This is a genomic window from Nonomuraea sp. NPDC049655, assembly GCF_044465465.1.
Lineage (GTDB): Bacteria > Actinomycetota > Actinomycetes > Streptosporangiales > Streptosporangiaceae > Nonomuraea.
The window spans coordinates 56,343-111,146 of record NZ_JBITLS010000002.1 but is presented as its reverse complement, the minus strand read 5'-3'; the positions used below and the strand labels follow the sequence as shown (position 1 = coordinate 111,146).

At 73.0% G+C, this 54,804-nt stretch carries 56 protein-coding genes (2 of these 56 running past the window's edge); 23 read left to right on the top strand and 33 right to left on the bottom strand.

The window, feature by feature from the left end; genetic code table 11:
* The 6 genes from ACIBQ6_RS05815 to ACIBQ6_RS05790 form a co-directional block, all read right to left on the bottom strand.
* Window positions 1-1,574, bottom strand: partial view of an alpha/beta fold hydrolase gene (locus ACIBQ6_RS05815; protein WP_397210421.1) — the 5' portion only. Its footprint begins 322 nt before the window's first position; only the first 1,574 of its 1,896 coding nucleotides appear in the window; it begins with the start codon at window positions 1,572-1,574; the stop codon falls past the left edge of the window.
* Window positions 1,575-1,628: 54 nt separating this feature from the next.
* Window positions 1,629-2,204: a TetR/AcrR family transcriptional regulator gene (locus ACIBQ6_RS05810; RefSeq protein ID WP_397210420.1), complete on the bottom strand. Its 576-nt coding sequence runs from the start codon at window positions 2,202-2,204 to the stop codon at window positions 1,629-1,631.
* 96 nt (window positions 2,205-2,300) lie between these two features.
* Window positions 2,301-2,627 carry a TraR/DksA C4-type zinc finger protein gene (locus ACIBQ6_RS05805; protein ID WP_358294910.1) on the bottom strand — a complete coding sequence of 109 codons (327 nt, stop codon included), beginning with the start codon at window positions 2,625-2,627 and terminating at the stop codon, window positions 2,301-2,303.
* A 34-nt stretch (window positions 2,628-2,661) separates the two neighbouring features.
* Complete coding sequence (locus ACIBQ6_RS05800; RefSeq protein WP_397210419.1) at window positions 2,662-3,420, bottom strand: rod shape-determining protein; 759 nt, start codon at window positions 3,418-3,420, stop codon at window positions 2,662-2,664.
* 283 nt (window positions 3,421-3,703) lie between these two features.
* On the bottom strand, window positions 3,704-4,024 hold the full coding sequence (locus tag ACIBQ6_RS05795; protein ID WP_352325705.1) for a hypothetical protein: 321 nt from the start codon (window positions 4,022-4,024) through the stop codon (window positions 3,704-3,706).
* 432 nt (window positions 4,025-4,456) lie between these two features.
* Window positions 4,457-4,885: a hypothetical protein gene (locus ACIBQ6_RS05790; RefSeq protein ID WP_358294905.1), complete on the bottom strand. Its 429-nt coding sequence runs from the start codon at window positions 4,883-4,885 to the stop codon at window positions 4,457-4,459.
* Window positions 4,886-5,245: 360 nt separating this feature from the next.
* Here ACIBQ6_RS05790 and ACIBQ6_RS05785 point away from each other — a divergent pair, with 360 nt between their 5' ends.
* The 3 genes from ACIBQ6_RS05785 (at window position 5,246) to ACIBQ6_RS05775 (ending at window position 8,295) form a co-directional block, all read left to right on the top strand.
* Window positions 5,246-5,776 (top strand): GNAT family N-acetyltransferase, encoded by a 531-nt coding sequence (locus tag ACIBQ6_RS05785; protein WP_397210418.1) that lies wholly within the window; start codon window positions 5,246-5,248, stop codon window positions 5,774-5,776.
* A 348-nt stretch (window positions 5,777-6,124) separates the two neighbouring features.
* Window positions 6,125-6,550: a carboxymuconolactone decarboxylase family protein gene (locus ACIBQ6_RS05780; protein WP_358294901.1), complete on the top strand. Its 426-nt coding sequence runs from the start codon at window positions 6,125-6,127 to the stop codon at window positions 6,548-6,550.
* 107 nt (window positions 6,551-6,657) lie between these two features.
* On the top strand, window positions 6,658-8,295 hold the full coding sequence (locus tag ACIBQ6_RS05775) for a serine/threonine-protein kinase (RefSeq protein WP_397210417.1): 1,638 nt from the start codon (window positions 6,658-6,660) through the stop codon (window positions 8,293-8,295).
* Between the two features lie 22 nt (window positions 8,296-8,317).
* On the opposite strand, the gene ACIBQ6_RS05770 is transcribed toward ACIBQ6_RS05775, so the two are convergent.
* The 4 genes from ACIBQ6_RS05770 to ACIBQ6_RS05755 all read right to left on the bottom strand — a co-directional run bounded on the left by ACIBQ6_RS05770 (window position 8,318) and on the right by ACIBQ6_RS05755 (window position 13,243).
* Window positions 8,318-9,115 (bottom strand): hypothetical protein, encoded by a 798-nt coding sequence (locus tag ACIBQ6_RS05770; protein WP_397210416.1) that lies wholly within the window; start codon window positions 9,113-9,115, stop codon window positions 8,318-8,320.
* 76 nt (window positions 9,116-9,191) lie between these two features.
* The gene (locus ACIBQ6_RS05765) at window positions 9,192-11,810 is read right to left on the bottom strand and encodes a hypothetical protein (RefSeq protein WP_397210415.1); all 2,619 of its coding nucleotides are present in this window, start codon (window positions 11,808-11,810) and stop codon (window positions 9,192-9,194) included.
* Window positions 11,811-11,957: 147 nt separating this feature from the next.
* Window positions 11,958-12,674 carry a hypothetical protein gene (locus tag ACIBQ6_RS05760; RefSeq protein WP_397210414.1) on the bottom strand — a complete coding sequence of 239 codons (717 nt, stop codon included), beginning with the start codon at window positions 12,672-12,674 and terminating at the stop codon, window positions 11,958-11,960.
* 14 nt (window positions 12,675-12,688) lie between these two features.
* Window positions 12,689-13,243 carry a papain-like cysteine protease family protein gene (locus ACIBQ6_RS05755; RefSeq protein ID WP_358294892.1) on the bottom strand — a complete coding sequence of 185 codons (555 nt, stop codon included), beginning with the start codon at window positions 13,241-13,243 and terminating at the stop codon, window positions 12,689-12,691.
* A 161-nt stretch (window positions 13,244-13,404) separates the two neighbouring features.
* Here ACIBQ6_RS05755 and ACIBQ6_RS05750 point away from each other — a divergent pair, with 161 nt between their 5' ends.
* The 5 genes from ACIBQ6_RS05750 to ACIBQ6_RS05730 all read left to right on the top strand — a co-directional run bounded on the left by ACIBQ6_RS05750 (window position 13,405) and on the right by ACIBQ6_RS05730 (window position 20,991).
* Window positions 13,405-14,313 carry a hypothetical protein gene (locus tag ACIBQ6_RS05750; protein ID WP_358294890.1) on the top strand — a complete coding sequence of 303 codons (909 nt, stop codon included), beginning with the start codon at window positions 13,405-13,407 and terminating at the stop codon, window positions 14,311-14,313.
* 78 nt (window positions 14,314-14,391) lie between these two features.
* A complete protein-coding gene (locus ACIBQ6_RS05745) occupies window positions 14,392-15,300 on the top strand; it encodes an NADP-dependent oxidoreductase (RefSeq protein WP_397210412.1) in 909 nt (302 codons plus the stop codon).
* A 154-nt stretch (window positions 15,301-15,454) separates the two neighbouring features.
* Window positions 15,455-15,607 carry a hypothetical protein gene (locus ACIBQ6_RS05740; RefSeq protein ID WP_358294886.1) on the top strand — a complete coding sequence of 51 codons (153 nt, stop codon included), beginning with the start codon at window positions 15,455-15,457 and terminating at the stop codon, window positions 15,605-15,607.
* 231 nt (window positions 15,608-15,838) lie between these two features.
* Entirely contained in the window at window positions 15,839-19,792 is a 3,954-nt protein-coding gene (locus ACIBQ6_RS05735; protein WP_397210411.1) for a metallophosphoesterase, read from the top strand.
* 71 nt (window positions 19,793-19,863) lie between these two features.
* Window positions 19,864-20,991: a HupE/UreJ family protein gene (locus ACIBQ6_RS05730; protein ID WP_397210410.1), complete on the top strand. Its 1,128-nt coding sequence runs from the start codon at window positions 19,864-19,866 to the stop codon at window positions 20,989-20,991.
* Here ACIBQ6_RS05730 and ACIBQ6_RS05725 read toward each other — a convergent pair.
* Window positions 20,948-21,922 (bottom strand): hypothetical protein, encoded by a 975-nt coding sequence (locus tag ACIBQ6_RS05725; RefSeq protein ID WP_397210409.1) that lies wholly within the window; start codon window positions 21,920-21,922, stop codon window positions 20,948-20,950. The two genes, ACIBQ6_RS05730 and ACIBQ6_RS05725, sit on opposite strands and share 44 nt — an antisense overlap.
* Window positions 21,923-22,012: 90 nt before the next feature.
* On the opposite strand from ACIBQ6_RS05725, the gene ACIBQ6_RS05720 reads away from it, so the two are divergent.
* Window positions 22,013-22,465 carry a MarR family transcriptional regulator gene (locus ACIBQ6_RS05720; protein WP_358294878.1) on the top strand — a complete coding sequence of 151 codons (453 nt, stop codon included), beginning with the start codon at window positions 22,013-22,015 and terminating at the stop codon, window positions 22,463-22,465.
* The gene (locus tag ACIBQ6_RS05715) at window positions 22,462-23,211 is read left to right on the top strand and encodes an SDR family oxidoreductase (RefSeq protein WP_397210408.1); all 750 of its coding nucleotides are present in this window, start codon (window positions 22,462-22,464) and stop codon (window positions 23,209-23,211) included. The genes ACIBQ6_RS05720 and ACIBQ6_RS05715 overlap by 4 nt, the downstream gene beginning before the upstream one ends.
* A 66-nt stretch (window positions 23,212-23,277) precedes the next feature.
* Here the strand turns inward: ACIBQ6_RS05715 and ACIBQ6_RS05710 are convergent, their stop codons facing one another.
* Window positions 23,278-23,742 carry an AAA family ATPase gene (locus ACIBQ6_RS05710; RefSeq protein WP_352360690.1) on the bottom strand — a complete coding sequence of 155 codons (465 nt, stop codon included), beginning with the start codon at window positions 23,740-23,742 and terminating at the stop codon, window positions 23,278-23,280.
* Window positions 23,743-23,824: 82 nt separating this feature from the next.
* Between ACIBQ6_RS05710 and ACIBQ6_RS05705 the strand changes: the two genes are divergently transcribed.
* On the top strand, window positions 23,825-24,163 hold the full coding sequence (locus ACIBQ6_RS05705; protein WP_397210407.1) for a hypothetical protein: 339 nt from the start codon (window positions 23,825-23,827) through the stop codon (window positions 24,161-24,163).
* Complete coding sequence (locus tag ACIBQ6_RS05700; RefSeq protein ID WP_397210406.1) at window positions 24,156-24,683, top strand: TetR/AcrR family transcriptional regulator; 528 nt, start codon at window positions 24,156-24,158, stop codon at window positions 24,681-24,683. The genes ACIBQ6_RS05705 and ACIBQ6_RS05700 overlap by 8 nt, the downstream gene beginning before the upstream one ends.
* Before the next feature lie 16 nt (window positions 24,684-24,699).
* Here the strand turns inward: ACIBQ6_RS05700 and ACIBQ6_RS05695 are convergent, their stop codons facing one another.
* Window positions 24,700-25,245, bottom strand: a complete 546-nt coding sequence (locus ACIBQ6_RS05695; protein WP_397210405.1) for a TetR/AcrR family transcriptional regulator — start codon at window positions 25,243-25,245, stop codon at window positions 24,700-24,702.
* Window positions 25,246-25,337: 92 nt separating this feature from the next.
* On the opposite strand from ACIBQ6_RS05695, the gene ACIBQ6_RS05690 reads away from it, so the two are divergent.
* A complete protein-coding gene (locus ACIBQ6_RS05690) occupies window positions 25,338-26,246 on the top strand; it encodes a TIGR03620 family F420-dependent LLM class oxidoreductase (protein ID WP_397210404.1) in 909 nt (302 codons plus the stop codon).
* A 235-nt stretch (window positions 26,247-26,481) separates the two neighbouring features.
* Here ACIBQ6_RS05690 and ACIBQ6_RS05685 read toward each other — a convergent pair whose 3' ends face one another.
* Together ACIBQ6_RS05685 and ACIBQ6_RS05680 are read right to left on the bottom strand one after the other, a co-directional pair.
* Complete coding sequence (locus ACIBQ6_RS05685; protein ID WP_397210402.1) at window positions 26,482-27,045, bottom strand: DUF1707 domain-containing protein; 564 nt, start codon at window positions 27,043-27,045, stop codon at window positions 26,482-26,484.
* A gap of 49 nt (window positions 27,046-27,094) precedes the next feature.
* Window positions 27,095-27,976, bottom strand: a complete 882-nt coding sequence (locus ACIBQ6_RS05680) for a DNA-3-methyladenine glycosylase family protein (protein WP_397210401.1) — start codon at window positions 27,974-27,976, stop codon at window positions 27,095-27,097.
* Between the two features lie 99 nt (window positions 27,977-28,075).
* Between ACIBQ6_RS05680 and ACIBQ6_RS05675 the strand changes: the two genes are divergently transcribed.
* Window positions 28,076-28,240 (top strand): DUF6203 family protein, encoded by a 165-nt coding sequence (locus ACIBQ6_RS05675; protein ID WP_397210399.1) that lies wholly within the window; start codon window positions 28,076-28,078, stop codon window positions 28,238-28,240.
* Here ACIBQ6_RS05675 and ACIBQ6_RS05670 read toward each other — a convergent pair.
* Genes ACIBQ6_RS05670 through ACIBQ6_RS05660 form a run of 3 tightly spaced genes read right to left on the bottom strand, consistent with a single transcriptional unit; the run spans window position 28,237 to window position 31,206 of the window.
* Entirely contained in the window at window positions 28,237-28,935 is a 699-nt protein-coding gene (locus ACIBQ6_RS05670; protein ID WP_397210398.1) for a phosphatase PAP2 family protein, read from the bottom strand. The genes ACIBQ6_RS05675 and ACIBQ6_RS05670 overlap by 4 nt on opposite strands.
* Window positions 28,922-29,647, bottom strand: coding sequence for a phosphatase PAP2 family protein (locus ACIBQ6_RS05665; RefSeq protein ID WP_397210397.1), 726 nt, complete (start codon window positions 29,645-29,647; stop codon window positions 28,922-28,924). Before ACIBQ6_RS05665 ends, ACIBQ6_RS05670 begins: the two co-directional genes overlap by 14 nt.
* Entirely contained in the window at window positions 29,647-31,206 is a 1,560-nt protein-coding gene (locus ACIBQ6_RS05660) for a phospholipase D family protein (protein WP_358294860.1), read from the bottom strand. Before ACIBQ6_RS05660 ends, ACIBQ6_RS05665 begins: the two co-directional genes overlap by 1 nt.
* Before the next feature lie 64 nt (window positions 31,207-31,270).
* Between ACIBQ6_RS05660 and ACIBQ6_RS05655 the strand changes: the two genes are divergently transcribed.
* Entirely contained in the window at window positions 31,271-32,149 is an 879-nt protein-coding gene (locus ACIBQ6_RS05655) for a diacylglycerol kinase family protein (protein ID WP_352323514.1), read from the top strand.
* Here ACIBQ6_RS05655 and ACIBQ6_RS05650 read toward each other — a convergent pair.
* A complete protein-coding gene (locus ACIBQ6_RS05650; RefSeq protein WP_358294857.1) occupies window positions 32,146-33,474 on the bottom strand; it encodes an MFS transporter in 1,329 nt (442 codons plus the stop codon). The genes ACIBQ6_RS05655 and ACIBQ6_RS05650 overlap by 4 nt on opposite strands.
* A gap of 135 nt (window positions 33,475-33,609) precedes the next feature.
* Here ACIBQ6_RS05650 and ACIBQ6_RS05645 point away from each other — a divergent pair, with 135 nt between their 5' ends.
* On the top strand, window positions 33,610-35,109 hold the full coding sequence (locus ACIBQ6_RS05645) for a cobyric acid synthase (RefSeq protein ID WP_397210396.1): 1,500 nt from the start codon (window positions 33,610-33,612) through the stop codon (window positions 35,107-35,109).
* Here ACIBQ6_RS05645 and ACIBQ6_RS05640 read toward each other — a convergent pair.
* Both ACIBQ6_RS05640 and ACIBQ6_RS05635 read right to left on the bottom strand, forming a co-directional pair.
* The gene (locus ACIBQ6_RS05640) at window positions 35,079-36,128 is read right to left on the bottom strand and encodes a 1-acyl-sn-glycerol-3-phosphate acyltransferase (protein ID WP_397210395.1); all 1,050 of its coding nucleotides are present in this window, start codon (window positions 36,126-36,128) and stop codon (window positions 35,079-35,081) included. The two genes, ACIBQ6_RS05645 and ACIBQ6_RS05640, sit on opposite strands and share 31 nt — an antisense overlap.
* 40 nt (window positions 36,129-36,168) lie before the next feature.
* Window positions 36,169-36,999, bottom strand: a complete 831-nt coding sequence (locus tag ACIBQ6_RS05635; protein WP_397210394.1) for a patatin-like phospholipase family protein — start codon at window positions 36,997-36,999, stop codon at window positions 36,169-36,171.
* A 104-nt stretch (window positions 37,000-37,103) separates the two neighbouring features.
* Between ACIBQ6_RS05635 and ACIBQ6_RS05630 the strand changes: the two genes are divergently transcribed.
* Genes ACIBQ6_RS05630 through ACIBQ6_RS05620 form a run of 3 tightly spaced genes read left to right on the top strand, consistent with a single transcriptional unit; the run spans window position 37,104 to window position 39,797 of the window.
* Complete coding sequence (locus ACIBQ6_RS05630; protein WP_352360661.1) at window positions 37,104-38,015, top strand: ABC transporter ATP-binding protein; 912 nt, start codon at window positions 37,104-37,106, stop codon at window positions 38,013-38,015.
* On the top strand, window positions 37,993-38,784 hold the full coding sequence (locus tag ACIBQ6_RS05625; RefSeq protein WP_364336390.1) for an ABC transporter permease subunit: 792 nt from the start codon (window positions 37,993-37,995) through the stop codon (window positions 38,782-38,784). Before ACIBQ6_RS05630 ends, ACIBQ6_RS05625 begins: the two co-directional genes overlap by 23 nt.
* Window positions 38,784-39,797: a PucR family transcriptional regulator gene (locus ACIBQ6_RS05620; protein WP_397210393.1), complete on the top strand. Its 1,014-nt coding sequence runs from the start codon at window positions 38,784-38,786 to the stop codon at window positions 39,795-39,797. Before ACIBQ6_RS05625 ends, ACIBQ6_RS05620 begins: the two co-directional genes overlap by 1 nt.
* Here the strand turns inward: ACIBQ6_RS05620 and ACIBQ6_RS05615 are convergent.
* The 4 genes from ACIBQ6_RS05615 to ACIBQ6_RS05600 form a co-directional block, all read right to left on the bottom strand.
* Window positions 39,788-40,408 (bottom strand): LysE family translocator, encoded by a 621-nt coding sequence (locus tag ACIBQ6_RS05615; protein ID WP_397210392.1) that lies wholly within the window; start codon window positions 40,406-40,408, stop codon window positions 39,788-39,790. The genes ACIBQ6_RS05620 and ACIBQ6_RS05615 overlap by 10 nt on opposite strands.
* Before the next feature lie 17 nt (window positions 40,409-40,425).
* The gene (locus ACIBQ6_RS05610; RefSeq protein WP_397210391.1) at window positions 40,426-41,373 is read right to left on the bottom strand and encodes a quinone oxidoreductase family protein; all 948 of its coding nucleotides are present in this window, start codon (window positions 41,371-41,373) and stop codon (window positions 40,426-40,428) included.
* A 137-nt stretch (window positions 41,374-41,510) separates the two neighbouring features.
* Entirely contained in the window at window positions 41,511-42,446 is a 936-nt protein-coding gene (locus ACIBQ6_RS05605; protein ID WP_397210945.1) for a virginiamycin B lyase, read from the bottom strand.
* A gap of 2 nt (window positions 42,447-42,448) precedes the next feature.
* Entirely contained in the window at window positions 42,449-44,077 is a 1,629-nt protein-coding gene (locus ACIBQ6_RS05600; RefSeq protein ID WP_397210943.1) for an ABC-F family ATP-binding cassette domain-containing protein, read from the bottom strand.
* Between the two features lie 122 nt (window positions 44,078-44,199).
* On the opposite strand from ACIBQ6_RS05600, the gene ACIBQ6_RS05595 reads away from it, so the two are divergent.
* The gene (locus tag ACIBQ6_RS05595) at window positions 44,200-44,736 is read left to right on the top strand and encodes a TetR/AcrR family transcriptional regulator (RefSeq protein ID WP_358294836.1); all 537 of its coding nucleotides are present in this window, start codon (window positions 44,200-44,202) and stop codon (window positions 44,734-44,736) included.
* Window positions 44,737-44,810: 74 nt separating this feature from the next.
* Here ACIBQ6_RS05595 and ACIBQ6_RS05590 read toward each other — a convergent pair whose 3' ends face one another.
* From ACIBQ6_RS05590 to ACIBQ6_RS05555, 8 genes are read right to left on the bottom strand one after another with little or no spacing between them, the layout of a single operon-like run.
* Window positions 44,811-44,960 (bottom strand): hypothetical protein, encoded by a 150-nt coding sequence (locus tag ACIBQ6_RS05590; RefSeq protein ID WP_358294834.1) that lies wholly within the window; start codon window positions 44,958-44,960, stop codon window positions 44,811-44,813.
* A gap of 45 nt (window positions 44,961-45,005) precedes the next feature.
* Window positions 45,006-46,667, bottom strand: a complete 1,662-nt coding sequence (locus tag ACIBQ6_RS05585; protein WP_397210390.1) for a serine/threonine-protein kinase — start codon at window positions 46,665-46,667, stop codon at window positions 45,006-45,008.
* Between the two features lie 24 nt (window positions 46,668-46,691).
* Window positions 46,692-47,642 carry a hypothetical protein gene (locus tag ACIBQ6_RS05580; protein WP_397210389.1) on the bottom strand — a complete coding sequence of 317 codons (951 nt, stop codon included), beginning with the start codon at window positions 47,640-47,642 and terminating at the stop codon, window positions 46,692-46,694.
* Window positions 47,643-47,696: 54 nt separating this feature from the next.
* Window positions 47,697-48,398, bottom strand: a complete 702-nt coding sequence (locus tag ACIBQ6_RS05575) for an HAD family hydrolase (RefSeq protein WP_397210388.1) — start codon at window positions 48,396-48,398, stop codon at window positions 47,697-47,699.
* Window positions 48,391-49,461 (bottom strand): ABC transporter ATP-binding protein, encoded by a 1,071-nt coding sequence (locus ACIBQ6_RS05570; protein ID WP_358294827.1) that lies wholly within the window; start codon window positions 49,459-49,461, stop codon window positions 48,391-48,393. Before ACIBQ6_RS05570 ends, ACIBQ6_RS05575 begins: the two co-directional genes overlap by 8 nt.
* Window positions 49,458-50,312, bottom strand: coding sequence for an ABC transporter permease subunit (locus ACIBQ6_RS05565; protein WP_364336370.1), 855 nt, complete (start codon window positions 50,310-50,312; stop codon window positions 49,458-49,460). The genes ACIBQ6_RS05570 and ACIBQ6_RS05565 overlap by 4 nt, the downstream gene beginning before the upstream one ends.
* Complete coding sequence (locus ACIBQ6_RS05560; RefSeq protein ID WP_358294824.1) at window positions 50,300-51,124, bottom strand: ABC transporter permease subunit; 825 nt, start codon at window positions 51,122-51,124, stop codon at window positions 50,300-50,302. The genes ACIBQ6_RS05565 and ACIBQ6_RS05560 overlap by 13 nt, the downstream gene beginning before the upstream one ends.
* On the bottom strand, window positions 51,121-52,275 hold the full coding sequence (locus tag ACIBQ6_RS05555) for an ABC transporter substrate-binding protein (RefSeq protein ID WP_358294822.1): 1,155 nt from the start codon (window positions 52,273-52,275) through the stop codon (window positions 51,121-51,123). The genes ACIBQ6_RS05560 and ACIBQ6_RS05555 overlap by 4 nt, the downstream gene beginning before the upstream one ends.
* Window positions 52,276-52,387: 112 nt before the next feature.
* Between ACIBQ6_RS05555 and ACIBQ6_RS05550 the strand changes: the two genes are divergently transcribed.
* The 3 genes from ACIBQ6_RS05550 to ACIBQ6_RS05540 form a co-directional block, all read left to right on the top strand.
* Window positions 52,388-53,134, top strand: a complete 747-nt coding sequence (locus ACIBQ6_RS05550) for a GntR family transcriptional regulator (RefSeq protein ID WP_358294820.1) — start codon at window positions 52,388-52,390, stop codon at window positions 53,132-53,134.
* 79 nt (window positions 53,135-53,213) lie between these two features.
* Window positions 53,214-53,480 carry a DUF6504 family protein gene (locus ACIBQ6_RS05545; protein ID WP_352323492.1) on the top strand — a complete coding sequence of 89 codons (267 nt, stop codon included), beginning with the start codon at window positions 53,214-53,216 and terminating at the stop codon, window positions 53,478-53,480.
* Window positions 53,480-54,804, top strand: partial view of a DNA polymerase III subunit alpha gene (locus ACIBQ6_RS05540; RefSeq protein WP_397210387.1) — the start only. It continues 2,329 nt past the right edge of the window; only the first 1,325 of its 3,654 coding nucleotides appear in the window; the start codon lies at window positions 53,480-53,482; its stop codon lies off the right edge, out of view. Before ACIBQ6_RS05545 ends, ACIBQ6_RS05540 begins: the two co-directional genes overlap by 1 nt.

Genomic DNA, 54,804 nt, shown 5'->3' with positions numbered 1-54,804 from the left:
AGCCCGGCCGCGGCGCTCGCGACCGCCCGCCGCGCGTCCTCGGGCGGGGACGCCGGGCCGAGGAGGGTGGACGCGAGCCGGTCGGGGTTCATCTTGCCGAGGGCAGGGGCCGCGAGCAGCAGCGTGAGCGCGGACGGCCGGCGCTGGAGGAAGTACGGCGACAGCAGGATCAGGGCGGCGATCCGGCCAGGATGGGCGGCGGCGTACCGGAGCGCCGGGGCGGCGGCGGCCGAGTGCGCGACGATCACCGGACGGGTGCGCACGGGCTCCAGCAACTCGGCCAGCCAGTCCGACGCCGCGCCCCCGGCCGGCGAGGAACGCCCCAGCCCCGGCAGATCGGCGACAAGCGCGGGAAACCGGTCCGCGGCGGTTTCGGGGCGGGCCGCGGACAGGGTGCTGTCGAGATCGTCGAGCACGCCGTGCCAGGAGTCGCCGTCGAGCGGAAGCCCGTGCAGCAGGACCAGCCGCGGCGACGTACGCTCACCCGCCACGTACGTACGCGACCCCGCCACGCTGTGGAAACCACCGGGACGTGCGGCCGGCGCGGCCCCGAAGCGGTCGGCGACCAGCCGGTCGGTCCAGCGGCGCAACGCGTCCTCCACGGGTGGCCGCAGGAGCCCCGCGGACGCGGCGACCCGGTCGGCCGAGCCCGTGTCGTACCGGTCCTCGGTCAGGAAGCCCAGCGTCTCGGGCTCGGCGCCGGTCAGCGCGGACGGCAGCCGGCGGATCACGCCCGCCGGCACGCGAATGCGCGGCGCGGGTACGCCGAGGTGGTCCGCGAGCAGCCGGATCAGGTCGGGCAGGTCGGGCGTGGCGGGATCGAGCACCCAGTGCAGGCCGCCGGGCTCGGGGTCGTGCTCGGGCACGGCGGCCATGAACCGGGCGAAATGGTCCACCGTCACCACCGGGACGAACGTACGGGCGCCGCCCGGCAGCGCGGGCAGCCGCCCCGCCCACAGGTCGCGGACCAGCGAGGCCAGCCCGAGGTACTGGCCGGCCTCGCCGGTCAGCGAATGGCCGATGACGCTGCTCGGGTTCACCACGGTCAGCGGCACGCCGAGCCGCGCCGCGGCGACCCGTACGGCGGCGTCCCCCTCGGCCTTGGAGCCCTCGTACGCCCCTTTGTCCCGGTACAGGGCCGCCAGCTCGGCCTCGGGGAGTGGGTGGCGCGGCCGCGGGTCCAGCCCGACGCGGTAGCCCGACACGTGCACCAGCCGGCGCAGCGCGGGACGGGCGGCGGCCCAGTTCAGCACGTTGAGCGCGCCTTCGACGTTGACCGCCCTGGCCTCCTCGCGTCCCATGCCGAAGCGGTAGACGCCGGCGGCGTTGAACACGTCCCGCACGCCCGCCGCCCCTTCGACGGCCGCGCTCAGCCCCAGGCCGGGCCCGGCGGTGACGTCGCCCTCGACGACGGTGAGCCGCGTGCCGGGCACGCCGCGCTCGCGCAGCCAGCGGTCCAGCCGGTCGTCCGCGCGGCGGGCGACGGCCGTCACGGCGCGGCCCTGTTCCAGCAGGTGCAGGACCGTCCATCTGCCGATGAAGCCGGTCGCGCCGAACACCACGGCGTCTTCCATGACAATTCCTCTCTAGACCGATCTGCATATTCTGTGGGCACGAAAACCGCCGGCTCAGGCCAGCAGCCTGACGACCTGGCGGCGGACCCGTTCGACCGGCAGCCGGGAACGGCTGGCGCGGGCCAGCACCAGCGCGCCCTCGATCATCGCGAGCACGGTCGCCGCCAGCTCGTCGGCTGTGTCGTCGCCCGCGTCGTGCTTCTCTGTGCGCAGGGCGTCGGCCAGCCTGCGCTGCCAGCCTTCGTAGATGCCGGCGCAGACGCGCCGCAGTTGCTCGTTGGAGGAGGCGACCTCCAGGGCCACGGTCGCCACCGGGCAGCCCTTGGCGTACCCGGCCGCCACCATCCTGTCGGCCAGCGCGTCGAGGACGGCCGGCACGAGGTCCCGGGCGGCCGGCAGCGTGCCGGCCAGATCGTCGATCATGGCGTCGACCTCGCGCCCGGCGGCGGCGAGCGCCTCGCCCACCAGCTGGTCCTTGCCACCGGGGAAGTGGTGGTAGAGCGACCCGCGAGGCGCGCCGGCCACCGCCAGCACCTCGTTGAGGCCGGTGCCGTGACTGCCCTGCGCCTCCACCAGCGCGCGGGCCGCCGCGATGATGCGCGCCCGCGTCTCGTCCCCCTTGACCGCCACGTGGCACACACTAGACCGGTCTGCATATTCCTGTCCACACGGCCGCCGGCGGTGGGCCGGCCGCCCGACGTCGTGAGGGGCGGCCGGTCCCGGAGGTCAGGCGGCTTCGTGCTGGCGCTGGCAGTTGATGCAGAACCGGGCCAGCGGCCGGATCTTGAGCCGTTCGAACGGGATGCCCGCCTCGCAGTGCGCGCAGCGGCCGTACGAGCCGGCCGTCAGCCGGTCGCGGGCCTGGGTGAGCTCGGCGATGGCCCGGTCGGCGGTGGCGAGGGAGGCCAGCAGCTCCTGCCAGGTGTCGTCCGCGCCGTTGCCGTCCTGGGCCGCGGCCTGCAGGCCCAGCAGGTGGCGGCTGCGCCGCTCCAGCTGCTCGTCGATGTCCTGGCGCAGGGACTGGAGCTGCACGGTGCTGAGGTGGTCGGTCATGATGGTTTCCTTTCCGCGCTGTGATTGCGGGGGTTCAGAGGGCGATGACGGGCGCCGCGGGGCGCAGGCACAGGCGCAGCAGGCCGCGGACGGTGGCGTGCTGCGGCTCCGGCGCGGCGTTGATCCGCGTGCGAAGGGCGGTGTGCAGGCGGTCCAGCAGCCGCGTCTGGAGCGCGCCCCCGCCGGTGACGGTCAGGCCGTTGTCGCGGACGGCCGGACGGAGGTGGGCCGGCTGGCGGCGCAGCAGGCCCGCGGTCATCTCCACGACGCCGTCCAGGGCGTCCGGCAGCAGGCCCGTGCTCGTCGTGGCGCTGAGCTGGAGCGCCGCCGCGTCGCTGACCGCGCCGCCGCTGACGACGACGGCCTCGACGATGCCCGCCCCCACGTCCAGCAGCAGGTACGGTCCCGGCCCCGCGACGTCCAGACCGGCGCCAGCGGCGGCGGCCAGCGGCGCCTCGACCAGTGTCACCTGGCAGCCGGCCGCCTCGGCGACGGCCGCGCGCACCGCCTGACGGTCGCTGCCCGTCGCGGCCCTCGGCACCGCGGCCATCACGTGCTCCAGCGGCCGGCCGCCGGCCAGCCAGGCGTCCTGCAGCACGAGATGCACCAGCCGCAGGCAGGCGCCCGGGTCGACGACCATGCCCCGGCGGATCGGGCGGACCGGGATCCCGGCCGGGCTCTCCGGCGACGGGACGACGACCGCCGAGGGACGGTCGGCGATGGCGAACCCGTCCAGGGACAGCGAACGGGTGCGTGAGGTGCCCAGGTCGAGCACCACGTGGGCGCGGTGCACCGCGGATGTTCGCGGTGAGTGTTGGTGGACTGATCCGGCGTCGGACATGACGATGATCGGCTCCTTGCTCTGACGCGGAGAACTCGTACGCGAAAGACGAGAGAAAGGGCGCATCCCGCACGCGGGCACGCCACGACGGCGACCTCCGGCCGTACGGGAACGCGCGGAACCCGCGGGCGGCCGGGCAACGCGTGGACCCGGCCGTGCGAAGGCCGGGCGCGACGACCGGCCCCGCGGCGCGCTCGGCGGGCCGGGAGGCGGCGACTCGTGAAGAGGGAGGGAGCTAGATCAGCGGCGGGCTGCGCGAGCCCGCGGTGCGGTGCCCGACCTGCTGCGGGTCGCGGATCGCGGCCGCGTCGGAGCCGGGCGCCGGGAGCAGCGCGAGGTGGGCGGCCTCGGCGTGCCGCGCGCCGCGCAGCGGCGGCCACAACGACAGCACGTGGTGCTCACGGCCGCTGGACGCCTGGGGCGGCAGGCTGGGCATCCGGTCGCCGCTCTTGTCCGGGGTCCATTCGTGGCCGGCGGACAGGGGGCGCGGGGTCGTCTGGTCGTCGGCGTAGGAAGGGCCGGCGACCAGCAGGGACAGCAGAACCAGGCCCACCACGCAACACAGCGCGATGGGGCCTCGTGGCGCTCTGCACGGTCCCGTCATAAGGCCGACCATAGCCCAGCCGGTGAGAAAAGGCATTACCGTCCGGTTTCCCGTTCCGGCGGTATGGCGCGCGGTCGACGGGGAGGCGGGGCAGGGGCGTCCGGAGGGGCTTCCGGTGCTGGTGGGGGCGGGAGCGTGCGAGGCCGGGGCATGCAGAGACGGGGGCATGCAGAGACGGGGGTGTGCAGAGGCGGGGATGTGCGGGGCGAGGGCTGTGCGGGGCAGCAGGGCGGGGCAGCAGGGCGGGGTTCGCCGGGACATGGGCGCGTGGCCGGTCGCCGGACCGGGAGCCGGTCTTCGTCCGGACGGCCGGTGTGCGCATGTCGCCGGGAACCCCGCCGTTCAGCGTGCTGGTGTGTCAGCGGGAACTTCGCCGCGGGTCATTTAGAACCCGTCGAAGTTCTCGCCCCACTCGCCCCAGTCGTCGTCCTCGTTGTGGTCGTCGTGGCCATGGTCCTCGCGGCCGTGGTCGTCGTCGTCGTGGCGGTCCGGCTTGTGGACGGACCGGCCGGGAAGGCCTTCCGGACCACGCGGGCCCTGGGGACCACGCGGGCCTACGCGGTGGTGGTGGTCATGGTCGTGGTCGTGGTGGTGACCGCCGCCCCACCAGCCGCCCCAGCGCGGGCCCCACCAGCGAGGACCGCAGTGACGCCAGCCGCAGCCGCCCCGGAGGACCGGCTTCTCATCGGCTGGGCTCTGATACGACGCCGTGCCGGCCGTGCTGGCCTGGGCGGCCGGCATCTGGCCGCCACCCAGCAGCAGGCACGCGCTCGTGGCGAGCACGGCCGCCGGCTTCTTCATCATTGATTTCATCGCGCTTTCCGTTCAGAAGTTTCCAGAACCGCCGCGGGACTTCTCGACTGCCGTCGGTCTCCGGCATGAGCAGTCTTACCCGCGCATTGAGTTCGGAGTTCTGACAAGACAGGCATGAGCTCCTAAAGCTTGACCAGATTTACCAGGCCCTTACAGCCGACTTGTCCAGTTTTATTGCGACAAGGAGCGGTGGTGTCGCTTTACTGTGACTCGATCATTCCCTAGCACTGTCGCCCCGAAAATGCGGCGCTGCCGGGAACATGTGCTCCGGGCGGCCGGCGCCGCGGGGGCAGGGGTGCCGGTTTGACCGGACGTCCGCTATCGTCACTGTCGTACCACGACTAGACAGTGAGGTTGAGGGTGACGGAACGTACGGACGCACGGCTGGAACTGCTGACCGGCGAGCAGGCGCTCGCGCGCCGGGCGGAGTTGATCGACCTCTATCGCGAGGTGTTCACCGGGCCGCCGTGGAACGAGGGGGAGGGCGAGGTCGCCGAGTTCGGCGTCCGGTTCGCCGCCGACGCGGCCCGGCCCGGCTTCCGCGCGGTGCTGGCCGTCGATGACGCGGGTCCGTGCGGGTTCGGGACGGCCTGGCCGACCGCGACCCCGCTGCCGCGCACCCGCAGCTACGGCAAGGTGCTCGCGGCGCTCGGCCCGGACGGGGTGTCCCGGATGCTGGCCGGCGCGCTCCAGGTGGACGAGCTGGCGGTCGCTCCGCGCGCCCGCGGCCGGGGTCTGGCCGGGCGCATTCTGAACCTTCTGTGCGGCGAAAACCGAAGCTGGCTGCTGACCTCCGTGAACGCCCCCGACGCCATTCGCCTGTACGAGCGCCTGGGGTGGCGACGCGCGGGCGAGAACGAGGGAGTTGTAGTATTCATCAACCCCGAATAACCACGAACTTTCATGCAATCTCTAGACTAGTACCGATATCCAGAACAAATCCCCACGAATATCAAATAAGCCAGACATCACCCCCAAGAAACCCCAGACAACTCCCCCAAACCAAAGACATAACCCCCCAAACACCCCCCGCGTCGCCCCCGCGCCACGCCCCATGCTGAGTTTCCGGTGCTGCGCCCCAGCGGGCTGCGCCCCCGCGCTGCGCCCCCGTGCTGCCCCTCATCGTGCTGCGCGCCCGCCCCTCGCTGCCTCCGCCGTCGCGTCCGTCGGGGCGCGCCTCTCGCCGTCGCTGTGAGGGGATTTGCGTTTGAGTGCGCTCGAAGTTCTACCGTTTCGGACATGACGAACATTGCTGAAGGATCCGACCGTGAACAGCGCTACGAGCATGGCCTGGAGGTGCTGCGGAAGGTCGACGGCGAGGCCGGGCAGCGGGTTGTGGACGCCCTTGCCGACATCTCGCCCGAACTGGCCCACCAGGTGGTCGCCTGGGCCTTCGGTGAGATCTACGACCGCCCCGGCCTGGCCCCCCGCGACCGCCAGTTGGTGACCCTGGGCGCGCTCACCGCGCTCGGCGGCTGCGAACCTCAGCTCGACGTGCACATCAACGCCGCCCTGAATGTCGGCCTGACGCCCGATGAGATCACGGAGTCCCTGTTGCACTCGGCCGTCTACTGCGGCATGCCACGTGCGCTCAACGCGACGTTCGTCGCCAAGAAGGTCTTCGCCGAACGCGGCCTGCTCCCCGTGCCGGACGGCACGGTCTGACCCCAGGCTCCCGCTCGCCCGATCCGGCCGTGACAGCGGGCTGCCCGCTCGGTCCGGCCGTGGTAGGGGCTGCCTCCCGAGCGCTCGGTCTGTCATGATCGACTGGGATGAGCGTGCAGGCGTTACAGGCGACGGACCCACCCGAGATCGGCGGCCACCGGCTGCTCGGGCGCCTCGGCGCGGGCGGCATGGGCGTGGTGTACCTGGCCAGGAGCCGCCGCCTGGGCCTGGTGGCCATCAAGGTCATCAAGCACGACCCGGCCGACCCCGAGGCCATGGAACGCTTCCGCCGCGAGGCGGCCACCCTGCGCGGCCTGCGCAGCCCGTACGTGGCGCCGCTGGTGGACGCCCGGGTGACGGCGTCGCCGTACTGGCTGGCGACGGCGTACGTGCGGGGGCCGACGCTGTTGCGGGCGGTGGCGGAACGGGGGCCGTTGCCGGCGGGGTTGTGCCGGCGGCTGCTCGCCGGGCTGGCCGCCGCCCTGGCCGACGTGCACCGGCACGGCGTGCAGCACCGTGACCTCAAGCCGCACAACGTCATCCTGTCGCCGCAGGGCCCGCGGCTGATCGACTTCGGCATCGCGCGGGCCCCCGGCCAGAGCACGATCACGACGTCGGGGGAGATCGTCGGCACCCCCGGCTACATCGCCCCCGAGGCCGTACGTCAGGAGCCGGTCACGGCGGCGGCGGACGTCTTCGCGCTGGCCGGCACGATCGCCTACGCCGCCACCGGCCGTCCGCCGTTCGGGCGCGGCGAGCCGATGGCGGTGCTCTACAGCAGCCTGAACGCCGACATCGACGTGGACGGCGTCGAGCCCGCGCTCGCCGAGCTGATCCGCTCGTGCGCCGCGCGCGACCCGGCGGAGCGGATCACGTCCGCCCGCGCGGCGGCCCTCGCCGAAAGCGCCGCCGGCCCGCTGTCCTGGGCCTCGGACGCGGAGTACCAGGCGCTCATCGCCGAGACCGGCCCCACCGAGGGCGACCCGGTCATGGGCGGCCCCGCAAAGGACGACCCAGCCGACGACGGTCCCACCGGGACGACCCAGCCCGCGCGGACGTCCTGGCCGGGCCGGGCGCTGGCGGCCGGAGCCGTCCTGCTGGCCCTGGGCGCGACGGCCGCCGTCCTGTTCCCCCGGCTCACCACACCCACGACGGGCCCCACGGCGGGCCCCACGGCGGGCCCCGCGACGGGCGGCCCGGTGGCCGTCCGGGCGACCGCGGCGGACGGTCCCGGGACCGTGGTGGTCACCCAGCCGCCGCCCGGCCCCGCCCCCACGGGCCCCGTCCGGTGGCAGGCCGTGCACGGCCCCCGGTGCGCGGCCGAGTGGTTCTACGCCGACCCCGCCTGGCGTCCCGTCACCGGCGGGTGGAAGGGCGACGGCTGCGCGGGCGCGGCGCTGGCGCTGCGCGTCGGCAACGAGCCGGCCCACTTCAACCAGGCGGTCAACTGGTACTTCGACACCCGCGGCGGCGCACGCTGCACGATCGACGTGCACGTCCCCGACGACCCCCGCTCGACCGGCCTGGCCTTCTACTACCTGGACGACAACAACACGAACCCGCCGCACCTCGGCCCGCCGGTGACCGTGGACCAGCGCGCCTTCCGGGGACGCTGGGCCCCGCTCGGCACCTGGCGGGTGCCCGCCCCGGGCCGGCTCACCGTCCTGGTCGGCAACCAGCCCGTCACGGCCGACGACACCCACGAGGTGACGGTCTCCGCCGCCCGCGCCCGTTGCCGCTGGTGACCCGGCGGCGCGGCCTGAGGGGTCAGCGCAGGGTTCTGCCCAGGGTGCCCTGCTCGGGGTAGGAATACCGGACGCGCAGCACGAGCTTGGCCTTGCGCGGCTGGCTGCCGGCGTAGGCCAGCAGGCCCGAGAAGAAGTCGAGGCCGTCGGCGTTCACCCCGACCTCGACGCAGCCGTGGCTGTACCCCTTGTGCGAGTTGTGCAGGTAGAAGCCGCCACGGCCGTACATGTTCCCCTGGATCGGGGTGAGCCGGACGCGGAAGGTGCCCCAGTCGGGGAAGACCGGGCCGTTGCCGCCCACGGGCAGGAACTGGATGCCCTCCCCGGGGTTGGAGACGGCCTTGTCGCCCCGCTGGTTCGCCGCCTCGACGGAGTTCTGCCGGGGGTCGACGTGGGTGAGGAACGTGTACAGGCCCTCCGGCAGCGGGCCGTGGTCCTTGCTGTTCTGCATGGCGCCGATCTGGTGTCCCACCAGGCCGGACGTGGCCGCGTACAGCAGCGTGCCGGAGCCCTGGAGGGAGGCGGGCATGGATCTGCGCCAGTACAGGAACTTGCCGGTGTAGACCAGGTCGGCCTGGTCGTCGGTGGCGTCGCGGACGTCGAGGTCGAACCGGCCGAGCGTGCGCAGGGGGCCCGTCCGGGGTACCTCAATGGCCTCGAACCGGCCCGATCCGGGCGTCCTGCCGGTCAGCGCGAACACCCGGTAGGAGCCCTGCGGGCCGTAGGAGGCGCGGGTCTCCTCCAGGAACACCAGGCCGGGGGTGTGGTGGAAGAGCACGGCGTGCACGTTGTCGTCGGGCTGCTCGCCCTTCCACATCATCGGCTGGGTCTCCTCGCGACGGTGAGGGAGATCCGGGAGACCCGGTCGTTCTGGCTTCTCTGGAAGCAGAAGTACGTCATCGGGCCGTCCGCCGCCCTACGAGATCGTCGCGAGGTTGGACGTGAGCGCGATGTCGGTGCCGGACGACGGGAGCCTGCGTGCCGCGGTGGGCGAAGCTCAGGCGCTCGACCGTGAGGTGGGTGGCGTCCGGGACGGCGACGACGAGCTGGGCCTCCTGGACGCGGCGGTCGTCCTCGGCGTCCAGCACGACCGGCAGCCCGACGACGAACGCCGAGCTGTTGCCGACCTTGATGTTCACCGGGTTCGGGCTCGGCGCCAGGTCCGACGAGGACGTGGTGAAGGCGGCGTCCTGGAGCCGGGCGGCCGCCCGTTCGGGGTTGGCGGGCGGGATGCCGGGATAGTTGCGGTCGTCGTAGGCCGCGATCTCCTGCGCGATCGTCAGGTACGGCGCCGGGATCGGCGCGCCGACCGCGCCCCCCTCGGCGAAGCGCATCCACTCCTCCTCCCAGCCCTTGCGCACGGTCAGCACGATCCGCGCGCTGCCGGCCCGCAGGAACGCCTGCCTGGTCGGGTCCGGGTGCCGCAACTGCCGGATGAACGGCCAGCTCGGCGGGACGTCCCAGAAGTAGGAGTAGAGGAACGTCACCACGTTCTCCCACTCGATCGCCTGGTTGATGAAACGCACCAGGTCCTCGTGCCGCCGCAGCAGCGTCCACTGCTCGGCGCTGAGCCCGAGGCTGGGCCCGTCGAAGCCGATGCCGTGCTGGAGGTCGACGTGCGCGGCCAGGAAGGCGGCCAGGACGTCGGCGGGCATGAAGTCGAAGTCGCTGCCGAGGACGAACCGCAGGACGCACTTCATGATCTCGTCGCTCTCCTCCCGCCGCAGCGTCAGGGTGTCGACGTTCGCCAGCTTGTCCTCGATGGCCGCGATGCGCGCGGCGATGTCCTCCTGCTCGGCGAAGTACCTGGTCTGAGCGGCGTTGTACAGCGTGTTCCAGACTTCGGTGCGCCACTGCTCGACGGCCTCGTCCGTGAGGTCGAGCCGCACGCCGAGCCCGACGAACACCCGCTCGGAGTGGTGGAAGAAGAACGTGATCTTGTGGCGGCCGGTGAAGCCGCGCATGTAGGGCGTGGCGCCGTCGAAGGACATGATCCGGTGGTCGCGGATGATGAGCGCGTCCGACAGGTTGCGCCACGTCGGCTCCGAACGGGCCCCGATGACGTCGAAGTTCATCTTGTCGTCGGAGTCGTCCTTGCCGACCTGGGCGTCCAGCATGATCTCCCGGATGTGCGTGCCGCCGGGCACGTCGAACTCCAGATCCAGGAACCACCAGTTCCCGTCGGTGTTGACGTGCGAGCTGACGGTCAGCGGCGTCGGCTCCTCGGGGTGCGGCCGGACGGTCACGCCGTGCCGGTCGGCCAGCCACTGGTACTTCGGGACGCCGGTCGGCGACGGGTGGCCGTCCTGGTCGACCGGCTCCGTGGTGATGTCGGCGTGCTTGACCGGGAACTCGAAGGGGCCCTGCTGCGAGCGCAGCAGTTCCAGCTCCGCGTACGCCCGCCGCATCGACGCCCCCGGCTCGGGGACCGCGATGTCGTACGTCAGGCGCAGCCCGTACCGGTAGAGCCGGACCCGCCACTTGCGCATCAGGCTGAAGTAGTCGATCCGGACGGGGTCGTTGCCGGTGTTCCTCAGCACCCGGGTCGAGGTCTCCTCCGACCCGGTCACGGTGGTGGTGGAGATGGTCACCTTGTGCTCGCGGCGGGAGCGCGAGGACGCCTTCTGCGTGGTGGCGCGGGCGTGCTTGATGCTCTCGGCGGCCGAGGCCGACTCCGAGCCCTGCGCGGTGAACCCGGTCGTGCTCGAACCGGAGATGATCGGGATGCCGCCCTGGACCGTCCCGGTGATGTTGAACTGGTTGGAGTGCTGGCTCTGCGACGCCGTCGACTGCGACAGGTCGGTGTTGTCGGTCACGCCCGTCTCGCTGACCTCCTCCAGCGAGTCGGTGACGATGGTGGTGAACTCCTTCGAGGTGACCGACCACTCCTTGTGCGTGACCGCGGTCACCTCGCCGGGCGCGAGCGGGATGGTCGAGACGAGCTCGCCGCGCTGGATCCCGACCGGCACCATCTCGATGCGTTCCAGGTTGAGCATGCCGATGGGCGGCGCCGCGGTGTTGACCGCCAGGCCGCGCAGGGCCACCGCGGCGGTGTTGAGCGCCTGCGCGGCCCGGCCGGCCGCCTCCCGGGCGCCCGCGCCCTCCGCCTCGCGCAGGCGTTCTGCGCGCAGCTCGACGAGCGTCCCGGCGAACAGCGCCAGCTCGGCGGCCGGCACCCGCGCCAGCGCGGCGGGGTCGGGGCGCAGCGCCGCGACGGGCTGCTCCTCGAACCGCCTGAGCAGGTCGAACGCCTCGCCGGAGACGCCTTCCTGGGCGTTCCCGGCCCGGAGGCGGTCACGGACCGCGTCGGTGTCGCCGGGGGCCAGCGCGAGCTGCCGGACCGCCCCCAGCTTGACGATGCCGCCGCCCGCGCCGTCCTGTGGGTCGTCGTGCGCGCTGGGCACCCGCAGCGGAACGAGCGTGCCCTTCAGCACCTCCCGCGCCGAGTTGTCCAGCACCGGCGCGGCCGGCGGGGACGGCGGCCCGGCGGCCGCCGCGCTGTGGATGTCTGCCATGGTCGTCCCCCCTCGTGGATGAGCAGCTGTGCCGCCATGGTGCGGGCGGGCGGCGGGGGAGGGCATGAGTAGGGGCTACTCAGAAAAAGGCGGCCCGCGCCTCCGCCGAGATGGCCGTCGGAGGCGCGGGCCGTGCACCGGATCTTGTCAGGTGCGGCGCGCGCGCAGCAGGCGAATGGTGATCGCCGCGCCGAGCAGGACCACGGCGCCCACGACCCAGGGCAAGGGGGTGCTCCCCGGGCCGGGGACGCCGTAGCCGCCCGCGTAGCCGTCCCTGGCGTAGGAGCTGCCGGGGAGCTTGGCGGCGTAGCGCTGTTGCGCCAGCCGCCGGTAGTCGGCCACGGGGACGCCCGCCCGGCCCACCGACTGCGCTGCCTCGTCGTTGAGCGGCACGACCGTGCCGTCGCGCAGGGCGTACCAGGCGTTGAGCTGCGGCTCGCGGAACACGGTGCCGGTCTGGCCCGCGTACCGCTGTTCGTCGCCGCCGCTGGCGATGTTGCTGACCACCCACGTCCCCCGGCGGTCGCGGGTGGTCCAGACGGAGGCGGTCTGCCCGTCCGGCGCGGTGGCGCCGGTGGCGAGGAAGGCGAAGCGGGCGATCTCCGCCGACCGTCCGGCGACGAAGTCCGGGTTGAGGTCGTTGACGGCGACCGTGGGGCCGTCGACCCGCGCCGCCACCGGCGCCAGGCTGGTCTTCCTGCCCTGGCCGGCGAAGAAGCGGCCGACCGTGTCGCCGGCGCCCGCGGCGGCGGCCCTGGCGGCGTCGACGTCGGCCGGGGTGGGCGTGCCGGGGTCGGCCAGCGCCGGGCTCGGGACCCACAGGAACAGCGCGGTCAGGGCCGCGACCGCTGCGAAGAGCTTCATGTCGATGGCCTCCTTCACGCGCCGATGTAGTCGAGCGAGTGGGTCCAGAAGAACGAGGAGTTCGAGACGTAGTAGTTGTAGGTGGACCAGTTGTAGCGGGTGCTGGACGGCCACGGGTTGCTCCAGTACACGTACGACGAGCTCTGGTCGTAGCCGTAGATGACCTCCATGTGGCCGCCGCCGCTGGTCCACTGGATGCGGGCCATGATCGGGCGGTCGGCGTCGATCTCCCGGACGATGGCGGCGTAGGTCAGGTAGTCGTAGACGTACACGCCGGGGTTGATGCCGATCTGGCGGAAGGCGGTCTGGTCGTTGCCGAGGGTGGCCTGGTTGTTCGGGCAGCTGGTGTTGACGCCGCGGTTGAAGGCCAGGTTGCAGAACTGGTTCTGGCTGTAGGAGTACCCGTAGTAGGCGGCGACGGAGTTGCCCGTCGCGGCCCAGCACCAGTTGGAGTACTGCTGCGACTGCTGGGTGAAGTTCAGCTTGTACCAGGTCGCGGCCTCGGCCGGGGGGCCGCTCGCGATCCAGGTGGCCGCCGCTAGGGCGAGGGCCACGGCCAGGCGGAACATAGGCGCTCCTTCTGCTGGGGGGTGCTGCGAAGGATGTTCGACCTGCGGAGATGGCCGTACAAGGGGGAGCGGATTTCCCTGACAGATCACTGTGGAAGGTGACATTTCATGACGTTCATGAAGTGATGACGAATCTGTGGAAATCTGTGAACATTCACAACGTGGCGGATGAGCTCCAGGCCGCGCTGCGCGCCGGCCCCTTTCACGTCGCCCTGCGGGCCGCGGTCGGAGCGCGGGGGCTGACCCTCGAACGGCTGCGCCACCGCCTGGCGCAGCGCGGCCTGCACGTCGGGGTGAGCACGCTGAGCTACTGGCAGCAGGGCCTGCGCCGGCCGGAGCGCGAGGAGTCGTTGCGGGCCGTGGGAGCCCTGGAGGAGATCCTCGACCTGCCGCCGCGCTCGCTGATCGGGCTGCTCGGGCCGCCGAAGCCGCGTGGCCGCGCGCCCGGGGTGGCGTACTCGACCCTGTTCCGGCCCGCCCAGGTGGTCTCCGCCATGCTGGACGAGCTGGACGCGGTGGCCGACGACCGCCGCCTGCACATCGCCGTGATGTACGAGTCGCTGCGCATCGGCCCCGACCGCAGCCTCACCAGCCGCGAGACCACGCAGGTGGTGCAGGCCCACGAGGAGGGCGCCGACCGCTACATCATGATCTACCGCGGCGACGCCGGCTGCGACGTGGACCGGGTCACCGTCGCGGCCCTGGAGGACTGCCGCGTCGGCCGCGTCACCAGGGACGGCGAGACCGCCACGGTGGTCGCCGAGCTGCTGTTCGACCGGTCGCTGCGGGTCGGCGACACCCACGTGCTGCGGTACGAGATCGCCGACCTCAGCGGCGCCGAGTCCTGCTTCTACGAGCGCGGCTTCCGCTTCCCGGCCGGCCAGTACGTGCTGCGCGTCGCCTTCGACCCGGTCGAGCTGCCGGTGCGCATCCACCGATTCGCCCGCCGCGGTCCGGGCGGCGGCGAGCTGACCGCCTCCGAGCTGACGCTGAACGCCCAGCACGCCGTCCACCTGATGGCCGCCGCCCTCCAGCCGGGCCTGGTCGGCATCCGGTGGGCCTGGCCCTGACCGGCGCGTCGCTGTCACACTCCGGGCCGCTGTCCCGTCCTGTCGCCGACAATGACGATGAGCGGAGAGGCGATGACCATGAGAGCGATACGCGTTCACCGGCCCGGCGGCGACCTGACCCTGGAGGAGGTGCCCGTGCCGCGCCCGGCCACCGGCGACGTGGTGGTGCGCGTGCACGCGGCCGGTTTCGTCCCTGACGAGCTGGACTGGCCGGGCACCTGGACCGACCGGGCCGGACGGGACCGGGCGCCGTCCGTGCCCGCCCACGAGGTGGCCGGCGTGGTGTCCGAGGTCGCCTACGGCACCACCGGCCTGTCCGTGGGCGACCGCGTCTTCGGCCTGACCGACTGGCACCGCGACGGCGGCGCGGCGGAGTACGTCGCGGTCGAGGCGCGCGACCTGGCCCCGATCCCCGCGAACGTCACCTTCACCGAGGCGGCCGCGCTGCCCCTCGCCGGGCTGACCGCCTGGCAGGGCCTGTTCACGCACGGCGGCCTGGAGGCGGGCCGGAGGGTCGTGATCCACGGCGCGGGCGGCGGCACGGGCACGCTCGCCGTCCAGCTCGCCCGCCGGGCCGGCGCGCACGTCATCGCCACCGGACGGGGACGGGTCGCGGGCCTGGCGGTGGAGCTGGGGGCGCACGAGTTCGTCGACCTGGAGCGGCAGCCGTTCGAGGAGGCGGTCGAGCCGGTGGACCTGATCTTCGACACGATCGGCGGCGACCTGCTCGCCCGCTCGGCGGCCAAGGTGAGGCCGGGCGGCGCGCTGGTCTCGATCACCGCGCCGCCGCCGGTCGTGCCGGAGGGCGGGCGGGCGGTGTTCTTCATCGTCGAGCCCGACCGCGCCCAGCTCGCCGAGCTGGCCGCGCGGGCCGGCGCGGCGCTGCTGCGCGCCCACGTCGGCGCGGTGTACCCGCTGGCCGAGACCGGTCGGGCGTTCCGTGACAAGCGCGGCGGCGTGCCGGGGAAGTCCGTGATCGAGATCTGACGACGACGCCGGGCGACCGGCGTCACATGTATGGATATGTCGGCCTATTGAGGAAACCTTGACCGGCCTGCCGTATGACCGTCCGGGCCACGGGCACGCGCAGTTACGGAGCCAAGCGACCCGCTGACTCCGCGTATCGAAGAAAGGAACCGTCATGGCGCAGAGCAAGGCCCGCAAGACGAAGACGGGCGACAAGGACAAGGACAAGAGCCGGAGCTCCTCGACCCAGAGCCGCACCGGCGCCGACAAGAAGTCCTCCGGCAACAAGCCCCAGGACGGCAAGAACCTCCCGGGGCACCAGAGCTGAGCCTGACCGGCACGACGGCGTGACACCCGGCCTTCGGGCCGCGGGTCACGCCGTCTCTCTTGTCGGGGTTGTTCCCGTCTGTGGGCAGATGACCAGAATGAGGAGACAGTTCCCCGCCCCTTCAGTCTCTCCATGCACAACGTTCACCCGTGCGCTCCAACGTGTCCGCTCGAAGGGCACGCCGCCTCATCGGCTGCCCCGTGAACGTCATGGAAGGACCCGATGCAGCCGATGGCAGCACGACAGTTATCAGGCGGTTCGAGGAGCAGGGGACGGCTCGCCGTCACCACCGCGCTCGCGGCGGTGCTGGTGGGCGGCTTCGTGACGGCGGCGCACGCCGACCCGGGTGAGCAGGGCCGCGGACGGCCGACCCCCACCCCCACGAGCACCCCCGCCCCGCCCGCCCTCACCCCCGCCACCGGCTCCTACCTGGAGGGCACCGCGAAGGTCGCCGCCGTCCCGGCCACGGCCGGCGACAGCGTCACGAAGCTCGACCTCGACGGCAACCCCGTCACCGCCACCGAGACGGTGGGCGTCTCCAAGCTGGCCTTCGACGTCGGCTCGAACTCCACCGAGGCGCAGTACCACAGCTACGTGCAGGTCAACGGCGCGTACAAGGCCGAGATCGGCAACTTCGCCAACCAGCGGGCCACCATCGAGATCCCGAACGAGCACCTGGTCAAGGGCGAGAACACGGTCGAGATCGTGGTCGGCACGATCCAGTCGTCCTGCGGGCAGAACTATGACGACTTCGTGCTCTCGGACGTCGGCCTCGAACTGCTCGGCGAGGTGGCCGACGGCGAGGACAACCCGTACACGCTCAACTTCGGCGACGGCAACTGCGGCAGCAACACCACGCTGCTCAAGCGCGCCACCCTCAGGTTCTTCACCCAGTCCGACCCGCGGGGCACGACCGGCCTCGCCGCCGACCTCGACACCACCGGGCTGGCCAACGGCGAGCACGTCCTCAGCGCCGCCACCGCGGCGGGCGCGACCGTCCGGAACACCGTGACGGTGAACAACGCCCCGGCCGGCGCGCCGCGGCTGCTGCCCACCGACGGCACCCTCGTGGCCGGCGTCAAGACGGTGAACGCGACCGTCCCGGCGGCCGGCGCGGGCGGCGTCGAGTCGCTGACCGTGGACGGCGGCAAGCCGGTCACCAGGGCCACGCTCGGCAACGGCGCCGCCATGCTCGCCTTCGACGTCGGCGCGGACTCGATCGACGACAAGTACGACGACTTCCTGCTGGTCAACGGCAAGCGCATCGACCTGGGCGGCACCTATGCGAGCCGGCGCGTGACCGTCGCGGTCCCGGCCAGGTTCCTGACGCCGGGCGAGAACACGATCAAGGTCGTCACCGGCGACTACAAGGACGCCTGCGGCGTCAACCGCGACGACTTCACGATCGCGAACCTCGCCCTGACCCTCGACGGCGCCACGGTGACCGGGACGGACGTCAAGCCCTCGTACGCGCTGGGCGACGGCGACTGCGGCAGCGACCAGGCCCTCCCGCGCGAGGCCGAGCTGCGCTACACGATCGAGGCCCCCGCCGTGCACGTCATCGAGACGCTCGGCGCGGGCCAGGCGACGCTCGGCTTCACCGTGGGCAGCAACTCGATCGAGGCCCGCTACCAGAACTTCGTGCTGGTCAACGGCCAGAAGGTGGTGCTCGACGGCGACTTCGTGAGCCGCCGGGTGGACCTGCCGATCCCGAACGAGTACCTCGTGCCCGGCTGGAACACGATCGACTTCGTGGCCGGCACGTACCCGACGTCGTGCGGCGCCAACCGGGACGACTTCGCGATCTCGAACATCGTCCTCACCCCGGCGCAGGGCACCGCGGCCGGTCAGATGATCAAGCCGTCCTACGGCATGGGCGACGGCAACTGCGGCGACACGGCGAACCCGCTGACCGAGATCGACCTGGAGTTCCTGGTGGACGCCCCGGCTCGCGGCCTGCGCGCCGACCTGGACACCACCGCGATCAAGGACGGCCGGCACACCCTGGCGGCCAGGTCCACCTCCGGCCAGACCGCCGAACGCGTCCTGATCACCGACAACTCCGCGCCGAAGGTCGCACGGAGCGTCCCCGCCGCGGACGAGAAGATCACCGCGACGGTCGTCCTGGACGTCAAGCTCGAAGACGCCTCCGGCGTGGTGTCCGGGCCGGACGTCAAGCTCGACGGCCAAGCCGTGGAGCTGGGCGCCCGGATCGGCCCCGGGCTCAAGGCGGGCCGGCACACGCTGTCGGTCACCGGCGCCGACGGGCTCGGCAACACCGCGGCCCGGGAGATCGTCTTCGAGTCGGCCGGCATCCCGGACGCCCCCGCCGAGCTCACCCCCGCCTCCGGGACGGCCGACGTGACCGACCCCGTCACGCTGTCGGCCAAGGTCGGCGAGCCCGGCGGCGGCCCCGTGACGGCCACGTTCTCCGAGGCCAGGATTCTCACCCCGGACGAGGCGTACCAGGGCACGGCCACGACGCTGCCCACGACGCTCAAGGTGCCGGGCGAGCAGCGGATCAGGGCCGACGGGCTCGAACCCGGCGACGGCCGCACGCTCGACGCCCCCACCGGCCGCGACCTCGTCTACCAGCGCTTCGACGTCAAGGTGCAGGGCCACGTGGACGCGCCCGTGCTGCGCTGGGAGGGCGTCGTCGACCCCGAGCGGCTGGCCTCGCTGCGGGCCTGGAACACCGAGGCCAAGGCGTGGGACCTGCTGACCAGCGCCCGCGGCGGGGCCGACGGCAGGACCGTCCTGACCGCCGTCGTCGGCCCCGAGTACGTGGACCGGCAGCGGGTGCACGTCATGGTGACCGGCGAGGACCCGTTCGCCGACGACATCGACCCCGGCGACCCGAACGGCTTCGCCGACCCCGCCACGTACGACTTCTCGATCGTGCACTTCACCGACACCCAGTACATCTCCGAGGGCGCGGTGGAGCAGGAGACCCCGCAGGAGCGCGCGGTGTGGGAGTCGGCCTACGCCGGCATCGTCAACTGGATCACCGCCAACAAGGACCAGCGCAAGATCTCCTACGTCGCCCACACCGGCGACATCATCGAGAACAACATCCGCAAGCCCGCCGACGAGGCCACGCAGCGCGAGGTCGTCGGCGAGTTCGAGGTGTCGTCGAAGCAGCAGCGCGTGCTCGACCAGGCGAACATCCCGAACGGCGTCATCGCCGGCAACCACGACAACCAGTCGGGCACCGAGGACGGCCCCGGAGCGATCTACAACAAGTACTACGGCCCGTCCCGCTACCAGGACGCCTCCCAGGGCTGGCGGCACGCGAAGTACGGCGGCCCGTGGAAGGAGGGCGACAACCAGAACCACTACGACCTGTTCTCCGCGGGCGGCCTGGACTTCGTGGTCGTCGGCCTGTCGTACGGCGTGACCAGGGAGGAGGCCGAGTGGGCCGACTCGGTCTTCAAGAAGTTCCCGGACCGCAACGGCATCCTGCTCTCCCACGACTACCTCGTGCCGAGCGCCAACCCCGACGGCCGCGGCGCCGCCTTCTCCGCCCCCGACGGCTCGATGCTCTACAAGACGGTGGTGGAGAAGAACCCGAACGTCTTCCTCATCCTGGCCGGTCACGAGCACGGCGTGGGCACCAACGTGAAGCCGAAGGTCGGCCAGGTCGGCAACGGCGTGGTCGAGCTGCTGGCCGACTACCAGTTCTACACGGTCTCGGCCGACCGGCTCGGGCTCACCGAGATCGGCGGTTACAAGCCGGAGGACCAGCTCCAGTTCGGGGCCAGCTACTTCCGGCTGCTGCAGTTCGACGTCAAGCGGGCCGAGCTGAGCGTGGACACCTACTCGCCGCTGCTCGGCGACTTCGGCGCCGGCGAGTTCGACCCGCTGCGCCGCTACGACGGGCGCGAGGACAACATGGTCCTGCCCGTCGACCTCACCACCCGGACGACGAGCTTCAGGACCGACTCCCTGGCGCTCTACAAGCCGACGAAGATCATCGGTAGGAGCACCGCGGCCTCCGGCCAGGTCGCCTCGGTGACGTGGCGGCACCTCAAGGACGACACGGCCTACGCCTGGTTCGTCACGGCCCGTTCCGCGGGCGGCGGCGTCACCGCGTCCGAGCCCAGCGTCTTCGTCACCAAGGACGAGCACGGCCGTCCCGGCAAGTGGGACAAGGACTCGCCCATGTACCGCTGGTTCACCCGCTGATCCGCCCCCCTCGCCGCCCCGGGCCCGCGCCCGGGGCGGCGCCCTTCCCCCTGACCCTGGAGACCCGAGACATGCCTCGCTGGCGCTGGCCGTACGCCGTCGTCCTGGCCGTCATCCTCTGCGCGGCGCTGGCCGACCTGCTGCATCCCGCCCCCGCGGCGGCGCACGACGCGACCACGAAGGCCCACGCCGAGGTGACCGGCACGGCCACCGACGTCAGGGTCGTGCTCGACCTGGAGTACGACCTGCTGATGAAGTCCGCCTGGCTCTACGCCGAGGCGTACGAGGCCAAGGAGCGGGCCGAGCAGCTGCGGCAGCTCGCGGTCAACCGCGACGCCGTGTTCGGCTACGTCACCCGCCGCTTCGCCGTCGCCCGCGCCGACCGGCCGTGCGTCCCCCGGCAGGTGGGCGGGGCGGACGTGCACCCGCGCGGCAAGGCCGCCTTCGCGACGCTGACCCTCGCCTACGCCTGCCCGGCGGTGGACGGGGGCGAGCACACGATCTCCAGCGCCCTGTTCCCCGACGCCGAGACGTTCGTCCACAGCACCCAGACGCTCCTGCGCTACGACCTCGCCGGCGAGCGGGGCTCGGCCGTCCTGACCGCCGCGAGCCCGACCCTGCGCCTGGCCGAACGGGCGGCGGCCGGGCAGATCGGGGAGTTCTTCCTGCTCGGCGTCGAGCACCTCGTGCTCGGGCTGGACCACGTCTTCTTCCTGCTCACCCTGATCATCGGCGCCCGCGGCGCGCGTGACGTCGTGGTCACCGCCTCGGCCTTCACGGTCGCCCACAGCATCACGTTCCTGCTGGCCGCCATGGGCGTGGTGGCGGTGCCGGCGGCGGTGGTCGAGCCGGTGATCGCCGCCTCGATCGTCGTCGTCGCGCTGGCGAACCTGCTGGGCCGCGACCGGCCGGGGGCCTGGCGGCTGCCCGTCGTCTTCGCCTTCGGCCTGATGCACGGGCTGGGGTTCGCGGGCGCGCTCGACATCCGCGAGAGCGGGTCGTGGGAGCTGCTGCTGTCGCTGCTGAGCTTCAACGTCGGGATCGAGGTGACCCAGCTCGCGATCATCGCCGTGCTCTTCCCGCTGCTGGTGCTGCTGCGGCGGACGGCCGCGGCCCGCTGGACGGTGGCCGCGGTGTCGCTGTCCATCGTGGCGGTCAGCCTGTACTGGTTCCTCGACCGGATCCCGATCCCGCTCTGAGCGCCCACAGACGGCCGGCTCCCCAGGCGAGCAGGGCCAGCACGCCGACCAGCAGGTATTCGATGGCCGGGATCCTGATCGCCTCGTTCGTGCCGGCCAGGTCGCCGCGCAGGGCGTACACGGCGAGCAGGGCCGCCGCGTAGCAGCCGGTCAGCGCCCAGCGGGCGGCGCGGGACAGGCCCAGGCCGTGCATCTGGGTGATCACGAAGACGCCGAGGAAGCCGAACAGGAACATCGGCCACAACCCGTCCGGGCCCGAGGTCATGACGGCCACCAGGGTGCCGTGGACCACGACGGCCAGCTCCAGCGTCACCGTCCAGTAGCGGTTGGTGTGCGCCCTGGTCAGGAAGAGGCTGCCCTGGAGCAGCAGCAGGAACATGTAGAAGAAGCCGATCAGGTGGCCGGGCGTGGACTCGGCCGGGTGGTACCAGAAGGTGTAGACCGCCGCCCAGCTGAACAGGTAGCCGTGGTACCGGCGGGCGAAGTCGACGATCTCCCGCCTGATGGGCGCGGGCCGGCCGAGGAACAGGCCACGCCGCCGGTTCTCCATGATCAGGACGACCACCAGCAGGAGGACGACCGAGCCCTGGGAGCTGTAGATCGACACGTCCTGGGCCAGGCCGTCGTAGAACAGGTGGGTCTGGACGGTGTGCAGGGCGACGAACCCGGCGTTCACCGCCAGTGCGACGACGTTGACCGGGTGGAGACCGGCGGAGTAGCGGCGGACCCGGGTCTGGGCGTGGTGGATGAGCCACCAGAACACGAGCTGGTGGGCGGCGTAACCGGCCCAGGCCGACAGCCTGGTCCACACGGTGGGCTCGGGCAGCTTCCAGTAGTACCAGGACGCGCCCTGGTCGGGCAGCAGCACGACGTCGTCCAGCCACCGGCCCAGGAACCAGATCAGCCCGGTCAGGACGGCGCTCGCGACCACCCCGGCGACGAGTACCGTCTCAGGACGGATCGCGGCTAACGTTTTCTTTCCACGATGGAATACTTCCACGATAGAAATATAAGGGGTGACATGACGGCCTATGACCTGATGGTCCTCATCCGCCGGCTCAACGTGGAGAGCGACCGGTTCGTGGAGGGCTTCGCGGTCGGGCACCGGCTGCACAGGACGGACATGAACGCCCTGGTGGTCATCCTCGACGCCCACCTCGCCGGCCGGCCGCTCTCGCCCGGCGGGCTGGGGGCCGCGCTGAACCTCTCCGCCCCCGCCACGACCGCCCTCCTCGGCCGGCTGGAGCAGGCCGGCCACGTCGTGCGGCGGCGCGACGAGGGCGACCGCCGCAAGGTCGAGGTCGTTCTGAACGAGCAGGCCGTCGAGCTGGCGGGCGCCTTCTTCGCGCCGCTGGTCCGGCGGCTCACCGCGGCGATCGACGCGTTCACCCCGGCGGAGCGGGAGGTCGTCGGCAGGTTCCTCGCGGACGCGATCGAGGCGACCGTGGCGGCCAGGAAGGAGCACGAGGCGTGAGCGCGCCCCGTTCGATCGTGATCACCGGCGGCACCCGCGGCCTCGGGTTCGGCCTCGCCCGCTCGCTGACCGCCCGCGGCCACCGGGTCACCGTGTGCGGCACCGACCCGGACCGCGTGGCCGCGGCGGGGGCCGAGCTCGGCGTGCCGGCCGTCGTGGCCGACGTCGCCGACCGCGCCCGCCTCCAGGACCTGTGGGACGAGGCCGTACGGCGGCACGGCCGGGTGGACATCTGGGTCAACAACGCCGGGATCTCCCACGACCGCCTCCCGCTGTGGCGGCTGCCCGCCGCCGAGGCCCGCGCGGTGACCGAGGTCAACCTGCTGGGCACGGTCAACGGCTGCGCGGTGGCCGTGGCGGGCATGGCGGCGCAGGACGGCGGAGGCCACGTCTGGAACATGGAGGGGCTGGGCGGCGACGGCCGGGCGGTGCCCGGACTCGCCGTCTACGGCGCCACCAAGCGGGCCGTGACGTACCTGACCAGGGCGCTGGCCAAGGAAGCCCCCGACGGGGTGACGGCGGGCCTGCTCAGCCCCGGCATGGTGGTCACCGACCTGCTGACGCACGGCTACTCGGCGGCCGAGCGGGAACGGTCGGCCCGCATCTTCGCGATCCTGGCCGACCCGGTGGAGACGGTGGCGCCGTGGCTGGCCGAGCGGCTGGTCAGCCGGGCGCGGAACGGCGCCCACGTACGCTGGCTGACCCCCGCCAAGATCGCCTACCGCTTCGCCACCCGCCGCCCCTGACGTGGCCTCGCCATCCGCCGCCCCTGACGTGGCCTCGCCATCCGCCGCCCCTGACGTGGCCTCGGTTCAGCCGTCCTGCCTGCGGACGAGGAAGCCGCCGCGGCCGTCGAACTCCACCGCGTACACCGCGTCGAAGCCGTCGGAGGCGCGTGGCCGGCGCAGTCGTCTGAGGGTGGCGAAGACGCCCACCTCGGGGACCCGGGCCCGGCCCGTCCGTTCGGCGTTGCGCTGGAGGGAGGCCTTGACGTTGGGCGGGAACCAGTAGGCCACCACCCGCGCGCCGTGCTCGCGGCCGGCCACGATGAGCGGCTGCCACTCCTCGGGCGAGGCGTTGGTGTTGTCCACGGCCACGTTCCGGTCCTCCTCCAGCGCCTCGCGGATCAGCCGGAGCTGGCGGTGCTGACGGCGGCGCGCGTTGGGGAAGTCGTCCTTGCTCACGTGCGCGTGCGTGGTGGCCAGGCAGCGCCGGTAGAAGGTGGACTTGCCGGAGGCCTGCAGGCCGATGAGCACGGCCACCTCCCGATCGATCATGGTTCCACCCTATTTGGTGCTGGACAGGCTAACGTCGTTAGCCTAGAGTCTGGCTAACAGCGTTAGCTTTGAGGAGGGCATCATGACCGCGGTGACCGTCAGGCGGGTGGCCGGCCGTTGCGGGTGGGCCGTGCTCGCCGCCTTCTGCCTGGCGTTCCTCGTCTTCGAGATGGTCAAGCACGGGGGCGCCACGCCGGTCAGCTCGGCGTTGTTCGTGCTGGCGCCGTACGCGACCAGGTTCGGCGGGCCTGCGGTGGTGCACGACCTCGCCCACCGTCCGTGGATCCCGCTGGCCGTGCTGGTCGGTTGCTCGGTCTCGCCGCTGGGCTGGGTGCCGGTCTTCACGGCGGGGCTGGCCTGGCTCACGTACGTCGCCGTCGCCCGGCTCCTCGGCCACGGTCCGAGGGGCGCGCGTGGCTGAGCTGTCGCCGCGCGCGGGGCAGATCGTCGCGGCGGCGCGGGAGCTGGTCGAGGCGGGTGGGGCGGACGCGCTGACCATGCGCGCGCTGGCCGCGCGGCTGGGGATTCGCGCGCCGTCGCTCTACAAGCACTTTCCCGACAAGTCCGCCGTGGAGGCCGAACTCATCGCCATCGCCCTCGCCGAACTGGCCACCGCCCTGGAACGCGCCGAGCACGACGGTGGCGGGGGCGGGCTGGCGGCGCTCGGACGGGCCTACCGGGCGTATGCGCTGGGCCATCCGCATCTGTACCGGCTGATGAGCGCGGGGCCGCTGCCGCGTGACCTGCTGCCCGCCGGGGTGGAGGAGCGGGCGGCGCTGCCGCTGGTCCGGATCGTGCGGGGCGAGGCCGCCGCCCGCGCGGTCTGGGGGCTGGCCCACGGCCTGGTCATGCTCGAACTCGACGGCCGCTTCCCGCCCGGCGCCGACATCGAGGCCGCCTGGACCGCCGGGATGTCCGCGTTCACGACGGCGGCCCGCTGAGGGTTCCGCGTGAGGTTCAGGGGCGGGGGTGGAGGCCGTCCAGGGTGAGGGTGAGGAGGCGGTCGGCGCGGGCCGGGTCGGGGGTGGCCTGGGCGATGCCCGCCGCCAGCTCGACCAGGTCGGCGACCTCGACGTCCGCGCGCACGGCCCCCGCCTCCTGGGCGGGCAGCAGCAGCCGGGTGGCGGCGGCGCGCAACATCGCCCAGCAGTCGACCCCGGCCCCGTCCTGCGTGAGCATCATCCGTGCCCCGAGCCCCCGGTCGGTCATGGCGTGCGCGACCAGCGACCGCAGCCAGGCCACCAGCGCCTCGCCGGGCGGCAGCGCCTGGCCCGCCTCCTCGGCCCGTGCGCACAGCCGGGTCAGCCGCCCCTCGAACACGGCCGCGAGCAGCGCCTCGCGGGTGGGGAAGTGCCGGTAGAGCGTGCCCGCCCCGACGCCGGCGCGTCTGGCGATCTCGTTGAGCGAGGCGTCGGGCCCCTCCTCGGCGACCACGGCGATGGCCGCCGCCACCAGTTGCTCGTAGTTGCGGCGCGCGTCGGCGCGCATGGTCCGTGCCGGCACTGGACACTCCCGCGGGTTGAATCGGAGAACGTCTCCGATTATAGTCCCCGACGTAACCGGAGAAGTTCTCCGCATAGACGGGACGGTGACCCATGACCGACGACGGACCCCGCCTGGGCAGGGTGGGCCTGTGGACGTTCGCCCTCGAGGCCCACCCCGCCGGGGTGGCGCAAGAGGCCGCGGCCGAGATCGAGGAGCTGGGGTACGGCGCCCTGTGGTTCGGCGAGGGGTTCGGCCGCGACTCGGTGAGCCAGTCGTGGCTGCTGCTCTCGGCGACCAGGCGGATCACGGTGGCCGCCGGCATCGCCAACATCGCCCTGCGCGACCCGATCGCCATGGCCGCCGCCGAACGGGCGCTCAACGAGGCCCACCCCGGCCGGTACCTCCTCGGCCTCGGCGGCCACCGCATCAGTGACGAGCCGATCCAGATGGACGGCTACAAGATCCCCAGCCTGGGCCGGGCGGTGACCACGATGGGCGGCTACCTCGACGCCATGGACGCCGTCCCGCTGGAATCGGCGGCCCCCGCGCACGCGCCGCGCCGCGTGCTGGCCGCGCTCGGCCCGAAGATGCTGGGCCTGGCGGCCCGGCGTACGCTCGGCGCCCACACGTACTTCGTGCCCGTCGAGCACACCGCGCGGGCCAGGGAGGCGATGGGGCCCGGCGCGTTGCTGGCCGTCGAGCAGGCCGTCGTGCTGCACCGCGACCCGGCCAGGGCCCGCGAGGTGGCCGCGGAGCACGTCTCCTTCTACCGCACCGGCGCGCCCCACCAGGCCGCCAGCCTGCGCAGGCTCGGCTTCGGCGAGGACGAGATCGAGCACGGCAGCGACAGGCTGGTGGACGCGATCGTGGCCCACGGCGACGCGGCGGCGATCGAGAAGCGCGTACGGGCCCACCTCGACGCGGGCGCCGACCACGTGTGCCTCCAGGTCCTCACCGACCGCCCCGGCGACGTGCCCCTCCCGGAGTGGCGCGAACTCGCCGCCCTGACCTCCTTGTGACGACGTGACGACCACGCCCAGGCGGGGGCGGCGGCCCGCCGTCGGTGCGGCGGGTACGGGGTGCGTGGGCTGCGGCGAGCGCCGCGGGCCTCCGGCACGCATGACGGCGGCGGCCCGAGGGGGTTCCCGAAAAAGACCGGACGGCGGGAGAGCCTGTTCAGACGGGGGCGGGCCGTGAGGTGATCAACGCGAGATGATCGAGAGCGAAGTGGTCAGGTGCACGTATGAGAAGACGTCAAGTCATAGCGGGTCGGTAGCGGATCCAGATGTCGCCCTGGCTGTGGCCGGAGAGGCGGAGCACGACCGCGTCGGCGGCGGGCGGTTCGACCGGTTTGTTGTGGACCCGGCCGAGCCCGGGGGAGACCACCTCGTCGGCCCGCACCCGCCAGCCGTGCGGCACCTTCAGATGCAGGTCGCCGAACCACGAGGTGATCGTCACCTGCACCAGCACCTCGGGATGGGGACACTCGGCGGCGAGGAAGTCGAGCTTCGCGGTCCCCCAGACGCCCAGCCGGACGTCGATGCGCGGCGGCACCACCCACCGCCCGGCCCGGCTCACCCGCCAGTGCTCGGTGTGCATCCTCAGCACGTCCGAGGGAGAGGCGGGGGCGGGGGAGAGGGCGGGCAGATCGGCGACGAGGGCACTGAGCTCGCCTACGGTCCTCGCGGCGTACGTGCGGTCGATGCGTTCGCGTAACTCGTCGAGGCTGATGCGGCCTTCGGCGACCGCCTGTCGCAGCCTGTCGGCCACCTGGTCGCGGTCGTGGTCGCCGGCCCGGATGTCGGCGTCGTCCGTCATGGCGACCACTCTAAGGATCATCGGGCGCGCGGGCCATGCGCGGGCTCGGTCAGTCTGCGGCGGCCCGGTAGCCGGTGGCGCGGAACAGGAACGACGCCCACGACCGGTAGGGCCGCCACGACTCGGCGAGCTTGCGGTAGGCGCCCGCGGGGGCGTCCTCGGGCAGCCCGTACGCCTCGCGCAGGATGCCGAACAGCCGGGGTTCGTCGCCGGGGAACGCGTCGGGCGCGCCGGCTCCGCGGATCAGGATCAGCCCGGCCGAGAACGGCCCCACGCCGGGCAGCGCGCGCAGTTCGGCCAGGGCGTCCTCGGGGGTGAGCGAGCGCAGGTGCTCGGTGGTGAGCACGCCGTCGAGCGCCGCCCGCGCCAGGCCGCGCAGCCACTCCTCCTTCTGCGCGGGCAGGCCGAGACCGCCCGCGTCCACCAGGCTCACGGGCGGCGGGAACGCCTGGTACGTCTGCCCGTCCACGGTGACGGCGGCGCCGTACCGGTCGGCGATGCGCTGCTTGACGCGCGAGGCAATGAGCATCGACGAGCGCTGCACGATCACCGCCCAGCAGGCCGCCTCCCACGGGCTCCAGAAGCACACCGGCCGCAGCCCGGGGCGGTCCCGCTGCACGTCGCCGAGGACCGGGTCGGCCGCGGCGAGCTCGGCGAAGCCGGTGGCGTCCACGTCGAGGGAGAGGATGCGCGCGATCTCGCCGCGGATCGCCGGGCCGGGGGCGCGGGTGGTGGTGACGGCGACGCCGCCGGGGGCGCCGGTGACGCTCACCCCGATCGGCAGCCAGTCGGACTCGGCACAGTAGGCGAAGCGCAGCGTCCGGCCGTCGGAGGGCAGCGCGCTGGTGGCCGGCCAGTCCTCGACGAAGCGCAGCGCGGCGCCGAAGTCGAACGGGCCCTTCGCGGTGAGCGTGAATCCGTGCGTGGTCATGGGCCGTATGGTAGGCGCCGCGGCGGCATGGTCCCTGGTGGGGCCGGGCCTGCGCATCACGGGGCCCGGCGGGGGCAGCGGGCGGGCATGAGGAAGTTCATGAAGATCTTCGTGGCGCGCTGGCTGGCCCGTACCCCCTGGGGGCTGGCGATCATGGCCGCCGCCTACCTGCTCGGACGGCGGAGGAGGCAGGCCGGGCGGCCCGCCGGACGGCCGACCGGCCGCCGGCGGGCGCGCCGCGAGCCCGCCCACCACCGCCGCTAGTCCCGGACGGAGGCGGGACGCCGGCGGTCGCCCTGCGCGGCCGCCGGCCCTCTGTCCCAGGTGCGGTAGAGGATGGACCGCGCGGCCACGACCACGCAGAACACCCCGAGCAGCAGCCCCCACGTCACGTCCGAGAAGAAGTGCATGCCGCGGTAGAGCCGGGAGAAGGCGACGATCAGCGGGGCGGCGATCCCGATCGTCCAGATCACCACCTGCAGGGTCCGGTTGCGCACGTGCGTCGTCAGCACCAGCGCCAGCCCGCAGTAGAACGCGACGGCGGCGCTGACGTGCCCCGAGGGGAAGCTGGAGGTGGGCGGCGCGGGGTCGAGGTGGGGCACCGGCGGACGGCTGCGGCCGACGGGCTCGGTGGTGGCCAGGAAGACCAGCGACTGGCCCCAGACCGCCGCGATCATGAAGATCGACTCCCGCCAGCGCTTGTAGACCAGCCGGAACAGGATCACCGCCACCGCCGTGAACGCCACGACGTAGGGCGTGTCCGACAGGCTGGTGCCGTAGTCGGTGAGCGTGTTCCACAGCGACGTGCGGATGGAGGCGAAGCCCTTGCTCACGGCCACGTCGCCGGGCTGGGGGACGCCGACGATGAGCAGCCCCATGCCGTACGTGACGGCGCCCATCAGCACCAGAGGTAACACCAGCGTCAACGCGTAGTACCGGACATGCTCAGCTTTGCTCATCGGGCACCTTCACCGGTTCGGGTTCCATACCTTCGGTCAGCGGCGCGGTGGGCCGTCTGCCCGTGTCGCGCCGCCACGTCTCGAACGCCGCCGCGGTCGCGGCGATCACCGCCACGCCCAGCACGACCCCCGCCACGACGTCGCTCACCCAGTGCACGCCGAGGGCGATCCTGGTGAAGCCCACCGAGACCACCACGAAACAGGCCAGCACCCAGGCGAGCCGGCGCCCCCACCGGGGCAGCATCGGCAGCAGGAGCAGGGTGACGACCCCGGCCCCGAGCGTCACGTTGACCGCGTGGCCGGAGGGGAAGGAGTCGCCGGGCGCCAGCGCGACGGGGTCGGGCAGGTGCGGCCGCACCCGCGCGACGAGGATCTTCAGGCCGAGCCCGATCAGGCCGCCCGCGGTCACGGTCGTGATCGCCCACAGGGCCAGCCTGCGCCTGCCGTGCATCAGCAGCCAGATGGTGAACGCCGCCACCGCGACGCGCCACGGCCACGGCCCGAACAGGTCGGTCCAGACGATGAGCACCCTGGTCACGCCGGGATGGGCGAGCGCGTACTCGTGCAGTTCATGGGCCACCCCGGCGTCCAGCCGGTTGAGCGGCATCTTGGCCACGACGAGCAGCAGGGAGAACGGGATCATGATGAGCGCGACGGCGAACGCCGCGACCGTCATCCGTGGTCCCAGCCTGTCGAGCAGGAATGTCTTCATCAGAACCTCCGCGATCTCCGCAGCTCCGGCGGCCGGCCGTCGGGGTCGACGGCGAACCGGTAGAGCGGCATGGCCATCGCCCTGCGCACCCGGGACAGCGTGGGGGCCGGGTGCGGGCGTAACCGGCCGGACGGGCGCGGGCCCCGGCAGCCGGCCGAGTGCCAACCCTCCAGCCGGGCCGCCGACTCGGCGAACGCGTCGAACGCGGCGACCGGGTCGCACAGCTCGTCCCGGCCGGACTCCGACTCCTCGTCCAGGTGCTCGGCCATGAGCGCCAGCCGCAGGTCGCGGGCGAACCGCAGGGCGCCGTGCGGCGGTCTCGGGTCCTCCCGCTCGTCCAGGACGGCGCAGCTCAGCTCCGAGTCGTAGGTCCACGAGCGCAGGTTGACGTTGTCCGACCCGACCGACGCCCACACGTCGTCCACCACGCACACCTTGGCGTGCACGTAGACGGGGGTGCCCTGGTGGTTCTCCAGGTCGTAGATCGCGACCCGGTCGCCGCCGGCCCGCATCAGCCGGTCCAGCGCCTCGACCCGGCCGATCAGGCTCGCCGGGCCGGCCAGCCAGCCGTCCTGGTCGGGGTGGCGGGGCACCACGATGATCATGCGCAGCTCCGGCTCGCGCTCCAGCGCCTGGGCGAACGGCTCGATCACGTCCGTGGACCACAGGTACTGGTCCTCCAGGTACACCAGCGACCGGGCCCTGCCGAGCACCTTGTGGTAGGCGTGCGCGATGCTGCGCTCGCCGTCCGGCGCGAACGGGTACGCGCTGTGCCGGGCGGGATAGGTGCGCAGGAGCTGCACGTGGTGCGTGCCCGCGGGCGGGGGCGGCGGGCCCGGGTCGGGCAGCGGGGGAGCGTCGTCCAGCTTGCTGAAGTGGTCGCGCAGGCGGCGCAGCGGGTCCCTGGTCTCCGGGGCCGGGTCCTCCCAGCGCTCGCAGAAGGTCTTCTCCACCTCGGCGACCGCCGGTCCGCGGATGGCGAGCTGGATGTCGTGCCAGGGCGGGCGGGGGCCGTACACGTCGGGCATCGGGCAGGACTGCGGGTCGCCCAGGTGTTCGGCGTCGTCGCGGCGGCTGTGGCACAGGTCGATGCCGCCGACGAAGGCCACGTCCGCCGAGGGGTCGCGGTCGTGGCGGAGGATGACGAACTTCTGGTGGTGCGAGCCGCCCGGCTTGGTTCGGGTGTCCAGCAGCGCCTGCCCGTGCGCGTTCTCGATCTTCTCGCCCAGGTGCCGGTTCTCGGCCGCGCTGAACCGCAGGCGGTCCAGGTGGGAGCGCCAGATGAGGCCCCTGACGACGGCGCCGCGCTCGGCCGCCGCCCCGAGGGCGGCGCTCACCGTGGGGCCGTCGTCGGTCAGCCGCTCGTCGGGGTCGCCCCGCCAGTCGGCGAACAGCAGCAGGTCGTCCTTGCGCAGCGCTTCCAGACAGCTCTTCAGCTCGGCGAAGTACGTGGCGCCGTGGATCAGCGGCCGTACGTCGTTGCCGCTGGACCACGCGTCGAGGCCGGTCGCCCGGTTGTCGCGTTCCTCCTCGGTGAGGAACCAGTCCTGGATGCGCATTCGGCCACCGCTACCCGCACAAAAGCCATCAATAACCCGGTAAAGCCCGGGTAGTGCGGGAGGAGTGTCCCCCACTATCGCGGTTGTCGCACATCAGAAGAAGATCCTCGGCGCCGGCCTGGACCGGCTGCGCGTGCTGCTCACCGAGCGGGACGTCGGCGAGCTGATCTGGCACGAGGTGCCCAAGAGCAAGAAGGCGCCCAAGAAGGTGCGCAAGGCGCTCAAGGCGGGCGCGGAGCTGGTGTTCGTCTGGGGCGGTGACGGCATGGTGCAACGCTGCGCCGACGCCATGGCCGGCTCCGGCGTGCCGATGGCGATCCTGCCCGCCGGGACGGCCAACCTGTTCGCCGGCAACCTGGGCATCCCCACCGACCTGGAGGAGTCCGTACGGATCGGCTTCGAGGGCCGCCGTGCCGAGCTGGACCTCGGGGTGCTCAACGGCGAGCACTTCGCGGTCATGGCCGGGGCCGGGTTCGAGGCCGAGATGATCGCCGAGGCCGACGGCAAGGCCAAGCGGAAGTTCGGCAAGCTGAGCTACGTCAAGGCCGCCGTCCGGCACGTCGGCGGGCCCCTGGTGCCGATGACGGTCAAGGTCGACGGGTCCACCTGGTTCGAGGGGGAGGCGAGCTGCCTGCTGCTCGGCAACGTGGGCACGATCGCCGGCGGGGTCGAGGCGTTCGACGACGCCCGGCCCGACGACGGCTGGCTGGAGGTCGGGCTGTCCACGGCCAAGGGGCCGATCCAGTGGGCCCGGGTGATGGGCAAGATGGCCGCCGGACGGTCGGAGGACTCGCCGTTCGTGCGCATCACCCGGGCGCGCAAGGTGTCGGCCCGGTTCGGCTCGCCGATGACGTACGAGCTGGACGGCGGCGACCGCGAGGCCACCACCAAGATCAAGGCGAAGGTGGCCCCGGGCGCGCTGACCGTCTGCCTGCCGTCCTAGCCGGCGCGGGCGGCGTCCATGACCCGCGCGGCGTCGCGCTCGAAGGAGGCGCGGGCGCCGAGCGTCAGGAGGCCGCCCACGATCATGGGGACGACCAGCAGGTACATGCCGCCGATCAGCGAGCCGAACCGGTCGGAGGCGATGCCGACGACGAGCGAGCCGAACGCCCCGGCCGCCGTGATGAGCAGTTGCAGGACGGCGAAGCCGAGACCGCGCGCGGCGGCCGGGACGACGTCGGCCAGGCAGGCCGTCATGTTCGGGATCGCGATCGACATGAGCGAGCAGGCCAGCAGGACCAGCGCGGTCATCGGGCCGATCGAGTCCATGGCCAGCGCGCCGGCCAGGACGGCCGCGCCCGCCGTGATGCCGCCGCCGCCGGCCAGCAGCCTGCCGCCCTTGCGGGTACCGTGCCACCTGCGGCCCAGCCAGGAGCCGACCAGGGTGCCGGCCAGCGTCCCGGCGATGGTGATCAGGCCGCTCAGCGAGCCGGCGGCGCCGACGCCGACGCCGTACTCGCGGACCATGAGCGTGGGCAGCCAGTAGAAGATCCCGGCCAGGCCGAGGGTGAGCAGGCCCAGCCCGACGCAGACGAACAGCAGCGTCGGGATGCGGATGACCTGCCCGAACTGCTGCCAGAAAGGCGCCTTGGGCGACGCGGCGCCCTCAGGCGATCCTGTGGTTTCTGCGGGGGCTCCGGCGACCATCCGGTCCAGGTCGCCGCGGCCCGGCTCGCGCAGGAACCACACGAGCACCGCCGTGAGCACGCCGGGCACCACCATCACCAGGAACGCGGTGCGCCAGGAGAACACCTCGGCCAGCACGCCGCCCAGCAGCGTGCCGATGCCGCCGAGGTAGGTCGTGACGCGGGTCAGCCCGTACGCCTTGGCCCGGCTGACCGGCGGGTAGTAGTCGGCGAGCAGGCTGCCGGCCGCCGGGTTGTCGATGTTCTCGGCCGCCGCGAGCAGCACCCGCATCAGGTAGAACATCACGAAGCCGGTGGCCAGGCCCGAGCCGAGCGTGGCGACGGCCCACAGCAGCACGACCACCGCGATGATCCGCGTCCGGCTGAACCGGTCGGCCAGGAAGCCCGCGGGCAGGGAGACGATCGCGGCGGCCAGCGCCGCGGCGGTCGGGATCGAGCCCGCGGCGGTGTCGCTGAAGCCCCACTCCTTCTGGACGAGCGGCAGCACCCCCGACAGCAGGTTGTACTCCATGCGGTCCACGAGCCCGACGACGAAGAGCACGACCAGCGGCGCCCAGCCGAACGGCGCCCTGGTCCGCGCGTCGATGACGCCGGCACGCGGCGAACCCAACGTCCTGACCATGCCCACCCTTCCCGTAGGAAAATCTAGAATTCTGTTCTAGGCGAACGTTCTAGCCAGAGTGGCAGAAGTCACACGATTCGTAAATGGGCGTTTTCTGGGAAATTTCGCAGTTTGGGGCTCATGTACGGTGATCGCATGAATCCTGGGCAGGTCACGGGCGCGATGCTGGTCGCCGGCACCACCTCCGACGCGGGCAAGAGCGTGGTCACCGCCGGGATCTGCCGCTGGCTGGCCCGCCAGGGCGTGCGCGTGGCGCCCTTCAAGGCCCAGAACATGTCGCTCAACTCCTACGTCACCGCCGGCGGCGCCGAGATCGGCCGCGCCCAGGCCATGCAGGCCCAGGCCGCCGGGCTGGAACCGGTCGCCGACATGAACCCCGTCCTGCTCAAGCCGGGCAGCGACCGCCGCAGCCAGGTCGTGCTCCTGGGCGAGCCCGTCGCGGACGTGGACGCCATGGAGTACGGCGCGCTCAAGGACCTCCTGCGGACCACCGCCCTGGCCTCCCTGGACCGGCTGCGCGCCCAGTACGACGTGGTGATCTGCGAGGGCGCCGGCAGCCCCGCGGAGATCAACCTGCGCCGCGGCGACATCGCGAACATGGGCCTGGCCAGGGCCGCCGGGCTGCCCGTCGTCGTGGTCGGCGACATCGACAGGGGCGGCGTGTTCGCCGCCTTCCACGGCACGGTCGCGCTCCTGGACGCGGCCGACCAGGCCCTCGTCTCAGGGTTCGTGGTGAACAAGTTCCGGGGCGCCCGCGAGCTGCTCGAACCCGGCCTCGACATGATCAGGAAGCTCACCGGCCGGTCGGTGTACGGCGTGCTGCCCTGGCTCGACGGCCTCTGGCTGGACGTCGAGGACTCCCTCGCGCTGGACAACCGCCGGGTCGCGACCGGCCGGCCGCTGGGCAGGCAGACGTTGCGCGTGGCGGTCGTCCGGCTGCCCCGGATCTCCAACTTCACCGACCTGGACGCCCTGGCCGCCGAGCCCGGCGTGGTGGTGCGCTTCGTGACCGACCCGGTCGAGCTGGACGACGCCGATCTGGTGGTGCTGCCGGGCTCGCGGGCCACGGTCGAGGACCTGGCCTGGCTGCGGCGCACCGGCCTGGCCGACGCCCTGCTCGCGCGGCGCGGGCCCGTCCTCGGGATCTGCGGCGGGTTCCAGATGCTCGGCCGGGAGATCGTGGACGAGGTCGAGTCGCGGGCGGGCCGGGTGGACGGGCTCGGGCTGCTGCCGGTGCGCGTCGAGTTCGCACCGGACAAGCGGCTCGCCCGGCCGGTCGGGCAGGCCTACGGGCAGCCGGTCAGCGCGTACGAGATCCACCACGGGCGGGCGACGGTCGAGGGCGGCGAACCCTTCCTGGACGGCTGCCGTGCCGGCGACGTTTGGGGCACCACCTGGCACGGCGCCCTGGAGAACGACGCCTTCCGCCGGGCCTTCCTGGCCGACGTGGCCGAACGGGCCGGGCGCGCCTTCGTCCCCGCCCCGGACACCGACTTCGGCCGCCTGCGCGAGGCCCGCCTGGACGCCCTGGGCGACCTGGTCGAGCAGCACCTGGACACCGACGCCCTGCTCGGCCTGCTGCGCGACGGCCCGGCCCCCGTGCCCTACCTGCCGCCGGGCGCCCCCTTGGCCTGATCCCGCCGGGAACGCTCGCCCTGGGCGGTGATCCAGGCGTCGATCTCCTCCCAGTGGGAGTACAGCCAGCGGACCTGGCTCTCCCGGTCGTCCCTGGGCACCTCGGCCGCCGGCACCCGCCACCACCTGGCCGTGATCCGCGCCGCGTACGGCAGCCTGCGCCACACGTCGCCGATGGTGACGAGGTCGTCCAGGCCGGTGTGCGCGACGAAGACCACGTCGGCCTCCGGGCAGGCGGTGATCGCGGCGATGGCCCCGTTCGGGCGGGGCGGCAGCAGGTGGGTCATGCCGCGCGCCCGCTCCGCCTCCTCGGCCAGCCCCTTGTCCTCCAGCCGGCGGATCGCCAGCCGCCGCCGGCGCGGGGTGAAGTTGCCGCCCTCGGGGAAGATCACCAGCGCGTCGCGGTCGTCCATGGTCGCCGACAGCCGCCGGATCTCCTCGATCACCCGCTCGCGTCCGGACCGCCGCGGCACGAAGGCGTTCGGCAGGCGGTTGACCACGACATCGAGCGACGGGTCGTACTGGAGGGCGGCCTTCATGACGATGCGCGGGTGCCGCCCGTACACCGCCAGCAGGTGATAGATCAGCAAGAAGGAGTCGCCCGGCCCGGCGTGCCGGGAGAGCACCACGACCGGGCGGCTCAGCCGGGCGGCGCGCTCCTGCGGGGTGGGCGCGGGCTCCTCGACGTCCACGGTCAGCCGGAAGATCCGCACCGCCGCCGCGTACACCTTGGCCAGGAACCAGCGGATCAGCGCGTAGTGCCGCTCCTGGCGCCGGGCCCGCCCGAACGCCCCCGACAGCCACAACCCGAGGCACGCGATGAGCACCGCCGACTCCAGCGTCAGCCAGGCCGCGCCGAACCAGACGAACCGCAACCCCCTGCGCTGCGGCGGCGGCAGCCGCAAGGACGCCCCGAACGTGACCAGCAGCCACAACGGCAACGTCACCAGCACCACCACGGTGACCACGATGACGAGCGGAGCCAGCACGATCCGGCGGACGATACGCGGTGGGATCAACGGCGCCTCCCTGAGGTCTGCCTGCCCTGAGGCCCTGCCTTCATCCTCCTCTTGTCCGCAGATAGTGCGAAGAAGCCTGGTGCGCCCGCTCGATGTAGGTGGAGATCTGGGACAGGTCGCGGTAGCGCAGGGTCGACAGCGGCGCGGCGACCCCGGCGGGCAGCACGTGCACCTCCACCCCCGGCGGCAACGTGGCCATCTCCTCGGCGAACCGGTAGCGCCGCGCGATCTCGAACGCCACCATCCCCACCTCCCAGAACCGCCGGGGCGCGGTCAGCGGGCGCTCGATCCGGCCGACGTGCAGCACGTAGACCCGCCTGGCCCCGAGCTGCACGGCCCGCCCGACGGGGATGCTGTGCACCAGCCCGCCGTCGAAGAAGTGCTCCCCGCCGATCTTCACGGGCGGCAGCAGCCCCGGCACCGCGCACGACGCCAGCACCGCCTCCACCAGCGGCCCGCTGGCGAACCAGTGGGCCGCGGCCCGCTCCACCGAGGCCGCCACGCACTGGAACGGCACCGCCAGCTCCTCGATCAGCTCCGTGCGCACCGTCCCGGCCAGCACCTCCCGCAGGGGACCGTTGGGATGCAGGTGGGTGCCGGTCCTGGCCAGCGTGGACAGCCGCGTCACCCACGACCCGGCGAACGCCGTGCGCACGACGTCGGACCGCCACAACGAGGTCAGCCGGTCGACCGCCCGCGCGGGGTCGGCGGCGATGAGCGCGCCGTTGAGCGCCCCCACCGACGTGCCGACGACCACGTCGGGCCGGATGCCGAAGTCGTCGAGCGCCTGGAGCATGCCCACCTCGTGAGCCCCCAGCACGCCACCGCCACCGAGCACGAACGCCGTCTCCACGTTCCTCACCCTGCCCATCTCACGCTGCCCATTCTCGTTGCCGTGTCCCGGAAGAAAACCGGCCATGACGCTGCCGACTTCGGCCAGTGACCCCACCACCGCCCCGGCGGGACGATTCCGGCATGACAGCAGTGGTACAGGCCGAAGGGCTGACCAAGTACTACGGCGGGCGGCGCGGCCTCGAAGACCTCACGCTGGAGATCCGGCCCGGCGAGATCTTCGGCTACCTCGGGCCCAACGGCGCCGGCAAGACCACCACGATCAGGTTGCTGCTCGACGTGATCAGGCCCACCCGCGGCACGGTCCGCGTGTTCGGCCACGACCCGCGCGCCGCCGCCACCCGCGCCCGCATCGGCTACCTGCCCGGCGAGCTGGCCCTCGAAGGCCGCGACCGGGCCCGCGACTACCTGGGCTTCCTCGGCCGCGTCCGCGGCGGGGTGCCGGGCAGCCGCATCGAGGAGCTGGCCGAACGGTTCGACGCCGACCTGTCGGTGCCGATGCGCAAGCTCTCCAAGGGCAACAGGCAGAAGGTCGGGCTGATCCAGGCGTTCATGCACGAGCCGGAGTTCCTCATCCTCGACGAGCCGACCAGCGGGCTCGACCCGCTCGTCCAGCAGGAGTTCCTGGCCATGGTCCGGGAGGTGCGGGCGGCCGGCCGGACCGTGCTCATGTCCTCGCACGTGCTGGCCGAGGTGGAGAGCGTCTCCGACCGGGTCGGCATCGTCCGCGCGGGCCGCCTGGTGACCGTGGAGAACGTGGCCGCGCTGCGCGAGAAGGCCGTGCGCCGGATGGAGCTGCACTTCGACGCCCCGGTGCCGGCGTCGGCGTTCGAGGGCCTGCCGGGGGTGCGCGACCTGCGGGTGGAGGGCGCCAGCGTCCGGTGCACGATCGACGGCCGTCCGGACGCCCTGGTCAAGGCCGCCGCCCGGTTCACCGTCGTCCACCTGGTCAGCGCCGAGCCCGACCTGGAGGAGATCTTCCTGACCTACTACAGCGAGGAGGACCGGCACCATGATCGCCAAGAGTCTGCGTGACCACCGCCGGGCCCTGATCTGGTGGACCGTCGGCATCAGCGCGTTCATGGCCCTCTACATCAGCATCTTCCGCAGCGTCAGCCAGGACCCGAGAACGTTCAACCAGCAGGCCCTGGCCAAGTACCCCGGCCCGCTCAGGGACCTCATGGGCGGCATGCCCGACCTGGCGCTCGGCGTCAACTTCCTGCAGACGGTCGTCTACCAGCTCTTCGTCCCGATGTTGTTCGTCGTCCTCGCCACCATGCTGGCCAACCGGGCGATCGCCCAGCCGGAGGAGGCCGGGACGCTGGAGCTCGTCGTCACGCTGCCGGTGGACCGCAAGCGGCTGGTGCTCCAGCGGTTCTGCGCGCTGGCGCTGGCGCTGCTGGCGGTGTTCGCCGTGACGCTGGCCGTGGCGTGGGCGGCCGGTGACGCGGCCGAGCTCGGGGTGCCGTTCGACCGCGTCCTGGCCGCGCACGTCGGGGTGCTGCTGCTCGCGCTGTTCTTCGGCACCGTGGCCCTGACCGTGGGCGCGGTGACCGGCCGCAGGATGATCGCCTCGTCCGTCGTCGGCGTGTGGGTGGCGGCCGGGTACATCGTCGTCACGCTCGGCCGCGGCGTGGCGGCCATCGCCTGGCTGAAGTGGCTCTCGCCGTTCCACTACTACGCCGAGGGCCGGCCGCTCTATGAGGGCCTGCCGGTCGGGGACTACCTTGTGCTGGCGGGAGCGACGGCAGTGCTCGCGCTCACCGCGATCCTGTCCTTCGACAGGCGTGACGTAGGAGTGTGATGGTGCTCTCCAGGATGCCCGCCGACCTGCTCGGCGGGCATCGCCAGGTGCTGGCCGGGGCGGCCGCCGGGCGTCCGCCCTCGCGGGCGGCGCTCGACGCCTGCCGCGCCGACGGCACGCGCGCCGCCGAGCAGGGCGTCCCGCTGCGGACGCTGGTCGACGGCGCGCTCGCCGCCGCCGAGGGGCTGCCGGACGTGCTGCCCGCGCTGCGCAGGGCCGTCTCGGCGCTCATGGAGGGGTACGAGCTGGCCCAGCTCGCCGCCCTCAGAGGCGAGGAGACGGCCCGCAGGGAGTTCGTGGACGACCTGCTCCAGGGACGGGCCGAGCGGCTGGCCGAGCGGGCCGAGCACTTCGGCCTCCGGCTGGCCGAGTCGTACGTGGTGGCCGCCGCCCGCGGGCTGCGCGACGGCGACCAGGACCGCATCGAGCGCGACCTGATCGCCCGGTTCGGCTCGCACAACGTGCTGGTGGCGGTGCGCGAAGGGCTGCTGGTGTGCGTCGTGCCCGCCACGCTGCCCGCCGCCGTGGGGGAGTTCACCCATCACGTACGCGCCCGCTTCCCGGCCGGATGGCGGGTCGGCGTCGGACGGCCGCACCGCGGGCCGGGCGGCGTCGTGACCTCCTTCAGGGAGGCGGCCGGGGCGCTGGAGCTGGCCGACGCGCTGCGGCTCACGCTCGACGTGGTCAAGGCCGCCGACCTGCTGGTCTTCCCCGTGCTGCTGCGCGACCGCGGCGCGATCGAGGACCTGGTGATCAGCGTGCTGAGCCCGCTGCTGCACGCCAGGGGCGGGCACGAGCCGCTGGTCGAGACGCTGGAGGCGGTCTTCGCCGCGCACGGCAACCAGGCGGCGGCCGCCCGCAGGCTGCGGATCAGCCCGCGGGCGGTGACGTACCGGCTGGAACGCATCCGCCGGCTGACCGGCTTCTCGCCCGACGACCCCACCCAGCGCTTCACCCTGGAGACCGCGGTCCTGGGCGCGCGGCTGCTGGACTGGCCGTGGGATCAGTCGTGAAGGGCGAGCCGGAGCCCGAACCCGACGATGACCACGCCGGTCACCCGGTCGAGGATCCGCCGTACGCGGGCCGACCGCAGGACGTCGCTCATCAGCGAGGCGAACCCGATCAGCACCGCGCTCCAGGCCAGCCCCTCGGCCACGTGCACCCCGGCCAGCAGCAGCCCCATCGCCGCGTGCGGCGCGCCGGCCGGGATGAAGTGCGGCAACATCGCCACGTAGAACGCCCCCACCTTGGGGTTGAGCAGGTTCGTGAGCAGGCCGCGCCGCAACCCCTTGCCGAAGCCGAACGCGCGCTGCCCGTCCTCCTCCTCGCCCGCCCGCGCCCTGGCGAGGAGCATGCGCACCCCCATCCACACCAGGTACGCCGCCCCCGCCCAGCGCAGGACGTCGTAGGCGAACCGCGAGGCCGCCAGCAGCGCCGACAGCCCCGCCGCGGTGAGCACGCCCCAGACCAGCGTGCCGAGCTGGATGCCCAGCACCACCCCCCAGGCCGCCCGCCTGCCGGTGAGCAGCGACGTGCGCAGGGTGAGAGCCGTGTCGAGCCCCGGCGTGATCGTCAGGAGCGCGACGACGGCAGCGAACGACCAGACTGCCGCATTGATGTCCACAAGGGGCGAGCGTAGCGCTAGGGAATCAACAGCAACTTTCCGGTCGTACGCCGGGCGGCCAGGTCCTCGTGGGCCCGTCGCGCCTCGGCCAGCGGGTAGCGCTCGGACACGTTGATCCTGAGCTGCCCCGAGGCGATCCAGCCGAACAGGTCGGCGGCCCGCCAGAGCAGCTCCTCGCGCTCGGCGACGTAATGGACGAGTGTGGGCCTGGTCAGGAAGAGCGAGCCGGCGCGGTTGAGCACCTGCGGATCGAACGGCGGGACCGGGCCGCTGGCCGCGCCGTAGAGGGCCATGAGCCCGCGCGGGCGCAGCGCCTCCAGGCCGCCGTCGAACGTCGTCCTGCCGACGCCGTCGTAGACGACGTGGATCCGGCCGCGCAACGCGTCGGCGAACTCGTCGTAGCCCAGTACCTCGTCGGCCCCGGCCGCGCGGGCCAGCTTCTCCTTCTCCGGCGTGGAGACCGTGCTGTAGACCTTGGCGCCGCGCAGCTTGGCGACCTGGATCAGCAGCTGGCCCATGCCGCCGGCGCCGGCGTGCACCAGCACCTGGTCGCCCTCCTTGACGTCGTACGTCGAGTGGGTGAGGTAGTGGGCCGTCATGCCCTGGAGCATCGCCGCCGCGGCCAGCTCGGCGGACACGCCGTCGGGCACCGGCACCAGCCGGTCGGCCGGCACCACCGCCTTCTCCGCGTAGCTGCCCAGCACGCCGGCCCAGGCCACGGTGTCGCCGACGGCCGGCCCGTCGACCCCCGGCCCGACGGCCGAGACCACGCCGGCCCCCTCGGACCCGATCGGGGTCGGCACCGGGAGCGGGTAGGCGCCGGAACGGTGGTAGATGTCGATGAAGTTGACCCCGCTGGCCGCGACGTCGACCACGACCTCCCCGTCACCCGGCGCCGGATCGGGACGCTCGACGTATTCGAGAACCTCTGGACCGCCCTGGGCGGAGACGATGATGGCATGCATCCCCCCAGTCAACTCCGCCCCGGCCCCCCACCGCCACCCCGGCCCCAGCGCGCCGCCAAGGGGATCCGGAGGATTGTCAGCACCCGCCACGGTCGTCTGGGCCACGCCCCCCGCGGCTCACCGGTTGGTCGCAACCGTCACTGGTCGGGGGCGGGCGAGGTGGGCAGGATGCGGGCCAGGGCGCCGGCTTCCAGGGCCACCCAGATCGCTCCGTCGGCACCGACCGTCAGCCCGTGCGGCTCACTGCTGCCGGCGGCGCCCGGCTCGCCCTGCCCGGCGCCCGGCTCGCCCTGCCCGGCGGTCGCGGACGGCGGCACCGGCACCGTGGGCAGCGGGTGCTCCTCGATCGAGCCGTCGACCGTGATGCGGCCGAGACGCCCGGCGGCCCACTCGGTGAACCAGAGCGCGCCGTCGGGACCGGCCACGATGGCGTGCGGACGGCAGGCCCGATCGGGCAGCGGGAACTCGGTGATCTTCCCGGCCGGATCGATCCGGCCGACCTGCCCCGCGCCGATCTCCACGAACCACACGGCCCCGTCGGGCCCGAGCGTGATGCCCACGGGGGCGGCGCCCTCGGTGGGCAGCGCATGCACGGTGACCTCCCCGGACAGCGAGATCCGGCCGACGGCGTGGCCCTGGTTGATCGAGAACCAGAGCGCGTCATCGCCGCCCACCGTGATGAAGGCGGGCATACCGCCCTCCACCGGCACGTCGAAGTCGGAGCGCTCGCCGTCGGCGCCGATGCGCCCGATGCGCCCGCTGCCCATCTGGGTGAACCACATCGCCCCGTCGGGCCCGGCGACGATCCCGTACGGCGATTCGGCCGGGTACGCGGTGACCTGGCCGTCGCCGGTGATGCGGCAGACCCGGCCGCCCTTGCCCTCGGTGAACCACATCGCGCCGTCGTGGCCGGGCACGATCACGCCGGGCTGCCCGTCGGCCGGGTCGAGCTGATGGATCACCGGCTCGTGCCCCGGCACCAGCCTGCCGACACGGCCCTGGTGGACGAGCGTGAACCAGAGCGCGCCGTCGGCGGCGGTGGCCACGCCGTAGGGCGAGCCCGCGGAAATCATGGTCAACATATGTGTCCCCCTGTCAGTCGGATCTCGGTGCCCGTGAAACGGCGCCTCAGCGCCCGGTCGTGCGTGACCATGACCACCGCCCCCGGGTAGGCGGCGAGCGCGTGGTCGAGCTCGTCGGCCAGGACGGGCGACAGATGGTTGGTCGGTTCGTCGAGCAGCAGCAGGTCGTGCTCCCTGATGAGCAGCCTGGCCAGCGACAGCCGGCGCCGCTGGCCGACCGAGAGCTCGCCCACCCGCCGGTCGAGCGCGTGCGCAGGGAAGAGGCCGGTGTCCAGCAGGGCCGCGCGCCGCTCGTCGGCGTAGCCGTCGTGCCCGAACGCGGCGAGCACGGCCAGGCCGGGATCGAGGTCGTCGTCCTGGGGGAGGTGGCCGGCCCGGCACCCGGCGCGCTCGGCCAGGACCCGCAGCAACGTGGACTTGCCCGCCCCGTTGGGCCCGCTCACCAGCACCCGCTCGCCCGGCCGGACGATCAGCGACCCGACGTGGAGCCGGTCGCCGACGTGCACGTCACGCAACTCCACCAGGGGCGCGGCCGCGGCCGGAGCGTCGCCCGCCGGACCGTCGCCCGCCGGACCATTGCTCACCGGAGCGTCGCCCGCCGGAGCGGGAGCGCGGAAGGCGGCCCGGAAGCGGAGCGGGGCCGGCGGGCGGGGGACCGGGTCGTCCTCCAGGCGGCGCAGCCGCTCGTGGGCGTTGCGCACGCGGGTGGCCACCGAGCTCTGGACGCGGCCCGCGTTGCGGTCGTAGGCCATCTTGTTGTTGTCCCTCATGGCCCGCCCGGCCGCCACGCGGTGGGCGGTGGTGGCGGCGTGCTCGCGCACCTGCCGGACCTCCTCGCACCAGGCCGCGTACGCCTGCTCCCACCGCGCCCGCGCCGCCGCCTTGGCGGCCAGGTAGCCGCTGTAGCCGCCGCCGAACCGGGTGACGGCCCCCTCCTCGACCTCCAGGACGGCGGTGGCCACCCGGTCGAGGAAGACCCGGTCGTGGGAGACCACGACCACGGGCCCCCGGTGACCACGCAGCCGCTCTTCGAGCCAGGTCAGCGCCGGCTCGTCGAGGTGGTTGGTCGGCTCGTCGAGCAGCAGCGTGACGGGGTCGGCGGCCAGCACGCAGGCCAGGCCCAGGCGGGCGCGCTCGCCGCCCGACAGGCTCGACAGCACCCGGTCACGGGCGACGTGCGCCAGGCCGAGGCCGTGGAGGGCCTTGTCGATGCGCGCGTCGGCCGTGTAGCCGCCGCGGGCCTCGTAGGCGGTCAGCAGCTCGCCGTATTCGCCCATGACGTCGTGGGTGAGCGCCGACTCCAGCTCGCGCAGCCTTCGCTCCATGGCCCGCAGACCGGCGAGCGCGTGGTCGACCGCCTGCTGGACGGTGTGACCGGGCGGCAGGCCGAGCGTCTGGCCGAGATGGCCGACATCGCCGGTGACGCCGGTGACGCCGGTGATGGTGATCTCGCCGTCGTCGGGCTGTTCGACGCCGGCGAGCAGCCGGAGCAGGGTGGACTTGCCTGAGCCGTTCTCGCCGACGACGGCCAGGCGCTCGCCGGGCCCCACGGACAGGGACACGTCGGTGAGCACGACGCGGTCGCCGTACGACTTGCTGAGCCTTCGGACGTTGATCAGGATGGAACTCCAATCGCAACTGTTGTAGCTTTAGTTTGGCACAGGTGGAGCCGCAAACGCAACTGGAGTAGGTTTTGGAACCGAGCAGACGTCCTGGAGGGCGCAGCGCGCGAGTTCGCGACGCCGTGCGCCAGGCGACCCTGGCCGAGCTGGCGGCCCATGGCTTCCGCGGCCTGACGGTCGAGAACGTGGCCGAGCGGTCGGGCGTGCACAAGACCACCGTCTACCGGCGGTGGGGCAACGTGGAGGGCCTCATCTCCGACGCCCTGGAGCTGGCCAAGGACGAGCCGTGGCCGATCCCCGACACCGGCTGCGTCGAGGGCGACCTGCGGGCGGTCGTCCAGCTCGTCCGCGGCGGGTTCGCCGACCCGGAGCTGGGGCCGGTGTCGTCGGCGTTCGTGGCGGCGGCCGTCCAGAGCCCGGAGGCGGCGCGGGCCCTGCACGAGTTCTTCGCCGCCCGGCACGACCAGTCGGCCGAGGTGGTGCGGCGCGCGATCGCCCGTGGCGAGCTGCCCGACGTCGTCGACGTCCGGGAGGTGATCAGGGTGGCCGTCGCCCCGGTCTACTACCGGCTGTTCGTCGCGCACGAGCCGGTGAGCGAGCGGGACGCCGACCGCGCCGCCGACGCCGCCCTGGCCGCCGCCCGCGCCGGGATCCTCTGAGAACCCCGATCAGAGCGGCGACCGCAAGAAGCGACCGACGCAACCGGCACCGCGAAGAGGCGGCCGCGGGCTGGTCAGTGGCGGCGGGGGCGGAGCCGGTCGAGGAAGCGCCGGGCCTTCTCCTGGTTCTGCGGGTCTCGGGCCATGCGCTTGGCCTTCTCGACGGTCTGCCTGCCTTCAGGGCTGCGCAGGTACGCGCGCACCCGGTCCATGAGCTTCGCCATCCACACCCCCTACCCCGATGGCCGCCGGGAACGCGGCCCGCCGCTCTAAGGCTCCTTCTGCCCCCGCAGCTCGAAGTCGTCGAACGTCATCTTCAGCGACGACTCGCTGTCCTTGGGCGTACGCGCGAACAGGCCGACGTACCCGTTGCCGAGCCCGTTGGGGTCGTCGGCCTGCTGCACCCGTTTGTCGTTCACCCACATCGTCAGCCGCACCCCGGTGCCGCGCTGCTCGCACGAGGCCACGATGCGTATCCGGCCCTCCGGCTTGGCCACCTTGGCGGGCTGGGTCAGCGTGCAGCCCGCGCCGTCGTACACGCGGCGGATCCGCGCGTTCCCCTCGGTGTCGAGGCCGAACTCGTAGTAGGTGTCGTCGTCGTCGGAGTTGTGGCAGTAGATGCCGTACTCGCCGCTGCCGGCGTACTCCCGGATCTCGGCGGTGACGCCGACGACCACCGACGACGGCAACATCGGCGTGGGCGTGGCGGAGGGGTCGGGGGTGTTCGTGGGCGTGGCGACGAGGAAGGGGATGGGGGCCTTCGCCCACTGCTCCTCGCGGCCGTCTCCCACGTCGAGCCCGTACGTGCCGTCCGTGCGGTAGCCCTTGCTGCCCGTGGTGTCGGGGTCGTAGGTGCCGAGCCAGCCGCCGGAGGTCTGCGTGAAGTCCTCGCGGTACAGGACGCCCAGGTCGTCGGGCGGCCCGCTCGGAGTGAGCACCGCCCAGGCCGTCGCCGCGGCGGCCACCAGCACCGCCGCGGCGGCCGCGCCGATCCCGAGCAGCCTGCCGCGCCGCTTCGCCGCCGTGTCGGCCGCCGTGTTGGCAGCCGTGTCGGCAGCAGTGGGCGCGGCCTCGGTGAACGGGGTGGTGGCGTGCTGCCAGGCCACCTGCACGGTGTGCGCCGCCTGCTCGGGCGCCGCCGAGCGGCCCACGAGGTGGTCGAGGAGCTGCTGCGCGGTGGGCCGCGCGGCCGGGTCCTTGCGCAGCGCGGCCGCGACCAGCTCGCGCAGGCCGGGATCGACGTCGTCGAGGCGGGGCTCGGTGTTGAGCACCTGGTAGACGATGGAGGGCAGCGTGTCGCCGCCGAACGGCGCCCGCCCGCTCGCCGCGTACGCGATCAGGCAGCCCCACGAGAACACGTCGCAGGCGGGCGAGACCGGCTCGCCGCGCAGCACCTCGGGGGCCATGTACCGGGGCGTCCCGACCAGCTCGCCGGTGCCGGTGACGCCGCCCAGCGTGTCCAGCGCCCGCGCGATGCCGAAGTCGATCACGCGCGGCCCGACGGGGGACAGCAGCACGTTCGACGGCTTGAGGTCACGGTGGACCACCCCGGCGCCGTGGATGGCGGTCAGGGCGGTGGCCACGCTGACGGCCAGCGCGTCGAGGCTGGAGCCGCGCAGCGGCCCCGACTGGCGTACGGCCTCCTCCAGATTGGGGCCCGGCACGTACTCGGTGACCACGTAGAGCAGGTCGCCGTCGAGCGCGGCCTCGATCACCGCGGCGGTGCAGAACCTGCGGACGCGGCGAGCGGCGTCGGCCTCCCGGCGGAAGCGCATCCGGAACTGCTCGTGCTGACTGAGCTCGGGATTGATCACCTTGATGGCGACCCGCTGCCCAGTGGGATCCTCGGCGAGGTGGACCGTGCCCATGCCGCCCCGCCCGAGCACGCTCAGCAGCCGGTAGCGCCCGATCTGGGATATATCACCGCTCACGGCGGCCCAGCTTACCGATCGCGGCTATCCGCCGCAGGACGCGCACGCGATGCGCGTACGCCGCGCGTACGACCAGGCCGCCACGGCCATTCCGGCGCCCCACACCACGTACCCGGGCACGGCCACCCAGAAGAACGCCTCGGGCAGATCGCCCCCGGAGAACGGCACGCCCCCGCTGAGCCGTTCGGCGACCATCTGCCCCAGCGCCACCCCGAAGTAGGCCAGCAGCCCGCCGGACACCCCCACCCCCGGCCACAACACCAGCCGGCGCGGCACCGGACGCCCGGCCAGCCACGGCACCCATCCCGGCCACACCCGCCCGAACCGGTGGACGAGCGCCAGCGGCAGCAGCGTCCCGGCGAGCAGGAACTCGATCTCGAACGCCACCGCCCCGGCACGGTACGGCACGGCGTCGAACCCGACGGCCGCCTGCGCCGCGATCCGCGCCAGGCAGCCGGCCACGGAGACGTAGGCCGCGGCGAAGGCCCACCCCGGCGTGCGCGCGAGCACCCGGGACGAACGCCGCCCGCACGCCCCGCAGGCCCCCGCGGCCCGCCGCCGGTAGGCCGCGGCGGACCGCCAGAGCAGCACCCCCGAGCCCACGCAGGCCGCCTTGCTGAGCGCCCCCGCCCACGAGAACGGCATGCCGAGCCCCGGGACGACCACCGACACCACGTCGAGCAGCAGCAGCGCCCCCGACACGATGAGCGCGCCGCCCACCGCCCACGCCAGCGCCGGCGGCGCCCATCCCAGCGGGCCGTCCGGGCGCGCGGCCATCAGGACGACCAGCGCCGCCGCGGCCGCCGCGCACAGGCCCACCGCGGCCCAGCCGGTGAACACGATCAGGTCGGACCCGATCGGCGACATCCGCTCCGGCATGTGGCCGAGCTCCCAGTAGACGCGCAGGCCGCCGTAGAGGACGACCAGCGCCAGCGCGACGGCGGGCGTCCTGACAATTCTCACGTCGGGGCTCATGCACGAGATACTGCCGACGCCCGCGGGCCCGTCCCTCCCCTGCGGGAGGCGGGTTCATCCCCCGTGCGGGGGAGCGCCGCGCAGCCCGGCCCGCACCTGGGCCAGCCCGCGCGCGGGGTCCGCCACCAGCACGCGGCAACCCGCGGCGGTGGCCGCGGCCACGCCCGCCGGGCTGTCCTCGACCGCCACGCAGCGCGCCGGGGCCACCCGCAGCCTGCGGGCCGCCTCCAGGTACGGGTCCGGGTGCGGTTTGCCCCGGGCGGTGTCCTCGTCGGCGATCACCAGGTCGAACGCGTGCCCGAGCCGGGGCAGCACCAGCTCCACGATGCTGCGGGGGGAGGCGGTCACCAGTGCGGTCGGGACGTCCGCCGCGGCCAGCTCGGCCAGCAGCTCCGGCGCCCCCGGCACGACCGTCAGCCCGGTCCTGACGCGCTCGGCGAACGCCTCGGTGAGCGCGCCCGCGACCCCCTCCACGCTCACCCCGCCGACCCCGGCCACCAGGTACGCGGCCGTGTCGCCCACCGTGCGGCCCGTCACGTGCGGCGCGTCGGCGGCCGTCAGCGCCCGGCCCAGCGACCGGGCCACCGACGCCGCGGCCTGCCACCAGAGCCCTTCGGTGTCCACCAGCGTGCCGTCCATGTCGAACAGGACCGCGTCCGGCATGCCGTCCGAAGAGGACGGGACCGCGTCCGGCATGTCGTCCGAAGAGGACGGGACCGCGTCGGACACGATCGCGTCGGCCGGCCTGTCAGGCATCGGCCGACAACACCGGCGCGGGCGCCGTCACCGTACGGGCGGCCACCAGCACCGGACGCTCCACCAGCCGGACCGTGACGCGCGCCCCCGCCCCCAGCCGGGCCGCCTCGTGCCCCGGCACGTCGGCCAGCACCTCGCCGCCCTCCAGCGACAGCCGCAGCCGCACCGAGGCCCCGCGGAAGGACGCGGCCAGCACCTCGGCGCCGCCGTCCGGGTCGGGCGTGACCCGGACGGCCTCGGGCCGGATCAGCACGTCCACGTCGGGCTCGGCGGGCGCCGGGCCGTCCACGGGAAGGAGCTGGCCGAGCACGGTGACGCCGTCCCCGGACAGCCGCCCGGCCAGGTGGTTCATGGCCCCGACGAACTCGGCGACGAACGGCGTGGCCGGCCGGTCGTAGACCTCGGCGGGCGGCCCGCACTGCTCCAGCCGTCCCTCGCGCAGCACCGCGACCCGGTCGGCGATCGACAGGGCCTCCTCCTGGTCGTGGGTGACGAAGACGGTGGTGATGCCGAGGTCGAGCTGCAACCGGCGGATCTCCTCGCGCAGCGTCACCCGCACCTTGGCGTCGAGCGCCGACAGCGGCTCGTCGAGCAGCAGCACGCGCGGTTCGAGCGCGAGCGCGCGGGCCAGGGCGACGCGCTGCTGCTGGCCGCCGGAGAGCTGGTGCGGGAAACGGTCGGCGTGCGCGGGGAGGCCGACGAGTTCGAGCAGCTCGGCGGCCCTGGCGTGCCGGACGGCCGCGGGCGCCTTGCGCACGCGCAGGCCGAAGGCCACGTTGTCGCGGGCGTTGAGGTTGGGGAAGAGCGAGTAGGACTGGAAGACCATCCCGGCGTCGCGCTTGTTGGCGGGCACGTTCGTGATGTCCTTGCCGTCCAGCAGCACCGCGCCGGAGTCGGGCCGCTCGAACCCGGCCACGCAGCGCAGCGCCGTCGTCTTGCCGCAGCCCGACGGCCCCAGCAGGGCGACGAACTCGCCGGGGGCGATGGTCAGGTCGAACCCGTCGAGCGCCACCGTCCTGCCGAACACCCGGCGCAGCCCGCGGAACTCCACCGCAGCGGTCATGATTTCTTCCTTCCACTGAAGACGGTGGAGACGGCGAGCAGCAACGCCCAGATGAGCAGCAGGCTGAGGATGGAGACCGCGACGGACAGCTGCCCCTTGGAGCCGGAGACGGTCACGATCCAGACCGCGAACGGCTCGTAGCCGAGCAGGCTGGCCACCGTGTACTCGCCCAGCACCAGCGCGAGCGTCAGGAACGACGCGCTGGCCAGGGCCGAGCGCAGGTTCGGCACCACGACCCGCAGCAGCACGTGCGGCCAGGACGCGCCCAGGTTCCGGGCGGCCTCGACCAGCGTGCGCACGTCCATGGTGCGCAGCCCGGCGTCCAGCGAGCGGTAGACGAACGGCAGCACCAGCACGACGTAGGCGAGCACGAGCACGACGGGGAACCCCGGGTCCTGGATCGCGATCAGCGTGCCCCAGAACGGCGTCGGCGCCAGGATGTCGGCCCCGTCACGCAACGACGTCGTCAGCCCGGCCACGAACGTGATCGGCGGCACCACCAGCGGCAGCGTGCACAGCACCTCCATCACCGGCCGCAGCCGCGGCGCGAACAGCCGTACGGCCAGCATCGCCGGCAGCGCCAGCAGCAGGACCAGCACGATCGTCGCGGCGGCCAGCGACAGCGACAGCAGCAGCGAGCGCGCGAAGCCCTCGGCCGTCAGCAGCTCGCCGTAGGCGGAGAACGACACCCCGGTGGCCGGGTTGTGCACCGTGTACCAGAGCGAGGCGCCGAGCGGGATCAGGAAGTAGGCCGCGGCCAGGGCGAACACCAGGCCGCGCCACCAGCGGGGCCGGGCGGGCGGTTTCGCCGCCGCCGCGGCGACGGGCTCCAGCCCGGTCAGCGCAGCCATCGGGAGCTCCTCCTCTGCAGCGGCAGGTAGATCGCCATCACCAGCCCGGCCACCACGATCATGTCCAGGCTGAGCGCCAGCGCGATGTTCTCGTAGCCGACCAGCACGTCACCGGTCAGCGCGCTGGCGATCTTCAGGGTGACCAGCGGCACGACGGTGCCCACCATGGCGTTGGCGGTCGCGTACGCCGAGAACGCCGACCCGAACAGCAGCACCACCCCGCCCAGCATCGCGGGCGCGAGCACCGGCAGCGCGACGAAGCGCCAGTAGTGCCAGGCGGTCGCGCCGCTGTTGGCGGCGGCCTCGCGCCACTGGGGCTTCAGCCCGTCCAGCGCGGGCGCCATGACCAGCACCATCAGCGGGATCGCGAAGTACAGGTAGACGATCACCAGCCCCCAGAACGTGTACAACGACCCTGAGGGCAGCCCCACCAGGCCGCTGATCACGCCCGAGTTGCCCAGCGTGGCGATCCAGAAGAACGCCAGCGGCACCCCGCCGAAGTTGGCCAGCACGCCCGAGGCGGTCAGCACGGCCTCGCGCAGCAGCGTGAAGCGCGAGGTCACCACGGCGTAGGCGAGGAACGTGCCGAGGACGGCCCCGGCCAGCGCCACCACGGCCGACAGCTTGACGCTCCCGGCCATGGCGACGAGGTAGCCGCCCTGCAGGCTCTGCGCGAGGTTGGCCAGGCTCGGCCGTCCCTGGACGGTGAAGGCCCCCGCGACCAGCGCGACCGCCGGGACCCCGAAGACGAGGGCGAAGAAGGCCAGCAGGGGCAGGGCGCCGGCCCAGCCCCTGGAACGCGGGCGGGTCATCCCGAGATCGCGGCGTCCCAGCCGCTGGCCAGCTTGGCCTTGGCCGCGTCGACCTGCTCGGGCGTGGGGAACTCGGGCGTGCCCTCGACCTGGGGCAGCTTCGCGGCCAGCGCCTTGTCCACCGTGCCGTCGGAGGTCATGGACGGCAGCAGCACCGGACGGGCGAAGCCCTTGAGGTAGAGGTTCTGGCCCTCGGCGCTGTAGAGGTACTCCTGCCACAGCCTGGCCGCCGCCGGGTGCGGGGCGTCCTTGTTGACGGCCTGGGCGTACATCTGGAAGTACTTGCCGTCGGTCGGCACGTTCACCTTCCAGTCGAGGCCCTTGGCGGCCATCTGGGGGGCGTAGGCGGCGTTGTTGTAGTCCCAGTCGATGCTGATCTGGGTCTCGCCCTTCTCGATGGTCGCCGGGGTCGTCTCGACCGGGTTGTAGTTGCCGGCGTCCTTGAGCTTCTTGAAGAAGTCGATGCCGGGCTGGATGTCGTCGAAGGAGCCGCCGCTGGCGATCGCGGCGGCGTACACGCCGGCGAAGGCCGAGCCGGACTTGGTCGGGTTGCCGTTCATCGCGACCTTGCCCTTGTACTCGGGCTTGAGCAGGTCGGCGTAGCTGGTCGGGCAGTTGGCGATCTTCTTGGCGTCGCAGCCGATTGAGACGTAGCCGCCGTAGTCGTTGGTCCAGAGCCCGGTCGGCTCCTTCTGACCCTCGGGGATCTTGTCGAACGACTGCACCTTGTACGGCGCGAACAGCCCTTCCTTGGCGCCGCTGATCGCGAACGACTGGCCGAGGTCGAGCACGTCGGGGGCGCGGTCCTGGCCCTTGCGGGTCTTGACGGCGTTGATCTCGTCCGCGCTGGCCGCGTCGGGCGTCTCGCTCTCGATCTTGATGCCGTACTTGGCCTCGAACGACTTGATGATCTCGCCGTAGTTGGCCCAGTCGGGCGGGAGCGCGATGACGTGGAGGTTGCCCTCCTTCTTGGCGGCCTCGACGAGCTTGTCGAAGCCGCCGAAGTCGGCGGCTGAGGCGGCGGTCGCCGCGTTCGCCCCGCCTTCGGCCGTCTTGGTGGTCTGCTGGCTGCTCGGGGCGGCGCCACACGCCGCGGTGACAACGGTAAGGGCCGCGATGACGCCGGCCGCACGGGCGCGAGGTGTGAACACGTCGCCTCCACTCTCCGGGGGGTGTGGAAAGAACCTAAGGGAACTTGTACAAACAAGCGAGCACCAGTAAGTCGCATAAACATTGCTCTTTCGTGAATGGAGAAGGTCGCGAATGGTTGCGCGCTATGAACGGATAGCCGCTGAGCTGCGTGATGACATCCTGGCGGGCGCGTACCCGGTCGGCTCCCAGCTCCCGAGCGAGGCCGAGCTGGCCACCCGGCACCGGGCGGCGCGCGGGACCGTGCGGCAGGCGGTGGCCGTGCTGGTCGCCGAGGGGCTGGTGGGGTCGAGGCAGGGCGCCAGGCGCATCGTGCTCGGCAACGCGCGCAGCCAGAGCTTCGCCGAGCTGCACAGCTTCGCCCAGTGGGCCAGGGCCAACGGCTACCGCATCGGCGGCCAGGTGATCTCCCAGCGCCGCCGGGCCGCCACCGCGCCCGAGTCCGCCAGGTTCGGCGGGGGCGAGGTGCTGGAGGTGCTGCGCCTGCGCTCGCTGGAGGGCGAGCCCGTCCTGGTCGAGCGGACCGTCTACGCCGAGTGGGTGGCCCCCGCCGTCGAGGCGCTGCCCGCCGACTGCGCGTCCGTCACTGAGGCCCTGTACGAGTCCGTCGGCCTGATCTTCGCCTACGGCGAGCACCTCATCGACGCCGTGCCCGCCGGCGCCGGGGACGCCCGGCTGCTGGGCGTGCGGCGCGGCAGCCCGCTCCTGCGCCAGCGCCGCGTCACCACCACGCACGAGGGCCGCCCGGTGGAGTCCTCCGACGACCGCTACCGGGCGGGCAGCGTCACCTTCAGCATCCGCAACTCGATCGGCGCCAACCCCCTGACGCGGCGGGCGGGCGACTTGCGCTTCGGGCCGTAAGAACATATGTTCGATACATAAGCGCCCGTCTTCCCCCGGGTGGCTCAGCAAAGGAACCAGAGCCGCGGGGAGAAGCGTCTTGAGCAGACTCTATGGCGATCCGATAGAGGTGTGGACCAGAGACGGCGAGCCGACCCAGTTCGTCTGGCGCGACCGGCTCTATCTCGTCCGCAACGTGCTCGACCACTGGGTCGTGGCGCGCGAGTGGTGGAAGACCGGCGAGGGCGACCCCGGCGAGCGCCGCTTCTGGCGGGTGGAGGCGAGCCCGGGGCGCGAGGTCGGCTCGTACGAGCTGCGCTACGACACCGCCGGCGACGGCTGGCTGCTGCTGCGGGCGTGGGACTGATGGCGCCCCCGTTCCCGCACCTCGACGTGGCCTCGGCCTACTCCATGAGGTACGGCACCGCCTTCCCGCACGCCCTGGTGGAACGGGCCGTCGAACACGGCATGGACATCCTCGCGCTGACCGACCGCGACGGGCTCTACGGCGCGGTCAAACACGTCCAGGCGTGCGCGGACGCCGGGATCGCCCCCGTGGTCGGCGTGAACCTGGCGCTCGACGTCCCGGCGCGCACGCCCGCGCCGGGCCTGCGCGCGCCGCGGCCCGCGACCGGACCGAGGACCGGGCCCGGCGCCGAGGACCGGGTCACCGTGCTGGCCCGCTCCGGCGGCTGGTCGCGGCTGTGCCGCCTGGTCACCGCCGCGCACGCCGCCGGCGAGCGCGGCGCGCCCAAGGTGACCCGCGAGCTGGTCGGCGCCTGGGCCGGGCCGGCGGGCGGCGACCACGGGTTCGGCGCCGAGGACGGGCTCGTGGTGCTGCTCGGGCCGCGCTCCGACGTCGGCCGGGCGATCGCCGAACGCCGCGACGAGCAGGCCAGGACGCTGCTCGGCCGGTGGCGCGCCGCCGTCCCCGGCGTGGTGATCGAACTGGTCGACCAGTACGGCTTCCGCGACGCCATCACGGCCGTCCGCATGCTCGGCCTGGCCGAGTCCGCCGGCGTGCCGGCCGTGCTGACCAACGCCGCCCGCTACCTCGACCCGGCCGATCACCAGGTCGGCGACGTGCTCGACGCGGCCCGCCGGCTCGTCCCGCTGCACCCCAGGCACCTGGAGAGCACCACCTCGCACGCCTACCTCAAGAGCACCAAGGAGATGTGGCAGGTGGCGGCCAAGATCTGCGGCGCCGACCGGGAGCGCGTGGCCCGGCTGCTGTCCACCACCAGGCGCCTGGCCGAGGCGTGCTCGATGGACCCGCTGCGGCTGCTCGCGCTCAGGAACGACCCGCCCGACCTCAACCTGCCCGAGGTCGGCCGCGACCCGGTGCCGCTGCTGCGCAACCGCGTCGAGGACGGCCTGGTCAGGCGCGGCCTCGACCGTTCGGGGGAGGCCAGGGAACGCCTGCGGGCCGAGCTGGACGTCATCGAGCGCAAGCGCCTGTCGGGTTACTTCATCGCCGTGGCCGGCATCACCGACATGATCCGCGGCATGGACATCCGCTGCGCCATCCGCGGCTCGGGCGCCGGCAGCCTGGTCAACTACCTCATCGGCATCGGCGAGGTGAACCCGCTCGAACACGGCCTGCTCATGGAGCGTTTCCTGTCGGAGGGCCGCGTCGGCCTGCCCGACATCGACGTGGACGTGGAGTCGGCCCGCCGGCTCGACTGCTACAA

Coding starts and splice junctions, on each gene's coding strand:
- ACIBQ6_RS05805 (WP_358294910.1), bottom strand. CDS start 2,627: ATGACCGACCACCTCAGCACCGTGCAGCTCCAGTCCCTGCGCCAGGAC.
- ACIBQ6_RS05790 (WP_358294905.1), bottom strand. CDS start 4,885: ATGAAATCAATGATGAAGAAGCCGGCGGCCGTGCTCGCCACGAGCGCG.
- ACIBQ6_RS05780 (WP_358294901.1), top strand. CDS start 6,125: ATGACGAACATTGCTGAAGGATCCGACCGTGAACAGCGCTACGAGCAT.
- ACIBQ6_RS05775 (WP_397210417.1), top strand. CDS start 6,658: ATGAGCGTGCAGGCGTTACAGGCGACGGACCCACCCGAGATCGGCGGC.
- ACIBQ6_RS05770 (WP_397210416.1), bottom strand. CDS start 9,115: ATGATGTGGAAGGGCGAGCAGCCCGACGACAACGTGCACGCCGTGCTC.
- ACIBQ6_RS05765 (WP_397210415.1), bottom strand. CDS start 11,810: ATGGCAGACATCCACAGCGCGGCGGCCGCCGGGCCGCCGTCCCCGCCG.
- ACIBQ6_RS05760 (WP_397210414.1), bottom strand. CDS start 12,674: ATGAAGCTCTTCGCAGCGGTCGCGGCCCTGACCGCGCTGTTCCTGTGG.
- ACIBQ6_RS05755 (WP_358294892.1), bottom strand. CDS start 13,243: ATGTTCCGCCTGGCCGTGGCCCTCGCCCTAGCGGCGGCCACCTGGATC.
- ACIBQ6_RS05745 (WP_397210412.1), top strand. CDS start 14,392: ATGAGAGCGATACGCGTTCACCGGCCCGGCGGCGACCTGACCCTGGAG.
- ACIBQ6_RS05740 (WP_358294886.1), top strand. CDS start 15,455: ATGGCGCAGAGCAAGGCCCGCAAGACGAAGACGGGCGACAAGGACAAG.
- ACIBQ6_RS05735 (WP_397210411.1), top strand. CDS start 15,839: ATGGCAGCACGACAGTTATCAGGCGGTTCGAGGAGCAGGGGACGGCTC.
- ACIBQ6_RS05730 (WP_397210410.1), top strand. CDS start 19,864: ATGCCTCGCTGGCGCTGGCCGTACGCCGTCGTCCTGGCCGTCATCCTC.
- ACIBQ6_RS05720 (WP_358294878.1), top strand. CDS start 22,013: ATGACGGCCTATGACCTGATGGTCCTCATCCGCCGGCTCAACGTGGAG.
- ACIBQ6_RS05710 (WP_352360690.1), bottom strand. CDS start 23,742: ATGATCGATCGGGAGGTGGCCGTGCTCATCGGCCTGCAGGCCTCCGGC.
- ACIBQ6_RS05705 (WP_397210407.1), top strand. CDS start 23,825: ATGACCGCGGTGACCGTCAGGCGGGTGGCCGGCCGTTGCGGGTGGGCC.
- ACIBQ6_RS05690 (WP_397210404.1), top strand. CDS start 25,338: ATGACCGACGACGGACCCCGCCTGGGCAGGGTGGGCCTGTGGACGTTC.
- ACIBQ6_RS05685 (WP_397210402.1), bottom strand. CDS start 27,045: ATGACGGACGACGCCGACATCCGGGCCGGCGACCACGACCGCGACCAG.
- ACIBQ6_RS05680 (WP_397210401.1), bottom strand. CDS start 27,976: ATGACCACGCACGGATTCACGCTCACCGCGAAGGGCCCGTTCGACTTC.
- ACIBQ6_RS05675 (WP_397210399.1), top strand. CDS start 28,076: ATGAAGATCTTCGTGGCGCGCTGGCTGGCCCGTACCCCCTGGGGGCTG.
- ACIBQ6_RS05670 (WP_397210398.1), bottom strand. CDS start 28,935: ATGAGCAAAGCTGAGCATGTCCGGTACTACGCGTTGACGCTGGTGTTA.
- ACIBQ6_RS05665 (WP_397210397.1), bottom strand. CDS start 29,647: ATGAAGACATTCCTGCTCGACAGGCTGGGACCACGGATGACGGTCGCG.
- ACIBQ6_RS05660 (WP_358294860.1), bottom strand. CDS start 31,206: ATGCGCATCCAGGACTGGTTCCTCACCGAGGAGGAACGCGACAACCGG.
- ACIBQ6_RS05650 (WP_358294857.1), bottom strand. CDS start 33,474: ATGGTCAGGACGTTGGGTTCGCCGCGTGCCGGCGTCATCGACGCGCGG.
- ACIBQ6_RS05645 (WP_397210396.1), top strand. CDS start 33,610: ATGAATCCTGGGCAGGTCACGGGCGCGATGCTGGTCGCCGGCACCACC.
- ACIBQ6_RS05635 (WP_397210394.1), bottom strand. CDS start 36,999: ATGGGCAGGGTGAGGAACGTGGAGACGGCGTTCGTGCTCGGTGGCGGT.
- ACIBQ6_RS05630 (WP_352360661.1), top strand. CDS start 37,104: ATGACAGCAGTGGTACAGGCCGAAGGGCTGACCAAGTACTACGGCGGG.
- ACIBQ6_RS05625 (WP_364336390.1), top strand. CDS start 37,993: ATGATCGCCAAGAGTCTGCGTGACCACCGCCGGGCCCTGATCTGGTGG.
- ACIBQ6_RS05620 (WP_397210393.1), top strand. CDS start 38,784: ATGGTGCTCTCCAGGATGCCCGCCGACCTGCTCGGCGGGCATCGCCAG.
- ACIBQ6_RS05610 (WP_397210391.1), bottom strand. CDS start 41,373: ATGCATGCCATCATCGTCTCCGCCCAGGGCGGTCCAGAGGTTCTCGAA.
- ACIBQ6_RS05605 (WP_397210945.1), bottom strand. CDS start 42,446: ATGATTTCCGCGGGCTCGCCCTACGGCGTGGCCACCGCCGCCGACGGC.
- ACIBQ6_RS05590 (WP_358294834.1), bottom strand. CDS start 44,960: ATGGCGAAGCTCATGGACCGGGTGCGCGCGTACCTGCGCAGCCCTGAA.
- ACIBQ6_RS05580 (WP_397210389.1), bottom strand. CDS start 47,642: ATGAGCCCCGACGTGAGAATTGTCAGGACGCCCGCCGTCGCGCTGGCG.
- ACIBQ6_RS05575 (WP_397210388.1), bottom strand. CDS start 48,398: ATGCCTGACAGGCCGGCCGACGCGATCGTGTCCGACGCGGTCCCGTCC.
- ACIBQ6_RS05570 (WP_358294827.1), bottom strand. CDS start 49,461: ATGACCGCTGCGGTGGAGTTCCGCGGGCTGCGCCGGGTGTTCGGCAGG.
- ACIBQ6_RS05565 (WP_364336370.1), bottom strand. CDS start 50,312: ATGGCTGCGCTGACCGGGCTGGAGCCCGTCGCCGCGGCGGCGGCGAAA.
- ACIBQ6_RS05560 (WP_358294824.1), bottom strand. CDS start 51,124: ATGACCCGCCCGCGTTCCAGGGGCTGGGCCGGCGCCCTGCCCCTGCTG.
- ACIBQ6_RS05550 (WP_358294820.1), top strand. CDS start 52,388: ATGGTTGCGCGCTATGAACGGATAGCCGCTGAGCTGCGTGATGACATC.